The organism is Kutzneria sp. 744, assembly GCF_000568255.1.
GTDB lineage: Bacteria > Actinomycetota > Actinomycetes > Mycobacteriales > Pseudonocardiaceae > Kutzneria.
This window is the reverse complement of the sequence record NZ_KK037166.1, coordinates 11301961-11357086: the sequence shown is the minus strand read 5'-3', so window position 1 is coordinate 11357086 and position 55126 is coordinate 11301961. Positions and strand designations below refer to the sequence as shown.

55 protein-coding genes and 3 pseudogenes (1 of these 58 cut by a window edge) are annotated in these 55126 nt (G+C 69.2%); 21 read left to right on the top strand and 37 right to left on the bottom strand.

From position 1 onward, the window contains the following. The 15 genes from KUTG_RS51315 to KUTG_RS51245 all read right to left on the bottom strand — a co-directional run. Positions 1-404, bottom strand: partial view of a hypothetical protein gene (locus tag KUTG_RS51315; protein ID WP_157495395.1) — the 5' portion only. The gene continues 127 nt to the left of window position 1, outside the view; 404 of the gene's 531 nt are visible here — the first part of the coding sequence; the start codon lies at positions 402-404; its stop codon lies beyond the left edge, outside the window. Positions 405-1017: 613 nt separating this feature from the next. Continuing rightward, positions 1018-1506 (bottom strand): hypothetical protein, encoded by a 489-nt coding sequence (locus tag KUTG_RS51310; RefSeq protein WP_043727403.1) that lies wholly within the window; start codon positions 1504-1506, stop codon positions 1018-1020. Between the two features lie 254 nt (positions 1507-1760). Next, a complete protein-coding gene (locus KUTG_RS51305; RefSeq protein ID WP_043727402.1) occupies positions 1761-1958 on the bottom strand; it encodes a hypothetical protein in 198 nt (65 codons plus the stop codon). Positions 1959-2233: 275 nt separating this feature from the next. Then, a complete protein-coding gene (locus KUTG_RS51300) occupies positions 2234-2791 on the bottom strand; it encodes a hypothetical protein (RefSeq protein WP_043727400.1) in 558 nt (185 codons plus the stop codon). 743 nt (positions 2792-3534) lie between these two features. Continuing rightward, entirely contained in the window at positions 3535-3963 is a 429-nt protein-coding gene (locus KUTG_RS51295; RefSeq protein WP_043727398.1) for a hypothetical protein, read from the bottom strand. A gap of 582 nt (positions 3964-4545) precedes the next feature. Then, positions 4546-5436 (bottom strand): hypothetical protein, encoded by an 891-nt coding sequence (locus KUTG_RS51290; RefSeq protein ID WP_043727396.1) that lies wholly within the window; start codon positions 5434-5436, stop codon positions 4546-4548. 275 nt (positions 5437-5711) lie between these two features. Further along, complete coding sequence (locus KUTG_RS51285) at positions 5712-6329, bottom strand: hypothetical protein (RefSeq protein ID WP_043727394.1); 618 nt, start codon at positions 6327-6329, stop codon at positions 5712-5714. Between the two features lie 16 nt (positions 6330-6345). Next, a complete protein-coding gene (locus KUTG_RS51280; protein ID WP_157495393.1) occupies positions 6346-6612 on the bottom strand; it encodes a hypothetical protein in 267 nt (88 codons plus the stop codon). A gap of 51 nt (positions 6613-6663) precedes the next feature. Next, entirely contained in the window at positions 6664-7206 is a 543-nt protein-coding gene (locus KUTG_RS51275) for a DUF6884 domain-containing protein (protein ID WP_157495392.1), read from the bottom strand. Then, positions 7194-7604 (bottom strand): hypothetical protein, encoded by a 411-nt coding sequence (locus KUTG_RS51270; RefSeq protein ID WP_043727389.1) that lies wholly within the window; start codon positions 7602-7604, stop codon positions 7194-7196. The genes KUTG_RS51275 and KUTG_RS51270 overlap by 13 nt, the downstream gene beginning before the upstream one ends. Further along, entirely contained in the window at positions 7601-7987 is a 387-nt protein-coding gene (locus tag KUTG_RS51265) for a hypothetical protein (RefSeq protein WP_043727386.1), read from the bottom strand. The genes KUTG_RS51270 and KUTG_RS51265 overlap by 4 nt, the downstream gene beginning before the upstream one ends. Before the next feature lie 556 nt (positions 7988-8543). Next, positions 8544-9236, bottom strand: coding sequence for a hypothetical protein (locus KUTG_RS60155; RefSeq protein WP_157495391.1), 693 nt, complete (start codon positions 9234-9236; stop codon positions 8544-8546). Further along, the gene (locus KUTG_RS65615) at positions 9233-9367 is read right to left on the bottom strand and encodes a hypothetical protein (RefSeq protein ID WP_255360997.1); all 135 of its coding nucleotides are present in this window, start codon (positions 9365-9367) and stop codon (positions 9233-9235) included. Before KUTG_RS65615 ends, KUTG_RS60155 begins: the two co-directional genes overlap by 4 nt. Before the next feature lie 764 nt (positions 9368-10131). Beyond that, the gene (locus KUTG_RS51250) at positions 10132-10536 is read right to left on the bottom strand and encodes a hypothetical protein (RefSeq protein ID WP_157495390.1); all 405 of its coding nucleotides are present in this window, start codon (positions 10534-10536) and stop codon (positions 10132-10134) included. A gap of 124 nt (positions 10537-10660) precedes the next feature. Further along, positions 10661-10930 (bottom strand): hypothetical protein, encoded by a 270-nt coding sequence (locus KUTG_RS51245; RefSeq protein WP_043727377.1) that lies wholly within the window; start codon positions 10928-10930, stop codon positions 10661-10663. Positions 10931-11081: 151 nt separating this feature from the next. Between KUTG_RS51245 and KUTG_RS51240 the strand changes: the two genes are divergently transcribed. After that, complete coding sequence (locus tag KUTG_RS51240; protein WP_043727376.1) at positions 11082-12467, top strand: IS1380 family transposase; 1386 nt, start codon at positions 11082-11084, stop codon at positions 12465-12467. 514 nt (positions 12468-12981) lie between these two features. On the opposite strand, the gene KUTG_RS51235 is transcribed toward KUTG_RS51240, so the two are convergent. After that, entirely contained in the window at positions 12982-13302 is a 321-nt protein-coding gene (locus KUTG_RS51235; RefSeq protein WP_043727375.1) for a hypothetical protein, read from the bottom strand. Between the two features lie 212 nt (positions 13303-13514). Then, positions 13515-13706: a hypothetical protein gene (locus tag KUTG_RS62760; protein WP_198047659.1), complete on the bottom strand. Its 192-nt coding sequence runs from the start codon at positions 13704-13706 to the stop codon at positions 13515-13517. A 1023-nt stretch (positions 13707-14729) separates the two neighbouring features. Between KUTG_RS62760 and KUTG_RS57680 the strand changes: the two genes are divergently transcribed. From KUTG_RS57680 to KUTG_RS51210, 6 genes and pseudogenes are all read left to right on the top strand, one after another. After that, the gene (locus KUTG_RS57680; protein WP_232241389.1) at positions 14730-14942 is read left to right on the top strand and encodes a helix-turn-helix transcriptional regulator; all 213 of its coding nucleotides are present in this window, start codon (positions 14730-14732) and stop codon (positions 14940-14942) included. A gap of 75 nt (positions 14943-15017) precedes the next feature. Then, positions 15018-16451, top strand: coding sequence for a tyrosine-type recombinase/integrase (locus tag KUTG_RS57675; protein WP_198047658.1), 1434 nt, complete (start codon positions 15018-15020; stop codon positions 16449-16451). A 58-nt stretch (positions 16452-16509) separates the two neighbouring features. Then, positions 16510-16830, top strand: a pseudogene (locus KUTG_RS51225) (lysine 2,3-aminomutase); the annotation flags it as partial. 217 nt (positions 16831-17047) lie between these two features. Continuing rightward, positions 17048-17293 (top strand): hypothetical protein, encoded by a 246-nt coding sequence (locus tag KUTG_RS51220; RefSeq protein ID WP_043727372.1) that lies wholly within the window; start codon positions 17048-17050, stop codon positions 17291-17293. 66 nt (positions 17294-17359) lie between these two features. After that, positions 17360-18400, top strand: coding sequence for a GDSL-type esterase/lipase family protein (locus KUTG_RS51215; RefSeq protein WP_043727371.1), 1041 nt, complete (start codon positions 17360-17362; stop codon positions 18398-18400). Between the two features lie 43 nt (positions 18401-18443). Further along, positions 18444-19106 (top strand): ArsR/SmtB family transcription factor, encoded by a 663-nt coding sequence (locus tag KUTG_RS51210; protein WP_043727370.1) that lies wholly within the window; start codon positions 18444-18446, stop codon positions 19104-19106. A 143-nt stretch (positions 19107-19249) separates the two neighbouring features. Here KUTG_RS51210 and KUTG_RS51205 read toward each other — a convergent pair whose 3' ends face one another. Then, the gene (locus KUTG_RS51205) at positions 19250-20155 is read right to left on the bottom strand and encodes an MBL fold metallo-hydrolase (RefSeq protein WP_043727368.1); all 906 of its coding nucleotides are present in this window, start codon (positions 20153-20155) and stop codon (positions 19250-19252) included. A gap of 147 nt (positions 20156-20302) precedes the next feature. Here KUTG_RS51205 and KUTG_RS51200 point away from each other — a divergent pair, with 147 nt between their 5' ends. After that, a complete protein-coding gene (locus KUTG_RS51200) occupies positions 20303-20842 on the top strand; it encodes a TetR/AcrR family transcriptional regulator (RefSeq protein ID WP_043727367.1) in 540 nt (179 codons plus the stop codon). Between the two features lie 16 nt (positions 20843-20858). On the opposite strand, the gene KUTG_RS51195 is transcribed toward KUTG_RS51200, so the two are convergent. The 3 genes from KUTG_RS51195 to KUTG_RS51185 all read right to left on the bottom strand — a co-directional run bounded on the left by KUTG_RS51195 (position 20859) and on the right by KUTG_RS51185 (position 23924). After that, positions 20859-22169: a ricin-type beta-trefoil lectin domain protein gene (locus KUTG_RS51195; protein WP_084580836.1), complete on the bottom strand. Its 1311-nt coding sequence runs from the start codon at positions 22167-22169 to the stop codon at positions 20859-20861. A gap of 160 nt (positions 22170-22329) precedes the next feature. Next, positions 22330-22782 carry an Lrp/AsnC family transcriptional regulator gene (locus tag KUTG_RS51190; RefSeq protein ID WP_198047657.1) on the bottom strand — a complete coding sequence of 151 codons (453 nt, stop codon included), beginning with the start codon at positions 22780-22782 and terminating at the stop codon, positions 22330-22332. Then, the gene (locus KUTG_RS51185; protein ID WP_043727364.1) at positions 22779-23924 is read right to left on the bottom strand and encodes a M24 family metallopeptidase; all 1146 of its coding nucleotides are present in this window, start codon (positions 23922-23924) and stop codon (positions 22779-22781) included. Before KUTG_RS51185 ends, KUTG_RS51190 begins: the two co-directional genes overlap by 4 nt. Before the next feature lie 228 nt (positions 23925-24152). Here KUTG_RS51185 and KUTG_RS51180 point away from each other — a divergent pair, with 228 nt between their 5' ends. Beyond that, complete coding sequence (locus KUTG_RS51180) at positions 24153-24449, top strand: hypothetical protein (RefSeq protein ID WP_157495388.1); 297 nt, start codon at positions 24153-24155, stop codon at positions 24447-24449. Here the strand turns inward: KUTG_RS51180 and KUTG_RS51175 are convergent. Both KUTG_RS51175 and KUTG_RS51170 read right to left on the bottom strand, forming a co-directional pair. Continuing rightward, positions 24417-25682, bottom strand: a complete 1266-nt coding sequence (locus KUTG_RS51175; protein WP_052396435.1) for an MFS transporter — start codon at positions 25680-25682, stop codon at positions 24417-24419. The two genes, KUTG_RS51180 and KUTG_RS51175, sit on opposite strands and share 33 nt — an antisense overlap. Continuing rightward, entirely contained in the window at positions 25679-26227 is a 549-nt protein-coding gene (locus tag KUTG_RS51170; RefSeq protein ID WP_043727359.1) for a winged helix-turn-helix domain-containing protein, read from the bottom strand. Before KUTG_RS51170 ends, KUTG_RS51175 begins: the two co-directional genes overlap by 4 nt. 97 nt (positions 26228-26324) lie before the next feature. Between KUTG_RS51170 and KUTG_RS51165 the strand changes: the two genes are divergently transcribed. From KUTG_RS51165 to KUTG_RS65795, 3 genes are all read left to right on the top strand, one after another. After that, positions 26325-27266: a 5'-3' exonuclease gene (locus KUTG_RS51165; protein WP_043727358.1), complete on the top strand. Its 942-nt coding sequence runs from the start codon at positions 26325-26327 to the stop codon at positions 27264-27266. A 24-nt stretch (positions 27267-27290) separates the two neighbouring features. Further along, the gene (locus KUTG_RS51160; RefSeq protein WP_157495387.1) at positions 27291-30308 is read left to right on the top strand and encodes an NACHT domain-containing protein; all 3018 of its coding nucleotides are present in this window, start codon (positions 27291-27293) and stop codon (positions 30306-30308) included. Between the two features lie 172 nt (positions 30309-30480). Beyond that, the gene (locus KUTG_RS65795; RefSeq protein WP_043727356.1) at positions 30481-31419 is read left to right on the top strand and encodes a hypothetical protein; all 939 of its coding nucleotides are present in this window, start codon (positions 30481-30483) and stop codon (positions 31417-31419) included. On the opposite strand, the gene KUTG_RS51150 is transcribed toward KUTG_RS65795, so the two are convergent. Continuing rightward, positions 31406-31912 carry a GrpB family protein gene (locus tag KUTG_RS51150; RefSeq protein WP_043727354.1) on the bottom strand — a complete coding sequence of 169 codons (507 nt, stop codon included), beginning with the start codon at positions 31910-31912 and terminating at the stop codon, positions 31406-31408. The two genes, KUTG_RS65795 and KUTG_RS51150, sit on opposite strands and share 14 nt — an antisense overlap. Then, entirely contained in the window at positions 31909-33174 is a 1266-nt protein-coding gene (locus KUTG_RS51145; RefSeq protein ID WP_052396432.1) for an MFS transporter, read from the bottom strand. Before KUTG_RS51145 ends, KUTG_RS51150 begins: the two co-directional genes overlap by 4 nt. An 81-nt stretch (positions 33175-33255) precedes the next feature. On the opposite strand from KUTG_RS51145, the gene KUTG_RS51140 reads away from it, so the two are divergent. From KUTG_RS51140 to KUTG_RS51130, 3 genes are all read left to right on the top strand, one after another. Beyond that, entirely contained in the window at positions 33256-33531 is a 276-nt protein-coding gene (locus tag KUTG_RS51140) for a YggT family protein (RefSeq protein WP_043727351.1), read from the top strand. Positions 33532-33599: 68 nt separating this feature from the next. Further along, entirely contained in the window at positions 33600-34277 is a 678-nt protein-coding gene (locus KUTG_RS51135) for a hypothetical protein (protein WP_043727348.1), read from the top strand. Beyond that, a complete protein-coding gene (locus KUTG_RS51130; RefSeq protein WP_043727346.1) occupies positions 34234-34470 on the top strand; it encodes an HNH endonuclease in 237 nt (78 codons plus the stop codon). The genes KUTG_RS51135 and KUTG_RS51130 overlap by 44 nt, the downstream gene beginning before the upstream one ends. Here the strand turns inward: KUTG_RS51130 and KUTG_RS51125 are convergent. Then, a complete protein-coding gene (locus KUTG_RS51125; protein WP_052396431.1) occupies positions 34460-35026 on the bottom strand; it encodes a TetR family transcriptional regulator in 567 nt (188 codons plus the stop codon). The genes KUTG_RS51130 and KUTG_RS51125 overlap by 11 nt on opposite strands. A 65-nt stretch (positions 35027-35091) precedes the next feature. Between KUTG_RS51125 and KUTG_RS51120 the strand changes: the two genes are divergently transcribed. Beyond that, entirely contained in the window at positions 35092-35985 is an 894-nt protein-coding gene (locus KUTG_RS51120) for an oxidoreductase (RefSeq protein ID WP_043727343.1), read from the top strand. Positions 35986-35992: 7 nt separating this feature from the next. Here KUTG_RS51120 and KUTG_RS51115 read toward each other — a convergent pair whose 3' ends face one another. The 4 genes from KUTG_RS51115 to KUTG_RS51100 all read right to left on the bottom strand — a co-directional run bounded on the left by KUTG_RS51115 (position 35993) and on the right by KUTG_RS51100 (position 43354). Next, positions 35993-38488, bottom strand: a complete 2496-nt coding sequence (locus tag KUTG_RS51115; RefSeq protein ID WP_084580832.1) for a bifunctional lysylphosphatidylglycerol flippase/synthetase MprF — start codon at positions 38486-38488, stop codon at positions 35993-35995. A gap of 25 nt (positions 38489-38513) precedes the next feature. Then, the gene (locus KUTG_RS51110) at positions 38514-39701 is read right to left on the bottom strand and encodes a GNAT family N-acetyltransferase (RefSeq protein ID WP_043727342.1); all 1188 of its coding nucleotides are present in this window, start codon (positions 39699-39701) and stop codon (positions 38514-38516) included. Positions 39702-39732: 31 nt separating this feature from the next. Then, entirely contained in the window at positions 39733-40446 is a 714-nt protein-coding gene (locus KUTG_RS51105) for a DUF4333 domain-containing protein (protein ID WP_043727340.1), read from the bottom strand. Between the two features lie 145 nt (positions 40447-40591). Further along, positions 40592-43354 carry a DEAD/DEAH box helicase gene (locus KUTG_RS51100; RefSeq protein WP_043727337.1) on the bottom strand — a complete coding sequence of 921 codons (2763 nt, stop codon included), beginning with the start codon at positions 43352-43354 and terminating at the stop codon, positions 40592-40594. Positions 43355-43446: 92 nt separating this feature from the next. Here KUTG_RS51100 and KUTG_RS51095 point away from each other — a divergent pair. Both KUTG_RS51095 and KUTG_RS51090 read left to right on the top strand, forming a co-directional pair. After that, positions 43447-45024 (top strand): annotated as a pseudogene (locus KUTG_RS51095) (bifunctional 3'-5' exonuclease/DNA polymerase); the annotation flags it as partial. A 160-nt stretch (positions 45025-45184) separates the two neighbouring features. Continuing rightward, positions 45185-46069 (top strand): Gfo/Idh/MocA family protein, encoded by an 885-nt coding sequence (locus tag KUTG_RS51090; protein WP_232241388.1) that lies wholly within the window; start codon positions 45185-45187, stop codon positions 46067-46069. 82 nt (positions 46070-46151) lie between these two features. On the opposite strand, the gene KUTG_RS51085 is transcribed toward KUTG_RS51090, so the two are convergent. From KUTG_RS51085 to KUTG_RS51070, 4 genes are all read right to left on the bottom strand, one after another. Continuing rightward, positions 46152-46748 (bottom strand): nitroreductase family protein, encoded by a 597-nt coding sequence (locus tag KUTG_RS51085; RefSeq protein WP_232241565.1) that lies wholly within the window; start codon positions 46746-46748, stop codon positions 46152-46154. An 80-nt stretch (positions 46749-46828) separates the two neighbouring features. Then, on the bottom strand, positions 46829-48652 hold the full coding sequence (locus KUTG_RS51080) for a S8 family serine peptidase (protein WP_084580830.1): 1824 nt from the start codon (positions 48650-48652) through the stop codon (positions 46829-46831). A gap of 122 nt (positions 48653-48774) precedes the next feature. Next, positions 48775-49236 (bottom strand): permease-like cell division protein FtsX, encoded by a 462-nt coding sequence (locus KUTG_RS51075; protein WP_043727332.1) that lies wholly within the window; start codon positions 49234-49236, stop codon positions 48775-48777. Positions 49237-49303: 67 nt separating this feature from the next. Beyond that, the gene (locus KUTG_RS51070; RefSeq protein ID WP_043727330.1) at positions 49304-49684 is read right to left on the bottom strand and encodes a DUF302 domain-containing protein; all 381 of its coding nucleotides are present in this window, start codon (positions 49682-49684) and stop codon (positions 49304-49306) included. A 76-nt stretch (positions 49685-49760) separates the two neighbouring features. Here KUTG_RS51070 and KUTG_RS51065 point away from each other — a divergent pair, with 76 nt between their 5' ends. From KUTG_RS51065 to KUTG_RS51055, 3 genes are read left to right on the top strand one after another with little or no spacing between them, the layout of a single operon-like run. Then, positions 49761-50879 (top strand): glycosyltransferase, encoded by a 1119-nt coding sequence (locus KUTG_RS51065; protein WP_063753672.1) that lies wholly within the window; start codon positions 49761-49763, stop codon positions 50877-50879. Between the two features lie 29 nt (positions 50880-50908). Next, positions 50909-51445 carry a DinB family protein gene (locus tag KUTG_RS51060; protein ID WP_043727328.1) on the top strand — a complete coding sequence of 179 codons (537 nt, stop codon included), beginning with the start codon at positions 50909-50911 and terminating at the stop codon, positions 51443-51445. Then, positions 51435-52364 (top strand): 5'-nucleotidase, encoded by a 930-nt coding sequence (locus KUTG_RS51055; protein WP_043727326.1) that lies wholly within the window; start codon positions 51435-51437, stop codon positions 52362-52364. The genes KUTG_RS51060 and KUTG_RS51055 overlap by 11 nt, the downstream gene beginning before the upstream one ends. Here the strand turns inward: KUTG_RS51055 and alc are convergent. The 3 genes and pseudogenes from alc to KUTG_RS51040 form a co-directional block, all read right to left on the bottom strand. Beyond that, positions 52345-53454 carry an allantoicase gene (alc, locus tag KUTG_RS51050; RefSeq protein WP_043727323.1) on the bottom strand — a complete coding sequence of 370 codons (1110 nt, stop codon included), beginning with the start codon at positions 53452-53454 and terminating at the stop codon, positions 52345-52347. The two genes, KUTG_RS51055 and alc, sit on opposite strands and share 20 nt — an antisense overlap. Further along, positions 53451-54780 (bottom strand): annotated as a pseudogene (allB, locus tag KUTG_RS51045) (allantoinase AllB). Before allB ends, alc begins: the two are co-directional and overlap by 4 nt. Positions 54781-54808: 28 nt before the next feature. Continuing rightward, on the bottom strand, positions 54809-55126 hold a 318-nt coding region (locus KUTG_RS51040; protein ID WP_043727321.1), incomplete at its 5' end, for a glycerate kinase.

The following is a 55126-nucleotide window of genomic DNA, read 5'->3' as shown; positions in this document are numbered from 1 at the left end:
CTGGGCGTGTGCTCGATGATCCTCCAGCCGAAGCCGACGCGCTGGTCCATCGACCAACACGAGGCGTCCACACCGAGGAAACGGGCGAGTTCGATCAGGCGCGGGAACAACGACTGCTGCACCCACTCCAGGGTCAGACCCTGCTCACCGAGCGTGCGGCGGATCCACTGGGCTCCGGCCTCGACAGCGGCCTGCTCGCTGGCGTAGACCTGGGCGCCGTGGTGGATCGCGTCCCAGTTGCGGTCGTCACCCTCGTCGGTGATGCCGTACTCGGCGGGATTGGCCAGCAGGCGGTCCACGATCACGCCGTAGCCGCCGACGCGCGCCATCCCGCGCGCCCGATAGGTGGCGGTGCGCGCGTGCACGACGACAGGAGCGGTGGTGTTCTCGGTCATGTCGATCATGATCCTTCCGTGTGTGACGGGTGCAGGCACGGCTAGGGACCGCAGGGTGGTAGCCGTCGCGTAGTTGGTCGACCGGTTGCGGGTCCGTTCGCCAGAAGCGGCCAGCGGGCGCGAGCTCCCCGCCGCCTCAGCCGCCGAAGGGGAACCGATGCGCGCAGGTGCCGTGGTGTTCAGCCCGGTGCAGCGCGTCGGCCACCGCCTGGGCTGGGGATGCGGATGAACATCAACGGCCGCAGGCACTCGGCGCCCGGGTCGCGGTCGCCTGCGACAACCAGGGCGTCAACTTCCGTCCACAGCGTCACTTGCAGGTGCCACACGTGCAGTCTTGAGTCCGACGAAGGACACCGGTCGCGTTCTCCTACATAGTGGAATTGCCACGTAGTGGCGTCGTTTGCCGCCGGCCACAGTGCCAGTGTGGAGGTTGCCCGGGCGGTGTCCGCGATCAAGGCGTTCACCAGTTCGGCTCACGTGAGCTGCCCTCGGTAAGAGCAGCGATGGCTTGGTGTCGCACGTCTCACACGTCCAGTAGTGCCCGCCGGGCCGCCCTCGCTGATGTTGACTGTGGCGCTCGGCGCCGGGTCGTGCGGTGCGGTCACGGTCTCGTTGCCGATGATCATTCCGTGGCCACTGTGTCGTCGACAGTGACGGCGCCCCGGCCGCGTAGGCCCGACTGCGCCGCGACGCGCCGCACGAACTCGATCAGCTCGTCGGTGCTCAATCGCGCCGTTGCCTCACGCGAGTCGTAGCCGATGTGGTCGTCCCGCACGGTGATCATGAACTCGTCGTCGTCGTTCTGCCTCAGTTCGAGCGAGTCGAGGCTGTTCAGGTCGAGGAGGAAGCTGGCACGACTGCGTTCTGCTGCCAGCGCCCACTTTTCCCGCAGCGTCGGCAGGCACTCGACCAGTGTGCGGTTGGTGGCGGCGGCCTCGGCGAGCAGGATGTCCAGGCGGGATTCGTCGCCGTGGCACACGCCGATTAGCAGCGTTCGCAGCGCCATCGCGAGCGTGCTGCTGCCGGTGGGGGGCATGCGCTGGGCGATCAACTCGTCGAGAAGCGCCTGCGCCGCCTCCAGCTTCTGCTGGTGGTCGGTCGTCGTGGCCATGATGTCCCCTTGTGGGTTGTGGTTGTTCAGGTGGTGGATGTCCGGTCGTCTTTGGAGGTGCCGTCGCCGGGATCGAGCAGCTGGTGCGTCTTGGGCGAAAGTCCAGTTTGGATGGATGAGAACTGTTCTGGGTCAAGCATGTTCAGCCGGTATGCCGACGCGAGCCCGAGGGGGCTGGGTTGCTGTCGGGGTTGACGAGCCGCCCCAGGACGGCGTTCACCTTGCCGGCGATGGCGTGCGGCAGCTCGTGCATCTCAGTGGTCGTGTTTGCCGGCGGTGGTCAACTGCTCCATCGCCTGGCCGGCCTCCCAGTCGCTGCTGCCGGCCATTGCCTCGGCCAGCTCGGCGCCGGCCGTGCTGAGTCCGTGCTCGCATGGCTGACGGTGGTGGCCGCGCTGGACGGTCACGGCGACCTGGCCCAGTGCGGTCAGCACGTCCCCCAGGTTCGCCACAGGCGCACCAGTCCATCGGTGCTGCGGCGGCGTAAGCACAGTCGCACGAGCAGAAGCTGATGACGTCCCCCGCCGAGGCGGGGGCGCCGGGCCGCATCGTTTGCGATCGATTGTGCCGTTCGCATCTGCGTCGGAGATTACTGGGCCAGACCTGCCGAGAGGTGTGCGAGCCGGGTGCACGAGGGTCGGTGGCTGGCTCCTGGCGATCGTGACGGGTGACCATGGCGTGCGTCCGCGCTCCGACCGGGGCGTGGGTGCCATCATCGCGTGGCGGGTCAATCGAGGCGCGTCCACACCCAGCAGGATGCGATGCTGTAGCGCCCGTTCTTATCGGCGCAGATCCAGTCGTACGAGTGCCACTCGCGGTGGCAGTCGATGGCGCTGAGCACCTCGATCTCGTCGCCTATCCAGTGCGCCCGCACCGAGCCGTGTGGGTGCCTGCGGTAGACGTCGTTGGTCCAGGCGACCACGACTTCGGCGACCTCACGGCGGAACAACGGCACCAGCCGCTGGATCTGGTGAAAGCCCGGTTGCGGGATCGCTGGGAATACCGGGTCGCGGCCCGGCATGCCCTGTGTCACCAGGATCTCGCCGTCCTGCGGATAGAGCCGGCCGGCGTCGGCCAACTGCGCCGCGTCACCGTCGGGATCGGTGCGCACCGACAGGAACCAATCCCAGCTGCCCGCGCCGAGCGGGTAGCGGCCTTGCTCGTCTGGTGTGACTTCGATGCGGGCGGTTGGGTCGCCTTCCTCGAAGTAGAGGATCGTGTCTCCCTCGAAGTGGCAGGGGTCGCACAGCAGCGGGTCCGAAGTTAACGCGAGCAGGTTGAGCATAACTGTTGCGGCGTTTGACTAACATTACCAACCCATATCCCTGATGTCGCAGCCGACTCGTCTAGTTGGCTTACTTTTACAAACGGCTCGCCTACCTCTCGGAGTAGTTGATTAACTCAATCCGCTTAAGCGACATCGGACTTATTCGACTTGACTTATTGACGCGGTAATCTTCTGGCTTAGCCAAAATATTCCCTTAAATCTGTGCCAACAGGCGTGTGGGGTTTTTTTTGAGCTCGCCGGCAATTTCGGTAAGTTCGGACACACACTCGCTTGAGCTTTCGTCCGAGCGTGTAGAATAGCCCCTCTACTTGCGAGCACGTAAGATGAGGGAAACTCAAGTTCCGCTTCACAACGAACCTTTTTTATCATTAGACACATTCATCGGGGTTCGGAGGACTCACCTCGCGGCGAACGGCTTGATCCAACCGTTCCAGCAGTCCCGCTCGGCGACCAGCGCGGGGAACACCGGTCCGGGGGCGCGGCCTCGTCCTCGATCACCTCGCGGCTGAGCAGTTCGACGTACTGCTCGCCCTCGCCCAGCGGCATCGGCGTGGTGGTGGTGTTGGTCGTGATCGTGCTCGCTGTCGATGCGAAATGAGTGTGGGCATGAGGGCGCCCCCGCACATCGGGGAGCGCGGGCGCGGGTAAGGAGGTTGTCACCGAGCGGCGACAATGCCGCGGGTCGGGGTTGTCGCGTTGTCGTGACTGGTGGTCGCCCGGCGGCGACAACCCGGGTCGCGTCAGGAGATGGCGTCGTCGTTCATCCCGTATCGTGCGAGCAGGTCGGAGGCCTGCGGCCAGTGGTTGGTCACCCACCTGTCGGTGGGGCGACGTTGCTTCCACCGCAGCGGTGTTGGGTCGAACTCGGCGAGCACCCGTGTGGCTTCGATCTGGCAGGGCAGGGGCACGGGCATCGGGTGGTAGGTGATGGTGAGCAGGTCGTGGCTTTCGATCGGGTTGTCGATGTCGTAGCACCGCGCCCGGTAGAGGGCCAGGCCGACGGTGCTGTGGCCGGTGTGGATGTCGTGGCACAGGGCGGTCTGCACGGCGATGACCCGGTGCAGCGGCATCGTCAGGTCGAGGGCGTACTGGAAGACGCGGATGTCGTCGTCGTTGATCTCGGGGACTTCGATCCAGCTCGCCGGCTCCGCAATGGTGGCGGTGGTCATGGTGTGGGTCTCCGATCGGGTCGTGGCGGACAGAGGGGGCCCGGCGGCGGCTTCGATCTACTCGATCGCGTCACCCCGGGGCCGCGGGTTGAGCGGGATGACGTTGCCGGAACTGGCGGAACTGCTCGAGCAGTGGATCATCGCCGGTCGGTGAATCCGGGTTGGCAGAACCACCCGCGCGACGGGCGGGCTACGGCACCCGCGGTCACCGGTCTGGGGCAGCGGCGACGACCGGGACCAGGGCGCGATTCCGGCGCTGCTGGACGAATTGCTCACCCGCGCCGGTGGCGGCCCGGCGCGCGAGACGCCGTCACGTCGGATGTGGCTCGCGCTGGCCTTCCCGCCCCGGCACAAGCCCGAGCTCACCGCGCACGACCAGTCCGGCCCCCGAAGACTTTCACCCGCATCCCCGGCTCGCCTGCCGGTTCTGCTGGGCCCGACGTCGCCCGCACGGCCGCCACCGTCGGACACTACGCACTCCCGGCGCGACCCCGGATTTGTCCGATCCAGCAGCAGGTCCGGCGGAACGACCTGCAGCCGGTGACCGCGCGGTGACATCGATCCTGTGTTGCCTGGTCACGCTCAGGTCCGCTTCACTGGCTCGCGGTGGCGTCCTCGGCCCGCCGGCTCCGGCTCGACCGGGACCAGCGAGCCACTGGAGAAGTAGCTCGGACTCGTGCCGCCGGCAACCTTTTCCCACGAGTGGCCGAACGCGTCCTCATCGGTGCGCAGGTCGCCACGGTGGACCGTCAAGGTCCCGTCGAAGGGCTCATCGCTGCACCACCCGGACCCGGTGAACGGGCTGCCCAACCATATGTGAGGGTTGCGCAGCTGCACGGTCCGGGCACCGTCGCCGGGCAGGCGCACGATGTCGGCCAGGTCGGCACCGAGCAGCGCGTACCCCATGACGACGCTGAACTCGGGCGAGGCGTTGTCCACGACCTCGGCCGCCCGCGTCAGGTTGTGCTCGGTGTGGGCGAACCCGAGCAGGTCCAGGAACCTTCGTGGGGGCAACGGCTTGTGGCTCAGCCCGGCGTCCTCGTCCATTGTGGCGATCCCGACCCGTAGCAGCACCGCGCCGTGCCGGGTGACCATGTCGTCGAACCACGTCGACTCGTCACGGTCGCGCACGGTCTCGATGACCGCGTCGCGCGCGAGGCTGGTGCTCCACTCCTCCAGCAGGTTCGGGTAGGTGGTGTCATCGGCGCGTTCCCAGCGGCGCATGACCTGCGTGGTGAGGTCGTCCACCACCTGACGGGCGGCGGTGTCGACGATGTCGCATTTCCACTGGGTTAGTCCTTCCCCGCCTTGGGTCTCCCACTCGTTCTCGCCTCGGACCAGCGCGGCGACGACATCGGTGGGCAGACGGTCGCTCTCGGCGTAGATCAGGGTGTAGGTGGGGTCCAACTCAGCGGTCACGGCCGCGCCCAGCGCAGCGAGGGTCCGGCGCGTGGCCTCAGTGTTCTCGGGCATCGCAATCGTCTCTCCAGTTCGTTGCCGTGGTGGCGGTGTAGTCGGCGGCGACACGTGGCACCAGGGCGCGATGTGCGTCGTGGAAGGCGTCGCTGTAGATGTCGCCCAGCGGGTGCGCGGCGCGGCCCGACGGGTTGGCCTCGCCCAGATCTGGTCCGGGGTCAGGTCGGCCGGCAGCCACGGGTGGCTTCACCGCTGCTCGGGGCGCCGTCCAGGTCTTCGATGTTGAGGGTGTCCTCGGGCGCGCCGAACTCCTGGTGCCAAGGCGGATCGGCCTAGCCGGTGTGTCCAGGGCCGGGGTGCCGCTGGTCGATCTCGACGCTGGTGGTGTGGCTGACTATCGCCGCACCACTGACGCTGGCGTGTTCGCGGCGGAGCTTGTCCTGCATCCGGTCAGCCATGATCGGACAGGTGGTGTCGCGCAGCGTGTCGTTGAGTCGGTGCCTCGTTGGGTCCTCCGGATCGGGCTTTTCGGTGACGTAGTCGGTGTCCGCGCGGAGCGCGAACCAGGCGTGGATCTGGTGTGCGGCCAGCGGGGACGTGGTGGCGGCGCCCGCCGCGCACCGCTGGTTCCAGTTGTCCTTGTCGCAGGTGCCGGTTCTCGGGTTAATGATCGTGTGCTCGACCTGGACGGGGCACGTCGTCGACGAGCACGGCCAGCAGTTGCCGCACTCGCCGGCCAGGTCCGCGTCCCGGTAGGTCCCGGCTTCGACCCGCATGACGTCCGTGGCGGGCCAGTCGCACGGGGCCATGGCCCACAGCGCTTGGGCGAGCAGCCGGCGCAGCGTGAACTGGTTGCGCGTCACCGTCGCGGCGCCGCTCTCCCACTCGGCACGGTCGAACGGTTGCTCTGCGACGATGCGGCGGTCTGCCGCCGCGAACAGGGCCGACATGACGTCGGCCGGAGGGTTATCGGCCGCGGTGGTTCTCCTTATTCGATGCGTGGGCCACGGCGCTCGTGTCGCTGCCAGTGATCGCGAGTGGCGCCTGGTCGGGGGCGGGGTCGGTGACGCTCACCCAGTCGCGGGTGCCGGCATCGTCGGGCGTGTCCAGCTCGTACCGCTCCAGCAAAGCGTGGAATGCGCCGTCCACCAGGCCGAAGAACAGGTGGCCGGCGAGGGTACCTTCGTCGTTGACCAACCCGCCGGCCTCGTGGTGTTCCCGTCGCGGTCGCACGGCAGGAACCCGACGGACTCGGGGGTCGTGCCGCACCGGCACACCGGCCAGTCAGCCTGCACGGCCGCCGGCAACGAGCGGTTCCGAGCAGGCCAGGCGGGGCTTCGGGATGCCGGGCAGCTCGTTCTGCTGTGTGTCCCGCATCGACGCGATCAGGTGCCGCATGTCGCCGATGCCGCGGCACCCCTTGTACACGTCGGTCACGAGGTGGCCGGCGAGAGCGGCAGCGCCGGCCAGCCCGCGCAGGTAGGCGCGCGGCAGAAACGCCGAGATCTCAACCTGGTCGTGCTTGCCGGCCAGCTCGGTTAGCTGCCCGCACACCAGCGACCTCAACACGGCGGTCGCCGCCGTGTCCAGGTCTTCCATGCGCTGCTCGTGCGGCGCGATGACCTCGTTCAACCTCAGCAGGCCGTGTCTCGCGGACAGCACCCGCACACGGGTGTCGTAGCCCCAGATGGCCGTCAACGCCGCCTCGCGTGTGACCACCGGCAAGGGCTGCCGGAACGTCGACCCGATGTACAGCTTCCGCACCGGCGCGGGGTGGCTCGACTTCTTGGCGCTGCACGGCAGCATGAACACGGTCAATGGTCGCATGCGGCCGGCTCCCTCGGGAGCAGCGCAAGCGCCACCGGGTCGATGGGCTCGAACGCGACGACCGCCGTCGGGTCGACACGGTTGCGGATGGCCTTGACCGCCGCCTCGTCCTCGCCCATGCCCTCGTTGACGACGCGGCGGTAGGCGACGGTGTTGCGCGGACCGACGGACGCGTGCCGCGTCCACTGCGGCGAGCCGCCCGGCCGCCCGAACGCCGGCCACTGCCGCTCGCCGTACGCGGGCACGAACTGCCGCGTCCGGCACACCGGTGGCCTCGTCGCACCCGCGGCGATCGTCGGCTCCAGGTACGCCCGGCACCGCGACACCACGGCCGCCAGGCCCTGCTCCTGGTTGATCTCCCTGAGCACGTTCGGGATCGGGTCGTCCTCCGGGTTCACCAGGTCACCGCCGGGTAGAGGCCGAGCGCGCCGTTGGTGATCGGCTCCGGGAACACGCCGGGTGGGACCGGCGTGGAGTTTCGGCTTGCCTTCTGCGCCGCGTCTTTCGGGGTTTCGCCATCGAGGCGCAGCCGCTTGTAGGCGGGGACGTCCAGCCAGCCCTGGAACGCGTGCTGTTCCCAGCCCTGCGGCCCGTCGCGCCACACGATCGCCCAGTGCAGCTTGCCGTTGAACCGCTCGATCAGCTCCGGCGACCCACACAGCGGGGGCTCCTGCTGACCGGCCAGCTCCCACGGCTCCAACCAGTCCGCGAACTGGGTCTTGCACGCCGTGAACGCGGCCTCGGCCAGCTCACGGCTCAGCGGGGTGTCGATGGATGTCATGACGGTTTCCCTTGGTAGTGGGGTTGTGTGAAATGGGGCGAACCCGGGTTCGGGCCTTGGCCTCGGTCACGGCTTTTCGCTTCCACGTGCGGTGGGCGCCGCGACAGTTGTTGCGGTGCCCGCGGCTGCGGCGGTGACAGCGCCTTCGGGTAGGCGGGCGCACGGCAAGCTGGCTGCGCGATCAGGGTGCGCGTGGGAGGTTGACGACCGTGACGGTCGATCGCGTGATGTTGGTGTCGAGGGTGACCCGGTGCCGCTACCCGTTCTCATCGGCGACTTTGAGCACCTTGTCGTTGAGTGCCCTCAGGTCCTGACCTGTCCTGCGAGTCAGACACCACGTCTGAACTGCGCAGATTCGTCGACCGGCACCTGGTCGCCGTCCGGGAGCCCATCGCTGATCTCACGCTCGCCGGATGGATCACCCTCGCCGCACGGCGTGAAACCGTCAGTCAGCCAGTTGCCGCTCGGCGCAAGCGTGTACGGCGAGCACTCCCCCTCGTGCCGTGGCGCTCGCTTGCAGTCAAACGGGATGGGCCGCTGCCGGCCGCGCCGGCAGTTACCCATGGCGGCCGCTCCCGTCGATCAGCTCCGCACGCGCGTCGCCGACCTTCACTGTCACCACCTGGCGCTCAGGCGGCCGGTCCACGTCGACACGCACCTGCGGCACGTCGTGCGTCTCCAGCGCGGTCTCGTCGTCGTTGACCAGCGACTGGGTCCGGAGGAATGCGTGCACCGTCATCCGCATCCCGGTTCGGCGCAGGTCGAGCACGTACCGCTCGCCCCGTTGCAGCGGGTCACCGTCGTTGTCGTCGGTGACCGTCAGGTCGGCTGCGCCGATCCGCATGGTCACCGGCGATGGCCCGAGGTTCTCGTCGACCAGCGGCGGTACCGGTACCAGTTCCATGAGGTCCGCGCGCTTGGTGTGCGCGACGGTCCACTCGATCAGCGGGGGGAGCTCGGCGAGCACCGCGGCGTCTTCGTGGCGGCCGTGGTCGAATCCGTGGTATCCGCAGGTGCAGCAGCAGCCGTCGATCAGGAGGCCTTGTTCGTCGATCGTGTGGAGGTCGCCGCCACGCCAGGTGTCTGCGCAGTAACCCCATCGGCCGTGGGGTCGCGCGGCGGCGCTGACTGTCGGTAGGCCCTCGACCAGTACTGGCGGCTGGTAGGCGCCGATCCAGCTGACCGCGTGGGAGTGGCTTTGGTGCCACACGAGGGCGTAGCGGCTCGCGGCGTGAACCCGATACATCACGCAGTCACAGTCTGGCGCATGCATGGCCCAAGCCCGCCGTATGCGGCGATGCCGAGCGGTGATTGGCGGTGTTCGTCGCCGGCATGTCCGCAGCCGCAGATGCGGCGGCGGACATCGATCAGGACGGTCATGTCGTCTCCGGCAGACGGTCGGGGACGACGGCGGGTGGGGTGACGGTCGTGATCGTGCGGACGCGGTAGCGGTCATGCTGTTCCCCGTCCGGGTGCTTGTCGCACATCGGTGTGGTGTCTTCCTGTTGTGGTGGCCCGCTGGCCGGCATTGGGGGGCGTCGGGCGGAGTGGTTGATGGGCGGCCGGGATCTGCACCGGGAGTCGTCGGGTTGGCGCATGAGGGGCGCGCGTATCGGGGCGGTCGCGACGGTGGTGGTTCTGGCCAGCGGTGAGGGCGCGCCGGGCGTGGTGTTGGCGCCAGGTATTTGGGATGGTGGTCCATCCCTGACTGGATTCCGCGCCCACACCGCATCCTCGTGGGCACCCCTGACACCGTGGGTGTCGGGATTGGTGGCTGGGTTCGCGTTCAACCTGGTGTTCGGCGGGATCGCGAGTGGTGTGGTGTACGGGCTGACGATCGCTGTGGCGATGCTGGCCACTGACTTGCGGACGGACCGCACCACCGGTGATCGTCGGACGAGTCTCGGTGCGACGCGCCCTGTCGCGCTCGACACTCGCGCGCACCGGTGACCGGTTCAATGGCCGGCGTGGTGGTCGGTTGGGCGGTCGGGCTGGCGCTAATGCTGGCGCGGCCCGCGGACAACACGGCTGAGGTCGGGCCCGCGTCCACTGTTGGGCGGTATGACGCGCTCGGCGGCCTCGGCGTAGGCGGTCACGGTGGAGGCCACCTGCACCACGTGTCCTGTGCCACCCGGGCCATTGGATCAGCGAGGAGTCGTCGGGGGCGTCAACGACACCTGCAGTCGCGCGGACCACCCGGTGGAGAACTCGACGACGGCCGACTCCTGATTGTCGGCACGCACCCGGATGAGCCCGTAGAGGTCGATGAGGTCGCCGCGGTGGCCGATGGCGTCGATGACGCGATGCATGAGGTCGAGGGCGTCGGGTTCACGTGGCGGAAGCGGGTCCAGGCCGAGCTGGCGGCGGGTGTCAGAGCGCAGGATGTCATCGGTGGTGGCCCAGGTGCCGTCGTGGCGTCGATGGGTGGCGTTGGCGGGTGCTCCGTCGGCCCTGGCCCGCATGACCTGGTCGTTGATGAAGTAGGAGTAGGAGCCCATCAGGTCGCCCCATGCTCGGACGTATGGGTAGTCGTTGTTCTGCGGTGGCATAGTGTTCCCTATCTGTTGTCGCTGCGGCGAATCGCGGGTGTCGCATGTGGACTTGAGCGTGTGGTGGCAAGGCAGGTTGGGTTCGGTGCGGGCGTAGTCGTGGGCATGCGGGTGGTGCGGCTGGTCAGAGTGCGCCGCCCCGCGGCCAGCCCAGCCGGTCGCGGTCATCATCGGACAGGATCTTCGGGACGTACGGACAGTTGTCCTGGGTGATGTGCCAGAGCATGCGCGCGCCCCACATCCTGGTGTCCTGACGGAAGCTGGACCCCCACAGCACAACGCTGGTGTCCCTAAGGGCGGGGTGGCTGGCCTCGCGGGTCTCGGCGACGGAGAAGTACATCGTCCCGCACAGCACGATGTCATCGGCCCGCACGCCGATGATGAAGTCGAGCATCTTCTGCTCGCGAGTCCTTAGCCTCGATCCACCGGTGATCTTGGTGATCTCGGGCCGCGAGGTGTGGCGTGAACAGGGAAATGCCCTCCGGGTGAGGATAATCGGTCTTGCTGAAGGAACGATCCATCCCGACCGAGAGGGCATCTCCGAGATGCGATTATGTCATAGCGCCGCGCGTGTGGGCGCGGTGTTCGATGATCCGAATCTGGTGGCGTCGGCCGGTGTCGTGCCAGTGATGCGACTGGCCGAGCAGGCCGGCCTGCACGACCTGGTCGAGGACCGGGTGCGGATACCGGAATCGGCAGGGGCGAACCCCGCGGCGAAGGTCGGCTCGATCGTGGCCGGGATGCTCACCGGCGCCGACAGCATCGACGACCTGGACGTGGTCCGGCACGGCGGGATGGGCCGGTTGTTCACCGGAGCACGCGCACCGTCCACAGTGGGCACCTTCCTGCGCGCGTTCACCTGGGGACACGCCCGGCAACTGGAGTCGGTGGCCCGACAGACCACCATCGGCCTGGCCTCACGGACTCCGCTGCTGCCCGGCGCCGAACAGATGATGTTTCTCGATGCGGATTCGACGTTGGGCGAGGTGTTCGGACACGCCAAACAGGGCGCGGCGTTCGGACACGCGAAGGTGGGCGGCTATGTCGTGCGGTTACGGGGCTATCACCCGCTGATCGCCACGCTGTCAACCCCTGCCGCGGCGCCAGTGATCGCCGCCACCCGGCTGCGAGCGGGCAACGCCGGCTCGGCGCGGGGCGCGGCCAGCATGGCACGAGAACTGATCGGTGTGGCCCGTGGCTGTGGCGGCCAACCGGGACGGATGCTGTTTCGCGGCGATTCGGCCTTCTACGTCGGCGAGTTGATCACCGCCTGCCGGCAGGCTGGGGTGGCGGTGTCGGTCACGATCAACCAGTACCCCTCGGTGGTCGCCGCGATCGCCGGAGTCCAGGAGTCGGCGTGGATGCCGATCCGCTACCCGAAGGCGGTGTGGGACGCCCAGACCCAAGCGTGGATCAGTGACGCGGAGATCGCCGAGACCCCGTTCACCGCCTTCGCCGCGGACAAGCGTCACCGGGTGGTCGGACGGCTGGTGGTGCGACGGGTCCGCGACCAGAACCACCTCGACGCGCTGTTCCCGGTCTGGCGCTACCACGCCTTTTTCACCACCAGCACCGCCGAGTTGGTCCAGGCCGAAGCAACCCACCGCCAGCACGCGGTCATCGAACACGTCAACGACGACCTCAAACACGGCCCGCTGGCGCACTTCCCGTCGGGGTGCTTCGCCGCGAACGCCGCCTGGCTGACCTGCGCGGCGATCGCGTTCAACCTGACCCGCGCCGCCGGCTGCCTGGCTGGCGGACACTGCGTCAAAGCCCGCATCGCCACGCTGCGCCGTCAGCTGATCAACGTTCCCGCCCGCATGGCGCACCGGGCACGCCGGCTGATCCTGCACCTACCCCAGCACTGGCCCTGGGAACCGGCCTGGCTGGCACTGTCGGCAACCGCCCACGCCCCGCCCAGGACTGTCTGATCAGAATCCCGCCTTCTCAAGGCTCGACCGGAGACCCAGTCGTGGAAAGCTGGACAGACCAGCGGTTTCCGGCTGCCCACAGCCGCGAGCAAGATCGCTGACACGGTCACTCCACGAAACCAAGATCACCAGCAATCTAGACCGGTGGATCGAGGCTTAGGTCAATGCCCCGAGAGTCGGCGTGGCCGTCGCACACCGCAAGCACGCCGCCGTCATGCGGGCTGCGCCGGTACTGTCGTGGACGAACTCGTGTTCCTGCCCGGCGCAGATTCCGTTGGTGCCCGGTGATCGCCTCGTCGGCGCTGTCAGCCTGGACTCGTGGCGGCATTGGACAAACGGATCGCGCGAATTCACGCTGGACTATCCTTGCTGCGCCAGGTGACGGGCCTGCGTCGTGCTTGTTGGGTCTAGTGATGTCGTTGTCGCCGTGGGGTGCTGAGCCGTTCCCCGCCCGGTGACGTCCCGCGGCGGACGGGGAACGACCCCGACGTGACCGATCGGAACCTCATCTCCTCTACCTCATCGCGCTCAGGGCGGCGCGCACCTCCTCATCGGTGGGCCGACGGATCGCGAACTCCTTGTGGTGTTGCGAGGCCCATCTCTGCCAGTCCTCGCGGCCGGCGTTCAACGCCGCTATTGCGGCCCGCTCCCAGGCGGCACGGTGGTACAGCTCATCCGGCCCGCGGTGAGTGGTGGCGCAGCGAGGACCGAATTCGAGGTAGACAGCTGCCCCGTACACGCTGGAGTCGTCGTGCCAGTCCGTGGTCCGGTGGGCAAGGCTGTTGCGGGCGTGCGCCTCCGCATCCTCCGCGTTTGCGGCGTCGAAGCGGTCCACGTCGACCGGGCGGTCGGGGCCGTCAGGTCCAATGGTGGGCTGGACCCAGTGCTGCTCGTCCCTTAGCGACAGGCCTCAAATGTTACTAAGCCTACTGGCGTGCCTGACGACCGACTCATGGATCAAAGGCAGTCTTAAAGACATCCGGCCATCAACAATTCTCCCAACAATCCTAGAGACTCAACACCAAAGTCTAGTCGTCTAATGCCGGATTAATCGACGGCACCGATGTCGAGCAGCGCGGCGGACCGCCTCTCGCCGAGCACGTCGCGCACCAGCGCGTGGTGATCGAGGAAGTTGTCCGGTGTGATGCGTGCGATCGCGGCGTCGGCGACCGCGTCCACGCCGGCGGCTTTGTACTCGCCGTCGATAGCGGCGGCGGCCTGCGTGGCGCGGGCGGTCATGTCCAGTAGTGGGCGGTGGCCATCTCCGCCGAGTCGGGGCCGGGCGACCAGCCGTGGTACGGCTGTGTCGGGCACGGTGGGTACCGCGATGCCCGATGCGCGACGCTGATCCACCAGCTCGGAGTCCCGACCGTCGTCGGCCGCCGCGCCGCCATCCGACAGCACCTGCTGGACTCCGATCGTCGCCGACGCACTGGGCGACCACCACGTCACCGCGACCAAGCTCACCATCCAGGCCGGCACGACTGGCGCCGCTATGCACCCGGTGATCACACATTGTCATCTCCGCCATGAACTCGCGACAGTTGAATAAGCGACCTCACCAGTCGGCACCCTCGATACCAGATCACCATTCGCTCGACTACGCCAAAAGTGTGAAAACTTGCCAACTGGCTAGTTTTACAGAGGGTGACAGTATAGACAAGCAGGAGACGTCTACGCAGGTCGGGGCTACAAGTATCGAACACCGTGCGCAACCTACACGAAACGCGCATCGGCATACTCTGCCGAGTCGCCATGCAGGGTGCCCGCGAACTGACATCCAAATCAGGAGGACCGATGAACTGGCTCGCCCAAGCAGAGATTCCGAGTCTACGTAAGCATCAAAGTGGCATCCCAAAACGGAGTCTATCGCCGGACTGTAATCACCTTTACATCGCCAACAAGAGTGTCACAGACTCGACATGAAGCAGACTTCAAGCGAAATACACACATTCGCTGCTAGCTATTGACAGATTCACCCGCCCTTGTCGTGCCCACCCGTCAAACGGTTCATCATTTTCGGTATTCCCCATCCAAATCACACCGTGACACTTGGAACACACAGGGGCAATATCTTCATTGGACTGCACGATTGACTACCGCCCCAGAAAGGACTGTCACCGAAAGCCCATACAAGTCGAAGGTCTACCATTCGACACACGGGCGAACTTTTCAACTGTTCACATGGGCAGTAATTTCGGTCGGAACCATTTGCGCTCGCCCGTCTAGTCGAACTCGCGACACGGTATTGGACTGTAAACAGTGAGCCAGGAGAACGCACCCGAACCATTGTGGAGCCCGGAAGACCTCGCATCATTCCTCAAGCTTCCAGAAAAGACGCTTACCAAGTGGCGAAGCGATGGCACTGGGCCACGGTGGCTCAAGATCGGCAAGCACGTGAGGTATAACCCGAAGGAAGTCCGCGACTGGATGGAGTTGCGCGCCGCCCGACAGAGCCCCCCTAACAGAGGGTAGGCACTCGACACCACGCGAGCCGAGCACCAACCCCGCCCGCTTCGACGCGTACGCGAACGTCGTATGATCAGCCGAGTGCGGTTCGACTGCCACGACATACTATCAACCGCCGCACAGAGTGGCTCGCAGCCGCTACCTACCGCGAGAACGCAACATGGCGACATCAGTGCTTCCGGCCTGGCCGCTGCAGAACGGACCCTAGCTATGGCAACTATTGACGACCGTTGGTGGCGAAAGAAGACTGACCCTCGGACAGGGAAGCCGATAATAGGCGGGAACGGCAAGCCGGTTCAAGAAAAGACCGAACGTCACGGCAAGGGCATGCGCTACCGCGTCCGCTACCTTGACAACAATAAGAAGGAGCAATCCGAGTCATTCCCCGACAAACAACTCAAGAGGGCACAGGCGTTCGCACTCAAGGTCGAAAGTGACCTACTGGCAGGAAGCTATCGCGATCCACACGCCGGCCGCATTACAATAAAATCCTGGGGACACACATACATCCAAGGGCGTTCTAAGGACGAGTCTAGTCAAATCACACTCAACAGCCTGTTCAATTGTCAAATCTACCCTTTTTGGGGCGATAAACAGCTAGACAACGTGGGCAACTCTTTGAGAGATTGGTTGACCTGGCTGGACGAAGTTAGCGGCATTTCTGTCAATTACCAGGCGGACGCATGGGATACATTCTCCGCAATGCTCGACGCCGCTGTCGCGGAAAAAAAGATCGACAGCAATCCGTGCAACAACAAAGCAATCTCTCCCCCTAGGAGGATTAGGCGCAGGATAACACCCTGGACTGATGAAAAGGCCACAAAAATTGGGCACGCGCTTCCGAGGCGATATAAGCCATTTGTTCGACTCGGCGCAGGAATTGGCCTACGACTAGGAGAGGCGCTCGCCTTTTCGCCTGACAATATCGATCGAAACAGGATGGTGTACAACTGCACACGACAACTCGTATACCGAAGAGGTGTCCTATACTTCAAGCTCCCCAAGGGGCACAAGACGCGGACAATTCCGCTTGGCGATGGCATACTCGAATCCCTAGACCAGTACGTCGACGAGTTTCCACCCACAGCGGTCACGTTGCCATGGGCGGAACGCGACAAGAAGGAGTCTGAGACCGTCAATCTGCTTTTGACCACGGGAAGAAACGATGCGTGGCGCGCGTCGATGTTCGGTGACGAGGTGTGGCGACCAGCCTTCGCCGCAGCAGGCCTGAACTACGCCAAGCAGGAAGACGGCACTCACGCGCTCCGCCACCTGTTCGCCTCGCACATGCTCGCCCAGGGTGTCAGTATCAAGGAACTAGCTGAATATTTGGGCCACGCATCTGAAGCCTTCACGCTTCGGACCTACGTCCATCTGATGCCATCAAGTCATGTTCGTGCCCGGCAGGCGATCAACAACCTGTTCCGGCCATGCATAGAACCCGCCGGCTCCGAGGATCAAGTCGTGAACGCCACCAGCCTTCACGGCCCCAGGACGGCCCCACAAGTTACCTAGGAGCCGAAAATGCCCCGTATTCGCAGGTCAGGGCTACCTTCGACGGAACGACCTGATCACGTGCGACATGATCCCCAACGCCGAGCACTGGCGCCTGGCCGTCTGGGAAGCACAGGAACTCCAGCACGCCATCATGGGCTACCTGCCTGGTTACGCCACGCCGCGCATCGTCTGCGACGTCCCCTACGTCGGCAAGCGCTGGGTCCACCAGCTCTCGGAATACGACCGCGAACTCGGCATCTCCTACTGGACCAAGAACTACCGCACCGGCATCGAACACGACGACGCCGACGCCCTCACCCGCACCTACCCGTACTACGACCCGATCTACACCCTCGGCGAGTCCGGCCAGGGCTGGTGGGCCCAGCAGGAGAAGTGACCCCGATGGCGGCCCGGCCACCGCGCGCGCCGGGCCGCCATCGACGAAAACCCAATCGGGCCCGAATACGAGACAACCTCGACCATTTTCGATTCGTGTCGTCGTTGTTTCACCGATTAATTGCCCGACCGGCCGACACACCTTGTGGGACGAATTCCGACGCCACTAGCGTCGAAAACGCGCCCCTCCGGCGCACCAGCCCCCACAGGGAGTAGCCATGCGTCTCATCACGCGCGCAGCCGTCACCGCCGGCGCCGCCGGCCTGCTCGGCCTCGGCCTCACCGGAATCGCCGCCGCCGTCACGGTCACGCCCGACGGCGTGTTCTCGTCCAACGGCGCCTGCACCCAAGCCGGCCAGGAACACCTCCAGGGATGGCGGGCCACCCACCCCGGCGACACCTACACGCACTACATCTGCGTCGGCTCCGGAAACAAGTGGCAGCTCGAACGAATCTCCCAGTAAAACGAATTACCCGGCGCTGCCCCCGAAGGCCCGGGGGCAGCGCCCGTGGCCTAGACTCTCGCAGCGATGCGGAACTTCCTCCGCCGGGCCGCGATCATCCTGATCGTCTTCCCGGTGTTCGCCCTCCTCCTGCTCACCGGCGACAACCGCATCGTGCCGCCCCCGCGGCCACCCGAGAACGTCCCGCACGCCGTCGTCGCCCTCGGCGACTCGACCATGTCCGGCGAGGGCGCCGGCAACTACACGCCCGACACCGACGGCCCGGGCGGCGACTGGTGCCACCGAGCCCCGCAGGCCATGGTCCAGCGCATCAAGCTCCCGGACGTCACCAAGATCTTCAACTTCGCCTGCTCCGGCGCCAACTCCCAGGCCATCCGGCTCGACGGCCAACACCCCATCGAGCCCAGCCAGGCCGCCCAGCTCGGCGCGATCGCCAGCACCTACCGCATCGACGCCGTCGTCGTGGCCGTCGGCGCCAACGACGACCCCGAGTTCGGCCCCCTGCTCACCAGCTGCGTCGACGCCATCTTCGCCACCACCAAACCCGGCTGCGGCAAGAAGGCCGACCCCACCTGGCAGAACCGCGTCAACGCCATGGTGCCCAAGGTCGTCGCCGCGCTGCGCGACATCCGCCGCGTCATGATCGAACACGGCTACGCCGACAGCGCCTACCAACTGGTGCTCCAGTCCTACGCCGCCCCCGTCGCCCCCGACATCCTGCGCAGCCTGCAGAACGTCAGCGGCTGCCCGCTGCGCACCGACGACCTGCACTGGGTCCAGGACCGCGCCGTCCCCATCCTCAACGACGGCATCCGCCGCGCCGCCGACCAGGGCGGCGCCCGCTTCCTCGACCTCTCCCGCGCCGGCGTCGGCCACGAGGCCTGCACCGGCGGCCAGGAATGGTTCACCCGCCTCACCCTCAGCCTGGGCGACATCCAGGACAAGACGCGCTACACCCACGCCCTCCAGCAGTCGTTCCACCCCAACGCCGCCGGCTACACCGCCTTCGCCCGGTGCATGAGCCAGTTCCTGACGCTCACCGTCCGCCACGCCGCCTGCGTCCCCGACGGCCACGGCGACGTCCAACTGGCCCTGCCCGCCACGTGACACTTCGGCGGCCCCCGAACTAGAAGTTGCCTAGCGTGGGGGCATGCGCGCGCACCCACTGGCCGAAGTCGCCGCCGTCCTCGCCGACCCCACCCGGGCCACCATGTGCATGGCCCTGATCGACGGCCGCGCCTGGACCGTCGGCGAGCTGGGCAAGGTGGCCGGCGTCGCGCCACCCTCGGCCACCGAGCAGGTGACCCGCCTGGCCGCCGCCGGCTTCGTCGAGACGGTCAAGCAGGGCCGCCACCGCTACGTGCGGCTCACCGATTCCCGCGTGGCCGACTTGATCGAGCAGCTCAACGAGCTCGCCGCCCCGCTCCCCCAGCCCCACAGCCTGCGCTCGTCCCGGCGTGCGGAGCGGCTGGCCTTCGCCCGCACCTGCTACGACCACATCGCCGGCCACCTCGGCGTCGCCCTGCGCACCGGCATGCTGACCGCCGGCCTGATCTCCACCGCCAGCGGCCTCGCCCTCACCCCTCGGGGCCACCAGGTGCTCGACGCCTTGGAGATCAAGCTCCCCGGCGGCCGCCGCCCCCTGCTCCGCGAATGCCTCGACTGGACCGAGCGCCGCGAACACCTCAGCGGCTCCCTGCCCGCCGCCCTCCTCCAGCACGCCCTCGACCACGCCTGGGTCGCCCGCGGCCCCGACCGCAGCATCAAGCTCCTCGACCCCAAGGCCTTCGCCGTGCTCGGCGCCTCGCTGTAGGCGCTGTACGTGGTGTCCACGGGCGCTGGCCGGATCATCGCCTTCGTCGACGCTCTCGCGTTCTGGTCGGTGCTGGTGGTTGCTTTTGTGGTCGTTAGAGTACTGTATTTAGTCGTCACTGAAGCTATAGTGATATTATCTATCTAGACACTGCGGGGCGCGGCCAGCAAGTACTCCGCTACCACCGGCTCCCATGCCGGAACCCCGGCCTCGTTGCGTACCAGGCGGCCGAAGGCCTGGTCGCCGAAGTGGGTGCCGAAGCCCAGGGTGTCGGGCTGCTCCAACTCCCCCACCAGCCGAGCGCGGGCCTTGAGCACGCCCGCGGTGTCGGTGTCGGGCATCGATCCCCACTCGGGATGGGTGATCTGGGCCGGTGCATGGAAGGCGTCGCCGAAGGCGACGATCCGGCCGGCGTCGGTGGACACCACGTACGACGTGTGCCCCGGTGTGTGGCCGGACATCACGATGGCCCGCACCCCCGGCCACACCTCGTCGCCTTCGCGGATCAGCTCGTGGTTGCCGCGCATGGGCGCCACGGTCATCTCCTCCAGCACGCCGGGCACTTCGATACCGCGCTCGTGCGGCGCCCACTCCTCCGCCGCCACCAGGTAGCGGGCGTTGGGGAAGAACTTCCGGCCGTCGACGAACGCCCAGCCCACGTGATCCACGTGCAGATGCGTGTAGACCACGGTGTCGATGTCGCCGGGGTCGACGCCCAACGCGGCCAGGGTGTCGGGCATCGCGCCGCAGTCGGCCGCCCCGAGCTGCAGCTCCCCCACCGCGATCGGACCGGCCAACGGTCCGAGGCCGGCGTCGATCAACAGCTTGCGGTCGCCCCGCTCCACCAGCAGCCCACCGGCGGACATTGCGATGCGCCCCCGCGCGTCGACCATCTCGGGGTGTTCGCCCCAGAACTCCCCCGGCACCGCCGGGAAGAAGGCCCGCGCCTCCAACGCCATCGCGCCGTCGACCACGAAGGTGAGCCGGGTGTCCCCCAGCTCCAGCCGACGCACCGCGGACTGCTCGTTCAGGAACCCCACTTCAGCCATGGATCTTGTTCTACCGGCCGCCCGTGGTCTCCTGGCGGCTTTTGGTCCTATCGACGGGACCTGCGGCACGGATCACTGTGCCTGTATTCAGTCGTCACTGAAGTCATAGTGCGACTGTACGTACATAACAGTAGGTACAGTTCGGCCATGTCCACCCGCGATCGGCTGGTCGAGAGCACCCGGGAGCTGCTGCGCGAGCGTGGCTACACCGGCACCAGCCCGAAGGCCATCCAACAGCGCGCGGACGCCGGCCAGGGCAGCATGTACCACCACTTCGCCGGCAAGCAGGACCTCGCGCTGGCCGCGATCACCCGCAACGCCGAGGAGCTCACCGCCGCCGCCGAACGCGAGCTCTCCTCCCCCGGCTCCCCCACCGAGCGCATCGCCGCCTGGCTGCGCCGGGAACGGGAAATCCTGCGCGGCTGCCCGATGGGCGTGCTCGCGCAGGACCTGGAGATCATCGCCAGCGACGCGCTTCGCTCCCCCATCGCCGAGCACTTCGACTGGATTCGTGGCCAGCTAAGGGAAATCCTCGCCGAGGGCGACCTCGACGCCCGCCTGGCCGACACGTTCCTGGCCGTACTGCAAGGTGGCTACGTGCTGGCACGGGCGGCCGGGAACACCGAGCCGTTCACCGATGCCGTGGAGGGCGCCATCGCGCTGCTGGAGCGGGCGACCGCCGTCTGACGGCCGCCCGCATCGATCAGGACAGGTGCCAGATCTGATTGGCAGTGCCGGCGCAGTCCCAGATCTGCACCTGGGTGCCCGGCGTCGTGGAGTACGCGGGATCATCCAGGCACTTGTTGGACTGCGGGTTGTAGAGCGTGCCGTTGGACTGCGGTATCCACACCTGCGCGCCGGTGTTGTTGCAGTCGTACAGCTGGACCTTGGTGCCGTTGGCCGTGCCGCCGCCCGTGATGTCCATGCACTTCCCCAGCACGTGCAGGGTCGTGCCGGCCTGCACGAAGCTCCACTGCTGGGCCGCGCTGCCGTTGCAGGTGTAGACCTGAATGTGCGAGCCGTTGGCGGTGCTCGCGGCGTTGTCGTCGAGGCACAGGCCGGCGTAGCCCGTGATCGCGCCGCCGCCGGGCGGCGGCGGGTTCCCGCCACCACCGTTGGTGGTGTACGCGGCGACGTACTGGACGGTCATGGCGCCGCCGGAAGTCGTGGCGCCGTTCGGCGAGGTGCAGCCGCAGACGCCGTTCGGGAACGCGCCGCCCATGGCCAGGTCGAACAGGATCGTCAGGTTGTGGTCGTAGGCCTGCTGCCAGGTGGCCGTGCCGACCTGGCCCTCGGTGACCGTGAAGTACGAGGCCCCGTCCAGGTAGAAGGTGATCGACTCGTTGGACGTGTTGGTGCGGTCCAGGATCATCGTGTACGTGTGGAAGCCGGTCTGGCAGCCGCCGCAGGCGCGCAGCCCGCTGCCGATGCCGTTGCCCTCGTTGCACGGGCCGCCCGGGGACACTCCACAGTGGATGGTGCCGGCCACCTGGGAACGCGCGTTGACGTCCTCCATGATGTCGATCTCGCCGTTCTCCGGCCACTGCCCCTGGCCCAGCATCCAGAACGCCGGCCAGTAGCCGAGGCCGCTGCCCGGGTTGGGCTGCTGGATGGACGCCGTGACCTCGAGCTTGCCGCCCGCGGGGGCGCCGGCCACGGCCGATGGCGTCTGGATCCGGCCGGACGTCCAGTTGTTGCCGGAGCCCAGCGCGATCAGCTGGAGGTTGCCGTTGCCGTCGAGCCGGACGTTGTTGGTCGAGTTGGTCATCGTCTCGATCTCACCGGTGCCGAAGTTCGAGCCGGGGCCGGTGTTGTACATCCAGTTCGCGCCGTTCACGGGACTGCCCGCGGATCCGTTGAAGTCGTCGCTGAACACGGTGGTCCAGCCGGCCGGCGGGGCGGGCACGTCGCCCTGGGCCTGGGCGCCGGCGAACGCGGTGAGCAGCACCGTCATCGCGCCGACGGAGAGCAGGGACATCGAGCGTCTGAACAGGGTTCTGACAGGCAGGGTCATCGTTGACTCCACTGGGTCGGCGGTCGCCGTGGCGGCCGACAGCGCTTCACGGCAGGGCAGGACCTGCCGAAACTCATGGAAGCGCTCCCATTGCCCGGCGGCAATAGCCCGTTCGACCTATCGGCCCAGAAAAACCGGACAAGCGGCGCGGAAAGGCGCCTCACACGCCCGGCGGGCGGTCCTCGTACGGCGTGGACAGCACCACCGTGGTGCGGGTCGACACGTTGGCCTGCTCCCGGATCTGCCGCAGCAGCTCCTCCAGCGCAGTCGGACCGGCGACCCGCACCTTCAGCACGTAGGAGGCGTCGCCGGCCACCGAGTAGCACGCCTCGACCGCCGCCAGGTGCTCCAGCCGGTGCGGATAGTCGTCCGGGGCGGCCGGGTCGATCGGCGTCAGCGAGATGAACGCCGTCAGCGGCAGGCCCACCTGCTCGCCGTCCACGCGCGCGGCGTACCCCTTGAGGACACCCCGCTGCTCCAGCCGCCGCACCCGCTGGTGCACGGCGGACACGCTCAGCCCCACGCGCTCGGCGAGGTCGGTGAAGCTGCACCGGCCGTCCTGGGTCAGCTCCCGCAGGATGGCGCGGTCGATCGGTTCCAGCGGTGTCGTCACGAGGGCAGCACCACCAGCTCGTGCGGGCGGGTGTTGAGGCGCACCGCGCCCTCCTCGCTGACGACGACGATGTCCTCGATCCGGGCGCCCCAGCGGCCGGGCAGGTAGATGCCGGGCTCGACGCTGAAGGCCATGCCGACCTCCAGCACGAGGTCGTTGCCGCTGACGATGTACGGGTCCTCGTGCACGTCCAGGCCGATGCCGTGGCCGGTGCGGTGCACGAAGTACTCCCCGAAGCCGGCGTCGGCGATGACGTCGCGTGCCGCCGCGTCCACCGCCTCGGCGGTCACGCCCGGAGCGGCGACGTCGACCGCGGCCTGCTGCGCGTTCTTGAGCACGGCGTAGGTGTCCATGACGTCGTCGAAGCCCGGCACACCCACCGAATAGGCGCGCGTGGAGTCGGAGTTGTAGCCCTCCGGCACCGGGCCGCCGATGTCGACCACGACCACGTCGCCGGCTTCGATGACCCGGTCGGAGACGCCGTGGTGCGGGCTGGCGCCGTTGGGGCCGGAGCCGACGATGACGAACTCCGCCACCTCGTGCCCCTCCTCCACGATCGCCGCCGCGATGTCCGCGCCGACCTCGGCCTCGGTGCGGCCGGGGCGCAGCCACTCGCCCATCCGCGCGTGCACCCGGTCGATCGCCGCGCCCGCCTTGCGCAGCGCCTCAATCTCGCCGTCGTCCTTGCGCATCCGCAGCTCGCGCAGCACCGGGCCGGCCAGGCCCTGCCTCGCGTCCGGCAACGCGTCGCGCAGGCCCAGGGCGTGCAGCGCCGGCATCATGTCCGTCACGGCCATGGACTTTGCCGTGCCCTTGAGCAGGTCGGCCACTAGTCGGTACGGGTCTTCGCCGTCAACCCACGTCGCCACGTGTACGCCAAGGGCGTCGGTCGGCACGCCGGCGTAGCCGGGCTGCTCCAGCTTGGGCACCACCAGCGCCGGCTCGGCCGCGCTGCCCGCGGCCGGCAGAACCAGACAGGTCAGCCGTTCGAACGAGGAGCCGCCGGCGCCGAGCAGATAGCGCAGGTCGGAACCGGGGGACACGAGCAGGGCGTCGACACCGGCCGACGCGGCGGCCTCGGCGGCCCGGCGGAAGCGGTCACGGAGGGACTCGACGTCGATCGGGGCTGCGCTGACGGACATGAGGCAAGAGCCTAGCGAGGTCGGCCGGCAAGCGGATCATGCGTTCGAAGCGGCCCCCGCCCGAAGGGGTGCTTCTGGATAACTTTCCGGTCACCGGAGGTGCACGCGTCCAGATGGCGGATGTTTCTAGCGCGCTGTGCCGGTTAACTCCATACCTGTCACCCGATTGGGGGCTCAAGTCGACGCAAGTCGATAGGCCGGTAAACAGAGAGTGACCGCGAGGAGTAGATGATGTTCGTTTTGTGGACGTCAGCACTCGTTGTGGTGGCGCTCGGCTGCTGGGCGCACATCCTCCACCCGGCCCCCACACGGGCCGTGACCAGGCCGATCAGCCTGCGGCGCACCCGGCGGTCCACCGACCGGCTGCTGCGCGAGCTGGCCGAGTCCGGGCAGCTCGTCGCCCCGCTGCCGATGCCGCGGCGTGAGGACGACGCGCTGGCCGCCGGCCGGGTGACGATCGTGAGCCGCAGGCCCACCCCTGAGCCCGAGTCGTCAGGCGACCGCACCCCCGACGTGGTCGCCTGACGACTCGCCTTTCACGCTCACGGGCAGTGGCTCGTCGAGCCGACGCCAGACCCGGAACACGAACGGGCACAGCGTCACCGTGAGATAGAGGCCGGCGGTGACCAGCAACGCCGTGGTCAACCCCGCGAACTGCACTGCCGCGCCGCCGGCCAGCGCGCCCAGCGGCATCCCCACCTGGGCGCCGGCCGCCACCACGCCGAACACCCGGCCGCGCATCGACTCCGGCACCCGCGTGAACAGCTGGCTCAACAGGATCGGGTTGATCAGGCCGGAGGCGAACGACGTCACCGCTATCACCAGGAACAGCACCGTCAGCGACGGCTCTATCGCCATGGTGATCAGTCGCGGCGCGCCGGTCAGCAGGAACGCCACGGAGTAGGTGACCCAGGTCGGCAGTCGTTCGCCGAACGTCCCGTAGAAGACGATCCCGCACAGCGAACCGGCGCTGGACGTGCCGACCATCAGGCCGAGCAGGATGCTGCTGTGCAGGACCTCGTTGCCGAACGAGGGCAGCAGGACTGAGCCGTAGGCGCCGTCGAGCGTGTTGGTGGCCATGACCATCAGGACCACGGCGGCCAGCAGGCGCTCGGCCTTCAGGTAGCGGATGCCATCTTTCAGCTCGGCGAGGTGGCCCTTGGGCGACCAGGGCTGCGGCTTGGCCTGCGCGATGTCGACGTGGATGAACGCCGCGGTCAGCAGGGCCGATGCGAAGTAGGTGGCCGCGTCGACGTACAGGACCTCGGCCGGGCCGAGGAACGCGATCAAGAGGCCGGCCGACGCCCCGCCGAGCAGCCGTCCGGTGCGGCCCGCGCCCTCCAACAGGCTCGACGCCCGGGAAATCGGCGTTTTCGCCAACTTCGCGGTCGAGGGGAGCAGCGCGTCGACGGCCGTGCCGCCAGGAGACCTGGTCAGGCCCTGCACGACGACCAGCGCTATGAGGGCTTCGAGCGGCAGGGCGTTGACCGCGGCGAGCAGCGGGACCAGGCCGACCATGATCGCCGCCAGCGCGTCCGAGCCGATGCTCACCAGGCGGGGCTGGATCCGGTCGACCAGCGGGCCGCCCAGCGCCGACGAGACGATGAGGCCGGCGACCTCGGCCGCCCCGACCAGGCCCATCTGGGCCGCGCTGCCGGTCGTGTGCAGGACGTACCAGGGGATGGAGAGGACCGTCATCGCCGTGCCGACGCCCGAGATCGTGGTGCCCGTGAGCAGGGCCAACAGGGGGATTTTCATCGCTGAGTCTTCCTCGGGAAGCCCTGGAGCTGGGTCACCACGATCTCGTCGCCCGGGCGCTCGGGGCGGCGGTACTTGTCGATCACCTCGTGCAGTTCGTCACGCATGGCCTTGAGCTCGGCCGGGGTGAGCGGGAGCTCCTGGTCGGACATGACGAACGACTCCCGCCACGACTGTTCCCAGTCCTGGCCCAGGAAGGTCGTCATGCGGCGATAGCTGCTGGAGGCGATCTCGTACAGGTAGGCGTTGAGGGCGCCGGCCGAGTCCTCGTCGTCGCGGAAGTCCTCGATGCGCAGCTCGGTCGACTCGTAGGCCGCCTTCCACCAGCGTTCCCGCTTGTTGCCGCGCTCCTCGTCCTGCTCGATCAGGCCGTGGTCGGCCAGTTGGCGCAGGTGCCAGCTGGTGGTGCCGCTCGTCTCCCCCACCCGCTGTGCCAGGCCCGTCGCCGTCGCCGGGCCGTCCGCCCTGAGCAGGCCCAGCAGCCTGATCCGCAGCGGGTGGGCCAGGGCCCGCAGCGTCTTCGCGTCGAGCCTGATCTCCGTCATGGGTCCACCGTAGCGAACGCAGAGGATCCTTTGCAGAGGTTTCTCTGCAATTGCCCTCGGATCGTGGCCTGTCGGGGGTAGCTGGTTGACTTGTGCGATGACCGCTGCCCCGCTGGTGCTCCTGGACTCGGCCAGCCTGTACTTCCGGTCGTTCTACGCGCTGCCGGACTCCATGACCTCCCCCGACGGCCAGCCGGTCAACGCCGTGCGCGGCTTCGCCGACACCGTCGCCCGCATCCTCATCGAGCGGAAGCCCTCGCGGCTGGTCGCCTGTCTCGACGCCGACTGGCGGCCCGCGTTCCGGGTCGAGGCCCTGCCTTCGTACAAGGCGCACCGGGTGGCCGAGGCCGGCGACGGCTCCGAGGAGGAGGTGCCCGACGCCCTCACTCCCCAGGTGCCGATCATCCTCGACCTGCTCGACGCCGCCGGCCTGACCACCGCCGAAGCCGTCGGCTACGAGGCCGACGACGTCATCGGCGCCCTCGCCCACGCCGAGAAGGCCTCCCCCGTCGAGGTCGTCACCGGCGACCGCGACCTCTTCCAGCTGGTCCGCTTCTCCCCCACCCCCGTCACCGTCATGTACGTCGGCCGGGGCTGGAACAAGGTCGAGATCATCGGTCCCCCCGAGCTCGCCGCCAAGTACTCCCTCCCCGTCGACTCGGCGGGTGACGCCTACGCCGAGATGGCCGTCCTGCGCGGCGACCCCTCCGACGGCCTCCCCGGCGTCCCCGGCATCGGCGAGAAGACCGCCGCCAAGCTCATCACCGACTTCGGCTCCCTCGCCGGCGTCCTGACCGCCGTCTCCGACCCCCGCGACCGCCGCCTCACCGCCCGCATCCGCACCAAGCTCAACGAGGCCGCCCCCTACCTCGCCGCCGCCCCCACCGTCGTCCGCGTCGCCGTCGACGCCCCCGTCGTCCTCGACCGCCCCGACCCCGTCCCGGCCGGCCCCGCCGACGTCGACCGCCTCCTGGCATTGAAGAAGCGCTGGAACCTCGGAACTTCAGTCGATCGGCTCATCGCCGCCCTGAAGCGTTAGGGCCGGGGATCCGATAACCCACGCATGGCGCGTGGGCTCTCGTACCGTGATGCGGCAGTGCTGTTGGGCGGCGGCCCCGAAACCAAGGTGGTCGCCGCCCTGGACAAACTCCTCGGCGGCGCTCTCCTGCTGGCGACCGCCGGCGGTGCCGAACTGGCGCTCAGCCTGTTCGACGCGAAGGGGGAGCTGTCCAAGCTCTGCGCCGACCTCATCGGTGGCGTGGGTGAGCGGGTTCGCGGCCTCAACCGCTACGACCGCACCCGTCGATTGGAAGCCGCGCACGCGGTGGTGGTTCTAGCCGCGTTCTTCGAATGCACGAGTCGCGTCGATCTGCCGCAAATGCTCCGTCCCACCAAGGCCGAGCAGGTGACGCTCGCGGCCGGCGACCGCCTTTCCTCCCTCCTGGAACTGCCGCCGGCGCTGCCCGAAGTCCATGTCCCCCATGACCAGACCATCGCCCAACTCGCCGGCCTCTACCGCGCAATGGCCCGGGAGGTCAGCGCGTTCGCGATGGGACTCGCCGATTGGGACTCACTCACGAAGATCAACCGCTCAAGGGTCGCCGCCGAGTTGGAAGCGATCCCGGCGCAGGCGATCGTGAGGTACGGGGAGCTGTTTCGGCGTCTCGCCGTGGAGTTTCCGGAGTTCGGGTATTGGGCCAACATGCTCGATCACCAGGCGACGCGGGCCGAGATCCGGCGGATGGACATCGCGCTGGCCGGGATGTCCGACACGTTGACGCGCCTGCGGATCGGCCGTGAGCCGGCGGGTATCCGCCTCGCACTGGCCAGGCGCAATGCCAGCGTGCTGCGCAGGCCTGGGCTGGCGTTCGGTGACATGTCCACGCCGACGATCGGGCGGTGCTACGTCAACCCGAACTTCCGCGTGGGCCAGCCGAGGCCCGAGGAGATCACCCGCCCTGACTGGTGGCAGGAACGCCCGCTGCGCACCGACATTCAGGACTTCCTCGTCGGCCATCTGACCTCGCCGACCGCCGCGGAAGCGCCGCTGGTGGTGCTCGGCCACCCTGGAGCGGGCAAGTCGCTACTCACTCAGATGCTCGCCGCCCGGCTGCCCGCCAGCGACTTCCTCACGGTCCGGGTGCCGCTGCGTGAGGTGCCGGCCGACGCCGATCTGCAGACCCAGATCGAGATGCGGATCCGTGCTGACTCCGGGACCACCACAACGTGGCCGGAGCTCGTCGCCACCGCCGGCGACGCCATGCCCGTGGTGCTGCTGGACGGGTTCGACGAGTTGCTCCAGGCGACCGGGCAGAGCCAGTCGAACTACCTGGAGCGCATAGCCGCCTTCCAGCTGCGCGAGTCGGAGCTCGGCCGTCCCGTGGCGGTACTCGTCACCAGCCGGCTCACCGTCGCCGACCGGGCCCGCCCGGTCAACGGCGCAGTGACGCTGCTGCTGGAGCCGTTCGACGACCGGCAGGTCGAGCTGTGGCTGACGGCCTGGAACGAAACGAACTCCGCGGCGTTGACAGTCCGGGAACTCCACCCGCTGAAACCGGAAACCGCTCTGCGCTACCGGGACCTCGCTTGCCAGCCGCTGCTGTTGCTGTTGCTCGCCCTGTACGACTCCGACGGCAATGGCCTGCACAACGAGGAAACCCTCAACGAAGCCGAGCTCTACGAGCGTCTGCTCACCGGCTTCACCCGCCGCGAGGTCCGCAAGTCCGCCGAAACGCTCACCGACTCCCAGGTGGACGGGTTGGTGGCGCGGGAGATGCTGTACCTGTCGGTCGTGGCGTTCGCCATGTTCAACCGCAACCAGCTGTGGGTCACCGAAGCCCAGCTCGACGCCGATCTCCGTGTTCTGCTCGGGGAACCGTCGGCGGCAGACAGCACCCGCCTCACCGCCGCCGAGTTGCTGGTCGGGCGCTTCTACTTCGTCTACGTCGCGCAGGCCGTGCATGACCAGAAGCACCTCAGGACCTATGAGTTCTTGCACGCCACTTTCGGTGAGTTCCTGGTGGCGCGGCTGGTGGTCCAGGAGCTGCGCAACCTGCTCGCCGCTGCGTCGGTGTCGACGATGTGGAGCCCAACCTCACGGGTCGACGACCAGTTCCTGCACGCCACGCTCTCCTACGCTCCCATCACGATGCGCCGCACAGTGGTGGCATTCATCGACAACATGATCGGCGACGACGAGACGTTTCGAGACCTGCTGCTGGGCCTGTTCCGCGCAGCCATGCAGGCCCGCAATCACACGCCCTTGGACGAATACCGGCCGGTCCGGGCGTCTGTGCCCGGGCGGGTGGCGGTCTACTCGGCGAACCTGTTCGTGTTGCTCGCCGTCGCCGCCGGCGAGGTCACCAGCAGGGAGCTCTTTCCAGAAGCCGACGACCACGCAGCCGAATGGGCCAGGGTCGCACAGCTGTGGCACTCGCAACTGCCGTCCGAGGGCTGGCGCACTCTCTACTCCAGCATCGACGTCCACCGAGAGTGGGACGGCGATCAGCGACTGGTGCGGCTCAGCTCCGTGGTGCGTCTGGACGATTCGGCGCCGGTCCCCGAGCTCACGTTTGATCCACAGTGGACCTACAACTACTCACCCAACCACGAAAACGGCCCGTATTCCTTCGTCCATGACAGTTCTTGGCACATGCTGGCCGAAACAGGGTTCACCGGCGGCCGACTCCAGGAAGCGGCGATGCACAATCTGCTGCCGTTCGTCGGCGAGCTCGACACCATGTTGTTGACGTTTCATGACACGGGCGGGCACGGCATGGTCAGCGCCGGCCGGGCACTCATCGAGCTCTGGCTGGCGTCTGGCTACCACAACGAGGTGACTCTTCTTACCAATGCCTACGGGATCTGCATCCGCATTGCGATGAACGGGTTCGGACCGGATGACCATCACACACGGAACGCCTTTCGCAATCTCGTGCTGCATCAGCTCGCCAATGACAAGTGGCGACTGCCAGCCGGCTGGCTCCGGGAAACGGTGAAGGCGCTCCAGACGAAGCATGCGCCGGAGAAGGGCGCGGAGCAGTTCCTCCAACTCCTGCTACGCAAAGCTGGCCTCAACTGAAGGGAGACGGCTGTCAACGGTCGGCACCGCGAGCAGATATGGTCCCGGAGCAGGGTCGATCATGGCCGCGCACAGCGTCGCCTCGTTCCAACGCGACACCAGCGCATGACCACCGGCAAACAGTTCCTCGGCTTATACCGTTAAGCCGAGCCACCGTCGGGTACTCGTCCGTATGGACGGACGACTGGGGACGGGCGCGACGGTAGCGGTGCTGGTGGTGGCGCTGGCGGGGTGTGGAGGACGGACGCAGGCGGAGACGCCGGTGCAGCAGGCGAAGTTGCCACCGGCCACGAGCAGCGCCCCGACGACGACCACACCGCCACCGCCGCCGGAGTTGCCGATGGGCGGGAGGACGGTGTTTCCGCAGTACCGGGTGGTGGCGTACTACGGGACGGGAGGCACGCCGGCGCTGGGGGTGCTGGGGCAGGGGACGCCGGAAGAGGCGGCGGAGGCGATAGACAAGGCGGCACAAGGGTTCGCGACGCCGGATCGGAAGGTGCAGCCGGCGATGGAGTTCATCGCGACGGTGGCGGACGGGTATCCGGGGCCGGACGGGGCGTACAGCCACCAGGTGGCGAAGGAGAAGGTGCAGGAGTACCTGGACGTTGCGAGGAAGCACCACCAACTGTTCCTGCTGGACGTCCAACCGGGACAGAAGGACTTCATGCAGGCGGTGCAGCCGTACCAGGATCTGCTGGCGCAGCCGGATGTGGGACTGGCGCTGGACGCGGAGTGGCGGATGGAGCCGGGGCAGGTGCCGGGCAAGGTGATCGGGCACGTGGGGGCGGCGGAGGTGAACGGGGTGCTGGACTGGGTGGCGGAGCTGACGAAAAGCCGCGACCTGCCGCAGAAAGTCGTGCTGCTGCACATGTTCCGGGCGTCGATGATCCCGGATCTGACGGGGGTGGCGGAGCATCCGGAGCTGGCGCTGGTGCAGCACCTGGACGGCTTCGGGGGCGTGGAGACGAAGATGGACATCTACCACGCCATCGCGCAGCCGGGCAGGTTCCACATGGGGTTCAAGCTGTTCTACCAGCAGGACAAGCCGATGCTGGGACCGGAAGAGGTGCTCAGGATGACGCCGCTGCCGGAGTTCGTCAGCTATCAGTGATCTTGGCGGCGGTGGCGACGATGCGGGTGATGAACGCCGACTTGGCGGCGGTGTAGCCGGCGCGGTCGTCACGGAAGCGAGAGGCGAGGAAGTACTTGAGCTCGGCGTAGGCCCGGGCGGTGTCGGGGTGGGTGCGAAGGTAGTCGCGGAAGGCCAGCATCTGGGCGAAGTCGAGGTTGTCGGCGGTGCAGACGTACAGGTGGTGGGCGGGGGCGCCGGCGGGGGTGGTGAAGGCGTGCCGGCCGGTGACACCGAGGTCGCCCTCGTGGCTGTAGCCGAGCGGGGCGAGGCGGCCGATCACGGCGGGCAGGTGGCCGAGGGTGTCGACGACGGCGGTGAGGTCGATGACGTCCCTGGCGGCGAGGCCGGGCACGGCGGTGCTGCCGACGTGCTCGATGCGGTCGACGAGACCAGCCAGGGGCCCGACCAGGCCGTCCCGCAGGGAGGCGAACACGGAAGGCCAACGCCGGTCATAGGCGACGATCTCGATCACGGGGCGACCCGCAGCCGAGACACGAGCACGGCGCCGGCGACCATGACGGCGCCGATGGTGACCAGGCCCCACTGGCTGGAGCCGAACAGGTCGGTCATCCACCCGACCCAGTACGGCCCGAGGAAGCCGGACAGGTTGCCGATGGAGTTGATCACGCCGATGCCGGCGGCCACGGCGGCGCCGGACAGGAAGGCCGACGGCAGCGTCCAGAAGCACGGGAAGGCGGCCATCACACCGATCGCGCACGCGCACAGCCCCACGTAGCCGAGCCACGGGGCGGAGGTCAGGAAGGCGGACACGGCCAGCACTACGCCGCCGACGGCCATCGGGGCCAGGGTGTAGGCCACAGGTCGCCCGATCCGGTCACAGCGACGCCCCCACCAGACCATGGCGATCGCCCCGATGGCGTAAGGCAGCGCGGTCAGCAGGGTGACGGGCAGGTTGGCCAGCCCGAGTGACGTCTTGAGGATGGTCGGCATCCAGAACCCGAGCCCGTACAGGCCGAACGCGATGGCGAAGTACACCAGCCCCAGGGCGATCACCCGAGGATGCAGGACGGCCCGTCGCACGGGCATCGCCGGCACCGCGGCGTCCTCGCGGGCCAAGGTCGAGGTGATCCACTCCCGTTCCTCGGCACTGAGCCACCGGGCGTCGGCCGGACGGTTGGGCAGCAGCCACAGCAGCAGCACGCCGAGCAGGATCGACGGAACGCCCTCCAGCAGGAACAGCCACCGCCAGCCGGGCAGGCCGCCGACACCGTCCAGTCCCAGCAGTAAGCCGCCGAGCGGCGCGCCGATGGCCGTGGACAGCGGCACGGCGATCATGAACAGGCCGGTCACCGTGGCCCGCCGCGCCGCCGGGAACCAGTAGCCCAGGTAGAGGATCATGCCGGGGAAGAAGCCGGCCTCGGCCACCCCGAGCAGGAAACGCAGCACGAAGAAGCTGGTCTCGCCCTGGATCGCCGCGCAGGCCGAGGCCACGATCCCCCACACGACCATGATCCGCGCCATCCACACCCGCGCCCCGACCCGGTGCAGGATCAGGTTGCTCGGCGCGTCCAGCAGCACGTAGCCGACGAACAGCAGCCCGGCGCCCAGCCCGTACGCCGTCGCCGACAGCCCGAGCTGCTTGTTCATGGTCAACGCCGCCACGGACAGGTTGGTCCGGTCCAGGTAGGCGAAGAAGTAGCACACGGCCATCAGCGGGACCAGTCGCCAGGTCGCCCTGGCCAGGACCCGCTCCCCCACGTCGCCGGAGATCACGCGCTGAGCGTATCGACAGGTTCGGCACGGACACTTCCCCACCGGTCCGGACGTTGTCCGTATTGAGACGAAGGAGACGAGATGGGCCTGCTCGGAACGCTGCTCGGCTTCGTGGTGACGCTGTTCATCCTGCTGCTGATCTTCCGGATGATCCTGGACTGGGTGTCGCTCGCCGGTCGCGGTCCGTACTGGACGGTCCGCGCGCGCCGGCTGGCGCACGCCGGCACCGAGCCGGTGATCGCGCCGGTCCGCCGGGTGATGCCGCCGATACGGGCCGGCGGCATCGGCATCGACCTGGCGTTCACGGTGGTGTTCGTGGCGGCGCTGATCCTGCGCGGCATCCTGTTCAGCCTGTGACCGCCACGATGCGGTGAGAGGCGGCGAGAGCCGCCGATCGGCCGGCCGCGCTGCACTACGCTCCCCCGGTGAACTCGAAGGCTGAGCGGCGGAGCTGGCTCGAACACCATCACACCCGGGCGTACGAGATCGCCACGAGGATCACTCGAATGGTGAGCGGCACCCGCGATCCCGCGGACCTCACCTTCCTCGAGGACCTCATGATCGAGTACGTGGCTCCGTGGCGCAACTCGACCGCCGTGCACCAGCTGGCCGAGGTCATCATGGACGAGATGTTCCTGTTCGACAGGAACGGGCCGTACGTCGAGCACGTCGACGACGCGGGCCGGCGCCGGCGGTATCTGCCGGTGGACGTCCTGATGCAGTCGCACCGGATACGGGGCGGCGAGATGTTCACGGTGCCCGAGCCGTTCGGCCAGAACGTCCGGTCGATCAGCCGGGTCCGGCCCGGTGACGACCGGAAGGATCCGATCGTCGAGGCCTGCCACGCGCACTACATCGGGCTGTCGGACAGCGAGGACTACCGGGAGCTGACCGAGTACCTGTGCGACGAGGTGTTCCGCATCATCTTCCCGAACCGGTTGTTGCTCGCGCGGATCCACGAGCTCCTCGCGCCACGGGTCGCCGCCCTGCCGGTCGACCACCTGCGGGAGGCCCCCGGGCGCCGGCATCTTCGTGCTGCCGGACGGCTCGATCAGGCGGATGTCGCCGCCGGAGCACTTCCTGCGGGCGGTGTTCTTCCGTGACCTCGGCCGCTGCGTGCACTGCGAGCGGCGGGTGGAGGGCATCTTCGAGTCCGTCATGCCGATGGCCAACTTCGAGTTCATGGTGTCGCCCGACGAAGGCGGCCTGCAGGACTACACGAACCTGCAACTGGTGTGCGGGAACTGCTTTCCGACCCCGCCCGAGCAGTACGTGCCGCGCCTGTTCAGCGTGTGACGGCGAGGCCCTGGTCGAGCAGGGCCAGCGCCTCCGTGACGTGCTCGGCGCAGTGCGAGTCGGGAGTGGTCAGCCAGCTCTCGATGGCGACGCGCAGCGCGGCGTAGGTGGCGGCCACGAGCAGACGCGTGCGCAGGACCTGCTGCGGGGTCGGATCGGCCGGCAGGAGCTTGTCGACAAGTTGATGCTCCTGCTCGACGGTCCGCTCCAGGAAGGTAGCGCGCAGGGCGGGGGCGCGGGCGAGGAGCTCCTGCACGCGGCGGAAGCGCTCGTGGTCGCCGTCGATGGTGGCGATGACAGCCTCGGCCAGGGTCGGGGCGGTGTCGACGGCATCGAGGAGCCGGGCGAACTCCTCGTCGTGCACGGCGAGCAGCACGCCTTCCTTGGCGGTGAAGTACCGGAAGAAGGTGCGAGGCGAGACGTCGGCGGCGGCGGCGATCTCCTCGACGGTGGCGGCCTCGAAGCCCTTGGCCTCGAACAGCGCCAGCGCGGCGTCCACCAGGGCGGACCTGGTCTGCTGCTTCTTGCGCTCGCGCAGCCCGCACAGCTTGGTCACGGCGTCAGCCTACCGGAACAAAGTGTCATTTGACGCCAAGTGGCAGGCTGTGCCACTTTTGAGGCATGACCTCCTGGCGCACTGCCGACATGCCCGACCTCACCGGCAAGACGGCGCTGGTGACCGGCTCGAACAGCGGCATCGGCTTTCAGGCCGTGCTGGGCCTGGCTGAGCACGGCACTCACGTGCTGCTGGCCGCCCGCAATCCGGAGCGCGGCGAGAAGGCGGTCGCGGCGGCGAAGGCCAAACTGCCGAACGCTCGCATCGACCTGGTCCACCTGGATCTGGCCGACCTCGGCAACGTGCGGGAGACGGCGAAGGCGGTCCTGGCCGAGCACGAGCACCTGGACTTCCTGATCAACAACGCCGGCGAGAAGGTGGTGCCCGAGCGGCGCACCACCAAGGACGGCTTCGAGGCCCAGTTCGGCACCAACCACCTCGGCCACTTCGCCCTGACCGGCCTGCTGCTGCCGGCCCTGCGCGAGGGGGCGCGGGTCGTGACGATCACCAGCGCCTCGCACCGGTTCAACGACTTCGACATCGACGACCCGCAGCAGGAGCGGGCCTACAAGCCGATGCGCGCGTACGGCCGCTCCAAGCTGGCCAACATGATCTTCACCCTGGAGCTGGACCGCCGCCTCGGCGGCACCGGGATCGCCAGCCACGCCGCCCATCCCGGCTTCGCCGTCGATCCCGAGATCGGCCTGGGCAACCCCGTGCTGGACGTGCTGTCCAAGCCGATGGTGCAGGACATGGCCGGCGGCGCGCTGCCCACGCTGTACGCAGCGACGGCGCCGAACCTGCCCGGCGGCAGCCTCATCGGTCCGGGAAACCTGTTGCGCACCAAGGGATCGCCGCGCATCGAGAAGCCCTCCCCCAAGGCCACCGACCCGCGTCTGGGCCGCCGCCTGTGGGAACTGTCGGAAGAGCTGACCGACGTGCGGTACCTCAGTTCTTGAGCCTGCCCTAGTTCTTGAGCAACTTCGTCACCAGCCGCAGCCCCTGCCGCGCCGTGAGGTGCGGCAGGTAGGCGCGGCCGATGGCGTTGCCGATCGACGGCAGCGCCGAGGAGTCCGGATACGCCATGAACAGCGGCCGGTACTCGGGCTGGAATTTCGCCTTGAACGACAGCAGCGACCGGAACCCGTACACCGGCTCCAGCGCCTTGCCGGTGATGTCCAGGATCCGTTGCAGCGAGGACACTTCCTCGCCGCGGTCCAGGCGGGCCAGCGGCGCGCCGGACAGGCTGAGGAACCGGGCGCCCTCCTCCTTCAGCGTCATCGCCGCCGAGGCGATCATGAACTCGGTGACGCCGCGGAAGCCGGCCCCGCGCCGCCGCATGAAGTCCAGGGTCCAGCCGACGGCCTCGCCGTCCTCGAACACGGGCAGCCAGCTGGTGACGCCGTGCACGGTCCGGTCGGCGTCCACCGCGATCAGGCAGCGCACCGACCGGTCGTCGAGCTCGTCGAGGCCGCCGAGGGTGAAGCCCATCTCGGGCATTCCCTTGTCCGCCACCCATTCCTCGGAGATGGCCCGCACCTGGTCGCTGATGGCCAGCGGCGCGTCCGGATAGGACAGCCACTCGGCGGCGATGCCCTCCTTGCCGGCCTTGTTCAGTGCCGTGCGCACGTCCTGCCACTTCTTGCCGGTGAACTCCAGGTCCGCCAACGCGACCACGGTGTCCTCGGCCACCTGCACGGCCCGCCAGCCCAGGCCGACGGCCGCGTCCCGTACCCGGTCGGTCACGCTGTACAGGCACGGCGTCCAGCCGTTGTCGGCGCAGAACCGTTGGAAGCCGGCAACGACGTCTCGGTGCAGGTCGGGATCGCCGAGCGGGCCGCCCGTGGTCAACGCGACCGTGGCCGAGACGCGGTAGGCCAGCGCGGCCTGGCGGCAGGGCGTGAACCAGTACTGGTTGCCCGGCCATGTCGTCATGTACGCCAGCGAGGAGCCGCCGTTGTGCTCCATCAGCTTGCGGGCCGCCACGGTGGCCTCGGCGTCCTGCACCGGCCTGGCCCGCCAGAAGCTGATCAGCAGCCCGATCAGCAGCACCACCCAGAACACCGCGCCGGTGTACTCCCACACCAGGATGGCCAGGCTGCCGGTGGGCAGGAAGTCGATGTCGGTCAGCAGGGCATAGCCGGGCGGCAGGTAGCGGGACGGCAGGTCGGTCAGCAGCAGGGACAGGTCCGGCATCGGCTTGAAGTGGGCGCGGTCCAGGTAGCCGATGCCGATGTACGCGGCCGAGGTGAGCACGAAAGCCACCAGCAGGCCGGCCGCGAGCCGGCGGTAGGTGCGCTTCGGGGCGGTCACCGTGAACACGCGGCGGGTGCCGAGCAGCAGCCCGCACACCGCGAACGGCAGCACGATCGGCGCGATGTTGGGGATGACGTCGCTGAAGTTGGTCTCGCCGTACAGGTAGCCGGTGACGAACGCCACGCAGCCCAGGCCCAGCATCAGGTTGAAGACCAGCGCAAGCCACCACGCGAAGCGCCGCCCCCGGCGCAGCCCCTCGGCCACGGCGAGCAGCAGCAGCGCCGGCCCGATCGACGTGATGGCGGAGCCGATGCCGGTGCCGAGCGTCTCGGCGGTGACCACGCGGCAGTTCACGGTGTCCTGCAAGCCGTTCGCGCAGTACTCGGCGACGTCGCCGGCGTCCAGCGCCGGTGAGGCGAACATGTACTGGAGCAGCCCGAGCGGGCCGTTGGCGGTCTTGGAGAACAGGGTGGCCACCGGCCCGAGCGCGGTCGCCGCGACCAGCAGCGCGGTCAGGACCTTGGTCTCCGAGCGGGATGAGGCGTTGATGGCGACGCGGGCCGGGCGGCCCAGCACGGTCAGCCCGATGACCAAGCCGACCAGGCCGGCGAACAGCCGCACCACGTCCTGGACCGTCCCGGAGTACAGCACCATCACGGCCGCGCCGACCAGCAGGAACAGCCGCAGCCGGCGACGCCACATGGCGCCCAGCTGCCCGCTCAGCGCCAGCCCGAGGCCGACGATGCCCGGCGACAGGCCAAGCGTGGTGTCGGCGACGATCTCCGAGGTCCACGGCTCACCGGTCAGCGAGACCAGCCACACCAGCGGGATCGCCACCAGCACGCCGCCGACCTGGCTGGCCAACAGCACCAGCATGCTGCGCCCTGCCCCGAGCCGTCGCTCGGCCGGCACGCCGATGCCCAGCAGCAGCACGGTGGTGGCCAGGTAGCCGGTGAGGTCGAAGCACCACATGCCGTTGGTGACGACCGTCCACAAGCGACCGCCGGCCAGGTCGTCCCAGGACACCGCGACCACGTCGAACAGGTTGTCCGGCGGCCCGGCGGGCAGGCTGCCGGTGACGATCGCGGTCAGCCACAGCAGTCCGAGCAGGCCGATGGTGAAGGGGGCACGCCTGAGTGCGGCCAGCGCACGGGTCGGTCCCAGGTAGCGATCGACGCTGTGCCGCCAGCCGGCGAGCGTGGTCATGGAGCTCCAGCCAGAAGAAAGATCGTCAGAAGTACGTGCCGCACCAGGGGGCGCGGTCGAGCAGGAACAGCTGGTCCGCGGCGGGCAGCGCGGCCTCGTCGAGCACCTCGACCAGGCCGGCCGCCGCGTACTGGCTTATGGGGCGGTCGCCGAGATAGGCCGCGCCCAGGTCGGCCACGCCCAGCCGGAGCTGCGCGTCCCGGTCGGTGCGCTCGGCGCCGTCCGGGCCGATCCGGTAGCGGCCGCTGTTGGCCGGGAGTAAATCGTCCACCACCTCGATGACCACCGGCTCGGCGTCGCCGTAGACGCGCGCGGCCAGCGCCGCCGGCACGTCGACCAGGCGCAGCCAGGTCTCGTCCTCGTAATCCGAGTAGTGCACGGCTCTCGGATCGACCAGCAACAGCTCCAGGTCCTCGTCCACGGGACGTCCGTCGAACTCCGCGTGCCGCACGAGATCGATGCCCAGCAGGAACTTCAGCAGCGTGGCCCGCGCGGCCGGGGTGGCGGCGAACATGTGCCTCACCTTCATCGCGTACGCGTAGGTCTCGCCCGGAATCTCCTTCACCCCGTACGCCGCGAAGCCGTCCTCGTGCACCACCAGGCCCGGGCTGCCGTTCTGGCGGTGCAGGACCATGTGCCAGAAGCCGTCGGACATGATGATGCCGCCAGGGTGGGCCGTGCCGAAGCGCCGCAGCAGCTCCGGCATCAGCCGCCTGATCTCTTCCTTGTCCTGCACCAGCCGGACGTCGCCGGCCACCGGCGCGCGGTCGTGCAGGCGCGCCTTGGCGAAGTCCAGCTTCGTGGTGCGGGACCGGGTGGCGACGCCGTAGCCGTAGCGACGGTAGATCACGCCCTCGGTCGCCCGCAGGGTGGCGATCGGCGCGGACGTGCCCTCCAGGTGCGCCCGCATGATCGCGCTCAGCAGGCCGCGCCGGGTGCGGTCGGAGCGCACACCGACCCGGCTGACGGCGTCCATCGGCACGACCCTGCCGCCGGGCAGCGCGATCACGCTGCCGTTGGCGGTCAGCGTGCCGATGACCCCCGAGTCGTCGTACGCGCCCAGCACCGTCGCCCGGTCGAACGAGCCGTACGCGAGCGGCCAGTCCTCGTCGCTGGGTGGGTTGCCGTGCAGGCACCGCCGGAACAGGCCGAGGGCGGCACGCAGCTCCTCCTCGCCGCTGAGGGTGCGGATGTCGAACGGCGGCGTGGTCATGATGCGACTCTACTGAGGGCGGGCGAGCAGATTATTGCGGCTGCCCGACCTCGTAGTGGCCGTCGTCGCTCTTCACGGTGATCTGGACGTTCTTCTGCGCGCCGTCCACGGTCACCTGGCAGGTGAAGGTGGTGCCGGTCTTGACCGGCTCGTTGTCGGGGCACTTCACGTCGCTGGCCTTGAGCTTGTAGTCGTTGGTCAGCACGCCGGTGACGCCCTGCTCGACCTTGGCGGTGTCGAACACCTTCTTGGTGAACACGCCGGCCACCAGCAGCACGACCACGACGATCACGATCAGCACGGCCACCACGACGATGCCGATGACCAGGCCCTTGCGGTTGCCGGCCTTGGGTGCGGGCGCGCCGGGGAAGCCGGGGCCGCCGAACTGGCCGGGCTGCTGCCCCCACTGCGGCTGGCCGGGCGCGGGCTGCTGGCCCCACTGGGCGGTCTGCTGCGCCGGCTGGCCGTAGGGGTTGAAGCCGGGCTGCTGGGGCTGCTGCTGGGGGTAGCCGGGCTGGCCGCCGTACGGGTTGGGCTGCTCGTACTGGCCGGGCTGCTGGTACTGGCCGGGCTGCTGCTGGGGTTGCTGCGGCTGGCCGTACGGGTTCGACGCGGGGGGCTGCTGGCCCCACTGCGGCTGCTGGGCCGGAAAGCCACCGGACGGTGTGCCGGGGTACCCACCCTGGGGCTGCTGGCCCCACTGTTGCGGGTCGTTGCCCCCGGACGGTCCGTACGGGCTGGTCATTGTTGCCTCCGTGCTCTGCTGAACTCCGACATCCGGCCGCTAAGCCGCGATCAAACCACAGGCCGCCACCACCGCGCGGCCGACCTGGGTAATCCCGTGTCGCCCCCGCAGGCTGCCACCAACGGGGCGGCCGCGAATCCGCCGTTCAGAGGGTGCCCATCGCCACCACCCCGCGGCGCAGGGCCTTGACCGCCTCCGCCGCGGTCGCGCCGACCGGCTCGGACCGGCCGACCACCTCCTTGAGCTGGTCGAGCAGGTCGATCACCTGCCGGCACCAGCGCACGAAGTCGCCGGCCGAGATCTCCTGGCCGTTCGTCTCGGCCGCGGTGAGGACCTTTTCCAGGGACTCGCCGCGCGCCCAGCGGTACACCGGCCAGGCGAAACCGGTGTCGGGCTGGCGGGTGCGGTCCAGCTTGTGGCGGCGCTCGTCGTCCTCGATGGACGACCACAGGCGCATGGTCTCCTGCATCGCCGTGGCCACCTCGGGCGTGGGCAGCCGCGGGTCCATGGGGCCGTCGCGGCGGGCCTCGAACACCAGCGAGGACACCACCGCCGCCAGCTCCGGCGTCGTCAGGCTCTCCCACACGCCCTGGCGCAGGCACTCGGCCGCCAGCAGGTCCGACTCGCTGTACAGGCGGGCCAGGCGGCTGCCGTTCGGGGTGACGCCGTCGCCGTCGGAGGCCAGGTAGCCGCGCTCGCGCAGCAGGCTGCGGATCCGGTCGAACGCCCGGGCCAGGGAGTGCGTGGTCGAGGCGACCTGGCGCTCCACGCGCTCGGTCTCGGCCAGCAGCCGGTGGTAGCGCTCGGCCCAGCGGGCGTGCGCCTCCCGGTCGTCGCAGCCGTGGCACGGGTGGGCGCGCATGGCCCGGCGCAGGGTCGCGAGCTCGGCGTCGTCATGGACGTCGCCCTTGCCGCGGCGGCCTTCGCGGTGCGGCGGCCGGATGCCCGTGTCGCGGAGGCCGTTGGCCAGGTCGCGGCGGATGCGCGGGGACCGCCAGTCGACGTTCTTGGGCAGCCTCATCCGGCCGAGCGCCACCACCGGGGCCGGGAAGTCGGCCACCGACAGCGTGCCGGCCCAGCGGTCCTCGGTCAGCACGAACGGCCGGGGCTCGCCCAGCGGGTCCAGGCCCGGGTCGATCACCACGGCGATGCCCGAGCGGCGGCCCGAGGGCACCGCGATGACGTCGCCCTTGCGCAGCTTCTCCAGCGACTCGGCGGCCGCCGCGCGGCGGCTGGCGCTGTTCTGCCGGGACAGCGCCTTCTCCCGGTCGGTGAGCTTGCGGCGCAGCTCGGCGTACTCGGCGAAGTCGCCGAGGTGGCAGGTCATGGACTCGGCGTAGCCGGCCAGCGCCTCCTTGCCGCGCTCGATGCGGCGGGCCAGGCCCACCACCGAGCGGTCGGCCTGGAACTGGGCGAAGGACTGCTCCAGCATCTCCCGGGCCGCCTGGGCCCCGAGCTGCTGCACCAGGTTGACGGCCATGTTGTAGCCGGGGCGGAAGCTGGAGCGCAGCGGGTAGGTGCGGGTGGAGGCCAGGCCGCCGACCTGCTTGGGATCGATGCCCGGCTGCCACACCACGACGGCGTGGCCCTCGATGTCGATGCCGCGGCGCCCGGCCCGACCGGTGAGCTGGGTGTACTCCCCCGGCGTGAGGTCGACGTGGGCCTCGCCGTTGTACTTGACGAGCTTCTCCAGCACGACCGTGCGCGCCGGCATGTTGATGCCCAGCGCCAGCGTCTCGGTGGCGAACACGACCTTGACCAGGCCGCGCACGAACAGCTCCTCGACCGTCTCCTTGAACGCCGGCAGCAGGCCCGCGTGGTGGCTGGCGATGCCCCGCTCCAGGGCCTCTCGCCACTCCCAGTAGCCGAGCACCATGAGGTCGCCCTCGGGCAGGTCCTTGGTGCGCTCGTCGATGATGCCGCGGATGACGTCGACGTCCTCCGGCGCCGTCAGCCGCATGCCGGCCCGCACGCACTGCGTGACGGCGGCCTCGCAGCCGGCCCGGCTGAACACGAAGTCGATCGCCGGCAGCAGGCCGGCCTGCTCCAGCCGGCTCACCACGTCCACCCGTGACGGCGGGCGGAAGCGCGGTCCGCTGTCGCGGGCCCGTGACGCGCGGGGGCCGCGGCCGTGGCTGAACGGCACGTGGTGGCGGCCCATCTCCTCGGCCCGGCGCAGCAGCTGCGGGTTGATCCGGGCCTCGTCGGCGCCGTCGTCAGCGAACAGGTCGACCACCCGGCCGCCCAGCAACATGTGCTGCCACAGCGGCACCGGGCGGTGCTCGTCCACCACGACCGTGGTGTCGCCGCGGACCTCGACCAGCCACTCGCCGAACTCCTCGGCGTTGCTGACCGTCGCCGACAGGCCCACCACCTTCACCGACTCCGGCAGGTGCAGGATCACCTCCTCCCACACCGCCCCGCGGAACCGGTCGGCCAGGTAGTGGATCTCGTCCATCACCACGAAGGCCAGGTTGTGCAGGGCCGAGGAGCCCGCGTACAGCATGTTGCGGAGCACCTCGGTGGTCATCACCACGATCGGCGCGTCGCCGTTGATCGAGGAGTCGCCGGTCAGCAGGCCCACCTTGTCGGCGCCGTAGCGCGCGGTCAGGTCGGCGAACTTCTGGTTGGACAGGGCCTTGATCGGCGTCGTGTAGAAGCACTTGCCGCCCTTGCCCAGCGCGAGGTGCACGGCGAACTCGCCGACCACCGTCTTGCCCGCGCCGGTGGGGGCGCAGACCAGCACCCCGTGGCCGTCCTCCAGGGCCTCGCAAGCCTGGCGCTGGAACGGGTCGAGCTCGAAGGAGAGCACCGAGACGAAGTCGGTCAACCGGGGCCGGGCGGCACGGCGCTTGGACGCCGCGTACGCCTCGGCCGGGGACCGGCCCGGGGTTGCGCTGGAAGCCACGACTCCAGAGTTTCATACCCGGCTGACAATTGCGTCCAAGATCTATATGGGCGCGTCCCGAAACTGTCAGACCACCTTGTCAAGATGTACCTGTGCGGGTTGCCGTGGTGCCCATCGACGCAGGTGGGGCGTTGCTTCAGGAGCTGACCGAAGACGGTGAGCCCCTCGGCGGCGCGCGTCAGGTGGGCGATCTCGTGGCGGCCGTGGCCGAGCTGGAGCGGACGGGCCCGCGATGGGTGTGGGCGCACACGATGGACATCTATCCCCGACTGCTGGCGGCCGGGGTGCGGGTGGAGCGCTGTCACGACGTCGAGCTGGCCGAGACGCTGCTGCTGGGCTACATCGGACGGTGGGGCGGGCCGCGGAGCGTGCCGGCGGCGTGGGCGCGGATGACCGGCGGGCCGGTGCCGGCCGACCGGCCGCCCCGATCCCCCGACGTCCAGCCGACCCTGTTCGAGGCGGAGCAGCCGCCGGATCCGCTGGGTGGGGCGGATCCGATGGACGTCCTGGTGGCCGTGCACCGTGATCAGCTACGGCGGATCGGGGAGACGGCGCTGCCGGGGCGGTTCCGACTGCTGGTGGCGGCGGAGTCGGCAGGTGCGCTGGCGGCGGCGGAGATGCGGCACGCGGGGCTGCCGTGGCGGGCCGACGTGCACTCGGCGCTGCTCACGGAGATGTTGGGGGCGCGTCAGGCCTACGGTGTGCCGCCGCGCAAGCTGAGCGACCTGTCGGAGCGGATCGGCGCGGCACTGGGCGATCACCGGCTGCATCCCGACTCGCCGGCCGAGGTGCTCAAGGCGTTCGCCCGGGCCGGGATCCGGCTGCCGTCCACCCGGTCGTGGGTGCTCAAGGAAGTGGATCACCCGGCGGTGCCGCTGCTGCTGGAGTACAAGGAGCTGTACCGGATCTACACCGCACACGGCTGGTCGTGGCTGGCGGCCTGGGTGCACGACGGCCGCTTCCGGCCCGAGTACGTGCCGGGCGGGGTGGTGTCGGGCCGGTGGGCCACGCGGGGCGGCGGGGCGCTGCAGATCCACAAGCGGGTGCGACGGGCGGCGATCGCCGATCCGGGGTGGGTGCTCGTGGTGGCCGACGCCGGGCAGCTGGAGCCGCGGGTGCTGGCGGCGCTGGCCGGTGACGACAAGCTGGCCCGGGCCGGCAGCTCCGGCGACCTGTACCGGGCGCTGGCCGACGAGGCCTTCGGGGGCGACCGGCCGCGGGCCAAGATCGGCATGCTGGCCGCGCTGTACGGGCAGACCAGCGGCGAGGCCGGGGCGCTGGTGGCCGCGCTGCGACGGCAGTTCCCCCGGGCCGTGGACTACGTGGAGAAAGCCGCCCAGGTCGGCGAGTCCGGCGGGCTGGTGCGGTCGTGGCTGGGGCGGACCTGTCCCCCGGCGACCTCGGGCTGGACCGGCGGCTCGCTGGATCCCGACCCGGTGGAGGAGGTCTCCGACTCCGGGGCGCGCAACCGGGCGCGGGGGCGGTTCACCCGCAACTTCGTGGTGCAGGCCAGCGCCGCCGACTGGGCGTTGGCGCTGCTGGCCACGCTGCGTCCGGCGCTGACCGGGATCGGCGTCGAGGGGTCGCGGCCGGAGCTGGTGTTCTTCCAGCACGACGAGGTGATCGTGCACTGCCGGGCCTCCGACGCCGACGAGGTCGTCGCCGTGCTGGAACAGGCGGCCGAGACGGCCGGACGGGTCGTGTTCGGGGACACTCCGGCCCGGTTTTCCGCTGGATATCGCGGCCGTCGAGTGCTACGCCGACGCGAAATAGGAGGATGCGAGGGTGACAGAAACACCTATTCGGCTCGGAGTCATCGGTCTCGGCGTGATGGGCGGTCGGACCTTCGGCCAGGCCCTCCAGCACCCCGACTTCGTCGTGGCCCGGGCCGCCGACGCCAACCCGTCCGTCGTCTCGGCCCTGAGCGCGGAGCATCCCTCGGTGGAGTTCGTGCCGGCGGACGAGGTGATGACCGGCGTGGACGCGATCTACGTGGCGACTCCCCCGGCCGCGCACGCTCGGTACGCATTGCCGGCGTTGCGGGCCGGCGTGGCCGTGTTCTGCGAGAAGCCGTTGGCTGTTGACCTGGCCGAGGGTCGGGCGATGGCCGCCGCCGGTGGCGTGACGGCCGTGAACTTCCCGCTGTCGGACACGAACGGGACGCTGTACCTGGAGAAGGCCGTCCCGGAGGCCGGCCAGCTGCTCGGCGTGGACGTGCGGATGACGTTCCCGCAGTGGCCGCGGCCGTTCCAGGCGCCGGCGGCATGGGTCGGCGAGCGGGCCGAGGGCGGTTTCATCCGGGAAGTGTTCTCCCACTTCGCGTACCTCACCGACCACCTGGTCGGGCCGATCTCGGCCGAGCGGGCCACTGTGGACTATCCGGCCTCTGGCAGCGAGGTCGCGGCCCGGGGTCTGCTGCGGGCCGGTGAGGTTCCCGTGCAGGTGTCCGGGTACGCCAACGTCGCCGCGCCGGAACACTACGAGTGGACCCTGTGGGGTTCCAAGCGGTCGTTCCGGCTGACGAACTGGGCCCAGCTGTCCACTTCGGACGGTGGCCCCTGGACTCCGGTCGAGCTCGACGGCGACGGCACCGGGGCGGAGACCACCCGGCTTTCCCGTTTCGCGCAGGCCATTCGCGGCTCGCGGCCGGCCAACCTCGCCGACTTCGCCGACGCGCTACGGGTTCAGGAGGTGGTCGAGGCCTTCTACGCGTAGACCTCACCAGCAGCTAGCGGTGCACGACTTCGCCGACGCGCTGGGGATTCAGGTAGTGGTCGAGGCCCTCCACGCGTAGACCTCACCAGCGGCCGCGGTGCACGACCTCGTCGAGCGGGCGCCGGACCCTCTTGCGTGCGGACACATCCCCGTACTGCTTGGCGTCCGGCGCCTCGTGGCCCAGCAGCGCCACGCCGATCGGGTGGTAGTCGGCCGGGATGCCCAGCAGCCGCCGGAGCAACGCCGGCTGCGGGCCGATGAACGCCGCCGCCACGCCCTCGTTCACCGCGGCCAGCAGCAACAGCATCTGCGCTGCCCCGCCGTCGGTGAACCAGTACGGCGTGTGCCACAGCTCGTCCTCCGTGGTGTCGCCCACCACGGCCATCTTGTCCGACTCCCGGTACCGGGACTTGTACATCTCGGCGCTCACGCAGATGACGATGTGCACCCGCGCCTGGGCCACGAAGTTCTTCATGCCGACCTTGGCCAGCATCTCCTCGCCCTCGCCGGCCAGCTCCAGCCGCGTCGCCTCGTCCGTCACCACGACGAACTCCACGCCCTGGCTGTACCCCGCGCTCGGCCCCCGCCGCGCGGTGTCCAGGATCCGCTCCACCACCTCCGGCGCCACCGGCTCGTCCGTGAACGACCGAACCATCCTGCGCCGCCGCACCGCGTCCATGAACTCCACGCCTGCGACCGTACCGGCGCCGGACATGGCTGAGGGGTGTTCGGGCACCCGGACACCCTCACAGTCATCGACTAGATGGCGCTGAGCACGCCGGCGCCCCAGCCGTCGCCGTCACGGTGAACGGCGCGGGCCTTGAGGACGAACGTCAGCAGCTCGGGCGAGATCCAGCGGCCGCCGAACTCCTGGCGGGTCAGGGCGGCGACACCGGCGGAGCTCGGGGTGGCGGCGGAGGTGCCGTAGAAGCGGCAGTCGCCGGGCTTGACCGAGGGGCAGGTGCCGGAGCCGAACGGGCCGACGCCGCTGACGGAGACGCCGTCGGTGGCGGTGTAGGTCGGCGCGGAGAAGGTCCTGGCGTGGCCACCGGGGACGCCCTGGCACGGGCCGATTCCCTTGCCGGGGCAGCGGGTGGTGGTGATGATCTGCACGGGACCGGCGGCGCTGTAGGCCTCCAGCGGGCTGGTCTTGGGGTCGGTCGCGGTGGTGGCGTCGGTGGCCCCGGCGCTGGTGGCGTAGCCCAGGTAGTTGGAGTCCGGGTTCAGCGAGCCGGCGCGGTCGACGGGGTCGAGGGTCTGGACCCCGGCGGACAGGGCGCGCCACCGGAGGTCGAGGGTCGGCACGGCACGGGCCGAGGAAGTGCCGGCCACGTCGACGACGAGCCGTGCGGGCTGGGCGACGCCGGTCTCGTTGGTGTACGTGAACTGCTCCAGCGTGTCGCCGACACCGTTGGCCTGCTTGGCATTGCTGTACGCCAGGCAGTTGCCGGCGGCGTCGACCAGGTACAGGTTCAGGTCGGTGAAGCCGCCCTGGCCGGTGGTCGGGTAGATGGCCCGCGGCTCGCTCCACTGCAGGGTCGGCATGACCGAGGCGCCGGGCAGCAGGTTGAGGTTGTACGAGTTGTCCGTGCCACGCAGGTTGACGGTGTTGTGGATCGGCGTGGGGCAGTTGGTCTGTGCGCCGGTCTGGTCGTCGGGCGTGCGGCCGGTGCCCTTGGCCGCGACGCGCGGGGCGTGCCGGGTGCCGAGGTTGCCGGCCGAGGAGGAGACCCAGATGCCGTGCTTGGCCAGGTTCTCGGCCGTCGTGGCGCCCAGGCCCTGCTGGAAGGCGGGCTCGTCGTCGAAGGCGAGGTCCTCGGTGATGATGGTGGCGCCGTTGGCCGCGAGGTCGTGGAAGCCCTTGACGTAGTCGGCCAGGGTCTCGCCGCTGGTGGCGTACATGAGCTTCGCGTCGGGGGCGAGGTCGTGGACGATCTCCATCATCGCCGTGCCCTCGTCGTTGTCGTAGTCGGCCTGGCTGAGGATCTTGGTGTCGGGCGGCAGCTCGCCACGGGCGATGGACTCGGCCACGTGGTCGGCGTCGCCGGACATGACGCCGACGGTCTGGCCCTTGCCGGTCAGGCCGTGCTTCTGGGCGATGTCGGCCTTGTGCAGCTTGACGCCCTCAGCCGTGTTGGGGCCGACGTCGGTCACCGGCCGGATGCTCGGCCGCAGGGTGGACACCCACGGCAGCGCGGCGACGGCGTTGAGCTTGTCGGCCGGCACCACGGTGCTGACCAGGCCGGCGGCGGGCAGTTCGGCGCCCGGCACGTCGGCCAGCTTGGCCGCGTTGGTCTTCACGGTCACGCCCAGCGACCGGAGCTGGTTCTCCTGGTCGGTGGTGACCGGGCCGTCGGCGAACACCTGGACGCCGATGCCGGCCTGGTCCATCTCCACCGCGTGGGCGTTCAGCCTGCCGGCCGTGGCCGGTCCCAGCCGGGACACCTGGTCGGCCTGCTGTCTGAGCATCGACGGGATCTTGTACGACGAATCCGGCGCGGCCGTCGCCGTGGCTCCCGTCACCGCGAGCAACGGAGCCACCAGCGCGACACCGGCCGCGAGCGCGCGTAACCGACCTGTCATTTTCCCTCCTCAGGGCCCGTAGAACAGGTCACTCTAGGAGGAAACGACTTATCGGACACCGGCCGTTCGGCGGGTGTACAGCGCGAATCGGACGTGGGATGACGATCGGTTCCGACGAACGGTCAGTGCTGGAGTTCGCTGCAGATCAGGCGGTGGATCTCCGACGGCGGCGGGAACTGCTGGGTCAGGGTGTCCCCCAGCGCGCCGGCCGACACGCCGGCCTTGGGCCGCACCTTCACCAGCGCCGGCATCGCGTCCACCCTGGCCGTCTTCAGCACGTCGGGCTGGTCGGCGAACATGCGGATGAAGTCGGCGTAGGACTGCTGTTTGGTCTGTGTGGTCACGGATTCCACGTCCTGGTGCGTGGCCAGCACCTGGGCCTGGATCTTGGGTAACTCGGCGTCGTCGTGGAGGTAGATGTCCACCTCGTCGGGCTGCGCGCACTGCTGCTGGGCCGCCGCCTGGTTCTGGGCCTGGGTCGTCATCGTGGACCACACCAGCAGGCCCACCCCGATCACTGCCACCACACCGAGGACGAGCGCCGTCACCGTGTACTTCTTCCGCACGGTGGTCAACTCTTCCACGCCGCTCCGGCGATTACCCCTGCGGCATCAGGCGATCACTCATGTCGACCCGGGCGATCGCGCCCCGTCACTGCCCCGCGGCTTCGGCCGCCACCGACTCCAGCAGCTCCGCCATGCGGTCCAGGGTTTCCTTGTGCTCGGCCAGGTCGTACTCGCCGGCCAGTTCCCTCGGGTCGTGGTGGCCGACGAAGGCCTGCTGCGGCTCGTCCTCCCACACCAGCATGCGCAGCGGCAGGTCCAGCCCCACCCTCGGGTCGGCCGCCATGAGCCCGGTGCCCGCCTTCGGGTTGCCGAAGACCAGCACGTCGATCGCCGGCAGCCGCAGGTCCGCCTGCCGCGCGTGGGCCGCGTGGTCGATGTGGGCGAAGATCGTCAGCTCCCGCCGTTCCAGCGCGGCGATCAGGCGGGACACGGTGGATCTCTGGCCGAGGGTGCTCTTCCGGATCATCACGCGCCCAGTCAACACCCCTGCTCCCGGTCTGTCGCGGCCGGCAAAACGGTCATGATCGGCAATACTCGCCCGCGTGCTGATCGTGACCGGGGTGGCGGCGCTGGCGTGGGTGTACCTCCTGCTGGCGCACGGTGGGTTCTGGCGAACGACGCAACGGCTGCCGGCCGGCGGGCCGGTGGATCGATGGCCGGCCGTCGTGGCGGTGGTGCCGGCGCGGGACGAGGCGGAGATCCTGGGCCTGACCCTGCCGACGCTGCTGGGGCAGGACTACCCGGGGCCGTTCCGGGTGGTGCTGGTGGACGACGCCAGCACGGACGGCACGTCGCAGGCGGCGCGGGCGGTGGGCACGGGGCGGCTGGACATCGTCCGCAGCGACGGGCCCCCGCCGGGCTGGGCGGGCAAGGTGGCGGCGATGCAGACGGGGGTCAACAACGCCAGCGACGGCGAGTACCTGCTGTTCACGGATGCGGACATCGCGCACCCGGCGGACGGGGTGCGCAAGCTGGTGGCGGCAGCAGTGGCCGACGACCGGGCCCTGGTGTCGCAGATGGCGTTGCTGCGCACGGAAACGTGGTGGGAACGGCTGATCGTGCCGGCCTTCGTCTACTTCTTCAGCCTGCTGTTCCCGTTCGGCCGGGTGAACGACCCGCGGTCACGGGTGGGAGCCGCGGCGGGCGGCTGCATGCTGGTGCGGCAGGAGGCGCTGGAGCGGGCCGGCGGCCTGGCGGCGATCAAGGACGCGCTGATCGACGACGTGGCGTTGGGGCAGCTGTTGAAGGGCGCCGGTCACCGGACGTGGCTGGGGCTGTCGACGTCGATCACCAGCCGGCGGCCGTATCCAAGGCTGGCGGACCTGTGGAACATGGTGGCTCGCTCGGCCTACACGCAGCTGAGGACATCACCGCTGCTGCTGGCCGGGTGTGTGCTGGGGCTGCTGCTGATCTTCGTGGTGCCGCCGCTGGCCGTCGCCGTCGGGCCGATGGACGTGCGGGTGCTGGGCCTGCTGGCCTGGGTGATCATGGCGGCGACGTACGGGCCGATGCTGCGGATGTACCGGCTGCCGTTGTGGCTGGCCCCGGCACTGCCGGCGGTGGCGGTGCTGTACACGGCGATGACCGTCGACTCGGCGCGGCGGCACTGGCTGGGGCGGGGCGGCGCCTGGAAGGGACGCACCGCGAAAACCTGCCAGTAGTTGTCAGTCTTGTAGGTGAGGATGGGCCCATGGCAATGCTGATGACTCCCCCGACCGGCACCGACGAACGGGCCGCCCTGCTGACGTTCCTGGCCAGCCAGCGGGACGCGCTGATCGCCGCCGTGCAGGGACTCACCGACGCCGACGCGGGCAAGACCTCCACGGCCAGCGCCCTGTCCCCGCTCGCGCTGCTCCGGCACGCCCGCCGCACCGAGCGCCGCTGGGTGCTGGCCGGCCTCGACGGTCAGGACCTGCCCGGCGAGTGGCCGCCCGCGGACTGGTCGAAGGAGTTCGTGCTCGACGCCGACGACACCATCGCCGCCTGCGTCGCGGCCTACCGCGAGACCGCGCGGGGCACGGAGGAGATCGTCAACGCCCTGCCATCGCTGGACGTCCCGTGCCGCAACGCGCAGGCCACGGAGTTCAATGCCCGCTGGATCCTGCTGCACCTGATCGAGGAGACCGCCCGCCACGCCGGCCACGCCGACATCATCCGCGAGTCACTGGACGGCACGACCGCCCCGGCGCTGATCGACCTGCTCAACGCGGCCGAACATGGCCTATGACCTCGGAACCCGGTTGGTGGTGGGCATCGCGTCCAGCGCCCTGTTCGACCTGACCGAGTCGGACGCCGTGTTCCGTCAGGAGGGCGAGCAGGCCTACCGCGGCTATCAGCAGGAGCACCTGGCCGTGCCGCTACGGCCCGGCACGGCCTTCCCGTTCGTGCGCCGCCTGCTCTCGCTGAACGACATCAGCCCGGCTGGCGACCCGCTGGTCGAGGCGATCGTGTTGTCGCAGAACGATCCCGACACGGGACTGCGGGTGATGCGGTCGGTCGAACACCACGGGCTGGACATCACCCGGGCGGTCTTCAGCCAGGGCCGGGCGCCGTACCGGTTCATGCCGGCGCTGAACATGTCGCTGTTCCTGTCGGCCAACGAAACCGATGTGCGCCAAGCGGTCGCGATGAGACTGCCGGCCGGCCGGGTGCTCGACGCCGCCTTCGCCGACGATCCCGAGGACCGGGATCTGCGGGTGGCCTTCGACTTCGACGGCATCCTGGCCGACGACGCCTCCGACCAGGTGTGGCAGACGCAGGGCCTGCCGGCGTTCCAGGGCCACGAGGTCGCCAACATGGTCACCCCTCACGAACCCGGGCCGCTCAGGGACTTCCTCGCCGGCCTGCACCGCATCCAGCAACGCGAGGAGCAGCACGGCGGCGAGCATCCCGGCTATCACCGCCGGCTCCGCATCTCCCTCGTAACGGCTCGCAGCGCGCCTGCGCACGAGCGGGCCGTGACCAGCCTCAAGCAGTGGGGTGTCATGGTCAACGATGCCTTTTTCCTTGGCGGCGTGGACAAAGCCGGCGTGCTGGACGTGCTCCGCCCGCACATCTTCTTCGACGATCAGCCTAAGAACCTCACCTCTCGGCACGTTCCCGGCGTGCACGTGCCGTTCGGCGTGATCAACGAACCAGCCGGCTGAGGACGTGCGGCAGGGGCTGGTCGGCGTCCAGCGGGCGGGCGTCGACGACGGCCTTGTTGTCGAAGACGGTCATGGCGTGATCGGCCGGGAGGGCGTTGAACCAGCGGCGTAGCAAGGACGAACGGCCGCGTTCGGTGGGGGCGCCGGTCAAGCGGAGGCGGGCCATGCCGCCGTCGGGGAAGACGTCCAAACGCACGTGCTGTACGGGACGGTCGACATCCAGCACGAGGCGGTGGCGGGTGTCGGGCTGCAACCTGGTGCGGGGCAACAGCTCGAACCACGCGGAGGGGTCGTCGACGCGGTCGGCGCAGCCGCTCAGGGAGGCCCAGCCGGGGGCGTTTCCCTTGAAGTGACTGGTATCGACCTCGGCGATGGACAGCACGCCCTCGGCCGCCAAGCGCAGCAGCACCCAGTCGTTGCCGTCGTCACGGCGGCGGGCGGTCTCCCAGCCGTCGCCCATCACGGCGGCGAGGCCAGGCGAAATCAGGTTGGTGGGCTTGGAGTAGAAGACGTTGCTGGCGTCGAGGACCTCGCCGCCGTTCTCCAACGCGGCCAGGTCGACGGTGCCGATCAACAGCCGGGGGTCGGCCACGGGCTCGCCGTGCACGCGGAGACGGGCGACACCGCCGTCGGGGTAGATGGTGAGCCGGACGTGGGTCCAGCGGCGGTCGGAGTCGACGTCGAAGACGTTCTCGGAGTCGCCGGCCAGCTTGGCCCGCGACACGATGGTGTGCCAGGAGGCGGCGGCCAGCTCCTCGCCGCTGGGGTAGCCCTCCAGCGCGCACGCCTCGACGGACGCCTCGGGCGGGTAGTTGCCCTTGAAGAACGCCGTGTCGACGATGACCCCGCGCACGATGCCGGCCACGCCGAGCCGGATGATCGCCTGGTCCACGCCCGGCTCCCGGCGCCGGCGGGTCTCCCAGCCGTCGTAGACCTGGCCCTTGTGGCCGAAGGTGTAGGTCTGGAACACGGGCGGTTCCGGCTTGATCAGGTTCTCCCGCTCGGCGAAGAACTCGTCGTTCGCCCAGGGCACCCCGCCGCCCAGCCGGCGAGAGGCGAGATCGGGAAGCGTGGTCCAAGCCGGGCTCATGAATCTCCTCTGGTGAGTAGTTGTCCGAACGGCTGGTCGCCGGCGATGCTGCGGCCGCGCAGCCAGGTGGCGCGCACGACGCCGGTGAGATCGCGGCCGTGATATGGCGTGACGGGGTTGCGGTGGGCCAGCTTGTGCACGTCGACGGTGAACGGCTGGTCCGGGGCGAACATGCTCAGGTCGGCATCGGCGCCGACAGCAATGCGGCCCTTGCGTGCGAATCCCGCGAGCAAGGCGGGTTTCGTGGCCATCCACGACACGACCTGGGACAGGTCGAAGCCGCGGCGGCGGGCCTCGGTCCAGACGGCCGGCAGCCCGAGCTGGAGGCTGGCCACGCCGCCCCACGCGTGCCCGAAGTCGCCGGTGTCCAAGCGCTTGAGGTCCTCGGTGCACGGCGAGTGGTCGCTGACCACGAAGTCGATCACGCCGTCGGCCAGGCCCCGCCACAGGGCGTCGCGGTTGGCGTCCTCGCGGATCGGCGGGCAGCACTTGAACTGGGTGGCGCCGTCGGGGATGTCCTCGGCGGTGAAGCACAGGTAGTGCGGGCAGGTCTCGGCGGTGATGCGCAGGCCCTCGGCCTTGGCGTCGGCGATCAGCGGCAGCGCGTCGGCCGAGGACAGGTGCAGGATGTGCACGCGGGCCCCGGTCCGGCGGGCCAGCGCGATCACGGCCTTGATCGCCTCGTTCTCGGCCCGGCGCGGCCGGGAGGCCAGGAAGTCACGGTAGCGGCGGCCGCACGAGGGCGGCGCGGCGTCGATGACCTCGGCGTCCTCCGCGTGCACGATCATCAGGGCGTCGAGGTCCCGCAGCACCCGCAGCGCGTCGGCCAGCTCGAAATGGGTCAGCGGCGGGGAACTCCGGGACGCCGGAGTCGAGCAGGAAGCACTTGAAGCCGAACACCCCGGCCTCGTGCAGCGGGGGCAGCGAGGCCAGGTTGCCGGGCACCGCGCCACCCCAGAAGCCGACATCGACGTGGACCCGGCCGGCCGCCGCCTTGCGCTTGACCTGCAACGCGTCCGGGTCGACGGTCGGCGGCAGGCTGTTGAGCGGCATGTCGACGATCGTCGTGACGCCGCCGGCCGCGGCCGCGCGGGTGGCGGTGTCGAAGCCCTCCCACTCGCTGCGGCCGGGATCGTTGACGTGCACGTGCGTGTCGACCAGGCCCGGCAGCAGCACCTCGTCGTCGTCGAGCCAGACCGTGGCCTCCGACGGCAGCGAGGCGCCCATCGGCTCGACCGCGGCGATACGCCCGTCACGGACGCCGACCTCGACCGCCTCGACGCCGTTCGGCGTGACCGCCCGCCGCGCCACCAACGTCAGATCCATTGTGGACATAGATCCTCCTCGGCCCCGCTCAGCAGCATAGGTGATCTCTCACGATGCGCTCCGCGGTCCGCTCCAGCAAGGGGCCCGGTCGAGCCCGGCACCGGGCCGGGTCGGGTTCGAGGTCGGTCAGCGCGTAGGCGGCGCTGATCCCGGTCCCGACCAGGTCCTCGGCCGTCAGCGAGCAGACGCCGGCCACGGCCACCACCGGCACTCCCCCGGCCGCCCGCGCGACGCCGACCGGGGCCTTGCCGCGCAGCGACTGGGCGTCGAGGGAGCCCTCGCCCGTGATGACAAGGGCGGCGTCGTGCACGGCGTCACCGAATCCGAGCAGGTCGAGCAGCACGTC

Coding starts and splice junctions, on each gene's coding strand:
- KUTG_RS51310 (WP_043727403.1), bottom strand. CDS start 1,506: ATGGCCACGACGACCGACCACCAGCAGAAGCTGGAGGCGGCGCAGGCG.
- KUTG_RS51300 (WP_043727400.1), bottom strand. CDS start 2,791: ATGCTCAACCTGCTCGCGTTAACTTCGGACCCGCTGCTGTGCGACCCC.
- KUTG_RS51295 (WP_043727398.1), bottom strand. CDS start 3,963: ATGACCACCGCCACCATTGCGGAGCCGGCGAGCTGGATCGAAGTCCCC.
- KUTG_RS51290 (WP_043727396.1), bottom strand. CDS start 5,436: ATGCCCGAGAACACTGAGGCCACGCGCCGGACCCTCGCTGCGCTGGGC.
- KUTG_RS51285 (WP_043727394.1), bottom strand. CDS start 6,329: ATGTCGGCCCTGTTCGCGGCGGCAGACCGCCGCATCGTCGCAGAGCAA.
- KUTG_RS51275 (WP_157495392.1), bottom strand. CDS start 7,206: ATGCGACCATTGACCGTGTTCATGCTGCCGTGCAGCGCCAAGAAGTCG.
- KUTG_RS51265 (WP_043727386.1), bottom strand. CDS start 7,987: ATGACATCCATCGACACCCCGCTGAGCCGTGAGCTGGCCGAGGCCGCG.
- KUTG_RS65615 (WP_255360997.1), bottom strand. CDS start 9,367: ATGACCGTCCTGATCGATGTCCGCCGCCGCATCTGCGGCTGCGGACAT.
- KUTG_RS51250 (WP_157495390.1), bottom strand. CDS start 10,536: ATGCCACCGCAGAACAACGACTACCCATACGTCCGAGCATGGGGCGAC.
- KUTG_RS51245 (WP_043727377.1), bottom strand. CDS start 10,930: ATGCTCGACTTCATCATCGGCGTGCGGGCCGATGACATCGTGCTGTGC.
- KUTG_RS51240 (WP_043727376.1), top strand. CDS start 11,082: ATGCGATTATGTCATAGCGCCGCGCGTGTGGGCGCGGTGTTCGATGAT.
- KUTG_RS62760 (WP_198047659.1), bottom strand. CDS start 13,706: ATGACCGCCCGCGCCACGCAGGCCGCCGCCGCTATCGACGGCGAGTAC.
- KUTG_RS51220 (WP_043727372.1), top strand. CDS start 17,048: ATGCGTCTCATCACGCGCGCAGCCGTCACCGCCGGCGCCGCCGGCCTG.
- KUTG_RS51215 (WP_043727371.1), top strand. CDS start 17,360: ATGCGGAACTTCCTCCGCCGGGCCGCGATCATCCTGATCGTCTTCCCG.
- KUTG_RS51210 (WP_043727370.1), top strand. CDS start 18,444: ATGCGCGCGCACCCACTGGCCGAAGTCGCCGCCGTCCTCGCCGACCCC.
- KUTG_RS51205 (WP_043727368.1), bottom strand. CDS start 20,155: ATGGCTGAAGTGGGGTTCCTGAACGAGCAGTCCGCGGTGCGTCGGCTG.
- KUTG_RS51200 (WP_043727367.1), top strand. CDS start 20,303: ATGTCCACCCGCGATCGGCTGGTCGAGAGCACCCGGGAGCTGCTGCGC.
- KUTG_RS51195 (WP_084580836.1), bottom strand. CDS start 22,169: ATGACCCTGCCTGTCAGAACCCTGTTCAGACGCTCGATGTCCCTGCTC.
- KUTG_RS51185 (WP_043727364.1), bottom strand. CDS start 23,924: ATGTCCGTCAGCGCAGCCCCGATCGACGTCGAGTCCCTCCGTGACCGC.
- KUTG_RS51180 (WP_157495388.1), top strand. CDS start 24,153: ATGATGTTCGTTTTGTGGACGTCAGCACTCGTTGTGGTGGCGCTCGGC.
- KUTG_RS51175 (WP_052396435.1), bottom strand. CDS start 25,682: ATGAAAATCCCCCTGTTGGCCCTGCTCACGGGCACCACGATCTCGGGC.
- KUTG_RS51170 (WP_043727359.1), bottom strand. CDS start 26,227: ATGACGGAGATCAGGCTCGACGCGAAGACGCTGCGGGCCCTGGCCCAC.
- KUTG_RS51165 (WP_043727358.1), top strand. CDS start 26,325: ATGACCGCTGCCCCGCTGGTGCTCCTGGACTCGGCCAGCCTGTACTTC.
- KUTG_RS51160 (WP_157495387.1), top strand. CDS start 27,291: ATGGCGCGTGGGCTCTCGTACCGTGATGCGGCAGTGCTGTTGGGCGGC.
- KUTG_RS65795 (WP_043727356.1), top strand. CDS start 30,481: ATGGACGGACGACTGGGGACGGGCGCGACGGTAGCGGTGCTGGTGGTG.
- KUTG_RS51140 (WP_043727351.1), top strand. CDS start 33,256: ATGGGCCTGCTCGGAACGCTGCTCGGCTTCGTGGTGACGCTGTTCATC.
- KUTG_RS51130 (WP_043727346.1), top strand. CDS start 34,234: ATGTCGCCGCCGGAGCACTTCCTGCGGGCGGTGTTCTTCCGTGACCTC.
- KUTG_RS51120 (WP_043727343.1), top strand. CDS start 35,092: ATGACCTCCTGGCGCACTGCCGACATGCCCGACCTCACCGGCAAGACG.
- KUTG_RS51115 (WP_084580832.1), bottom strand. CDS start 38,488: ATGACCACGCTCGCCGGCTGGCGGCACAGCGTCGATCGCTACCTGGGA.
- KUTG_RS51110 (WP_043727342.1), bottom strand. CDS start 39,701: ATGACCACGCCGCCGTTCGACATCCGCACCCTCAGCGGCGAGGAGGAG.
- KUTG_RS51105 (WP_043727340.1), bottom strand. CDS start 40,446: ATGACCAGCCCGTACGGACCGTCCGGGGGCAACGACCCGCAACAGTGG.
- KUTG_RS51090 (WP_232241388.1), top strand. CDS start 45,185: ATGGGCGGTCGGACCTTCGGCCAGGCCCTCCAGCACCCCGACTTCGTC.
- KUTG_RS51085 (WP_232241565.1), bottom strand. CDS start 46,748: ATGGACGCGGTGCGGCGGCGCAGGATGGTTCGGTCGTTCACGGACGAG.
- KUTG_RS51080 (WP_084580830.1), bottom strand. CDS start 48,652: ATGACAGGTCGGTTACGCGCGCTCGCGGCCGGTGTCGCGCTGGTGGCT.
- KUTG_RS51070 (WP_043727330.1), bottom strand. CDS start 49,684: ATGATCCGGAAGAGCACCCTCGGCCAGAGATCCACCGTGTCCCGCCTG.
- KUTG_RS51060 (WP_043727328.1), top strand. CDS start 50,909: ATGGCAATGCTGATGACTCCCCCGACCGGCACCGACGAACGGGCCGCC.
- KUTG_RS51055 (WP_043727326.1), top strand. CDS start 51,435: ATGGCCTATGACCTCGGAACCCGGTTGGTGGTGGGCATCGCGTCCAGC.
- alc (WP_043727323.1), bottom strand. CDS start 53,454: ATGAGCCCGGCTTGGACCACGCTTCCCGATCTCGCCTCTCGCCGGCTG.